The sequence below is a fragment of the Halonatronum saccharophilum DSM 13868 genome (genome assembly GCF_000517025.1).
GTDB classification, from domain to species: domain Bacteria; phylum Bacillota; class Halanaerobiia; order Halobacteroidales; family Halobacteroidaceae; genus Halonatronum; species Halonatronum saccharophilum.
In genome coordinates, this window is record NZ_KI912095.1 from 556,168 (window position 1) to 613,838 (window position 57,671).

At 33.7% G+C, this 57,671-nt stretch carries 56 protein-coding genes and 2 tRNA genes (1 of these 58 running past the window's edge); 3 read left to right on the plus strand and 55 right to left on the minus strand.

Features of this window, described 5'->3' with window-relative positions:
• The 11 genes from gpmI to HALSAC_RS0110000 all read right to left on the minus strand — a co-directional run.
• Positions 1-1,308 carry the 5' portion of a 2,3-bisphosphoglycerate-independent phosphoglycerate mutase gene (gene gpmI, locus HALSAC_RS0109950; RefSeq protein WP_027340143.1) on the minus strand. 234 nt of this gene lie to the left of the window's left edge, so the window shows 1,308 of its 1,542 coding nt (coding positions 1-1,308); its start codon is at positions 1,306-1,308; its stop codon lies beyond the left edge, outside the window.
• A gap of 27 nt (positions 1,309-1,335) precedes the next feature.
• Positions 1,336-2,091: a triose-phosphate isomerase gene (tpiA, locus tag HALSAC_RS0109955; RefSeq protein WP_027340144.1), complete on the minus strand. Its 756-nt coding sequence runs from the start codon at positions 2,089-2,091 to the stop codon at positions 1,336-1,338.
• Between the two features lie 508 nt (positions 2,092-2,599).
• Positions 2,600-3,775 carry a phosphoglycerate kinase gene (locus HALSAC_RS0109960; protein ID WP_027340145.1) on the minus strand — a complete coding sequence of 392 codons (1,176 nt, stop codon included), beginning with the start codon at positions 3,773-3,775 and terminating at the stop codon, positions 2,600-2,602.
• A 135-nt stretch (positions 3,776-3,910) separates the two neighbouring features.
• Positions 3,911-4,906 (minus strand): type I glyceraldehyde-3-phosphate dehydrogenase, encoded by a 996-nt coding sequence (gene gap / locus HALSAC_RS0109965; RefSeq protein ID WP_027340146.1) that lies wholly within the window; start codon positions 4,904-4,906, stop codon positions 3,911-3,913.
• A gap of 94 nt (positions 4,907-5,000) precedes the next feature.
• The gene (locus tag HALSAC_RS0109970) at positions 5,001-6,038 is read right to left on the minus strand and encodes a sugar-binding transcriptional regulator (RefSeq protein WP_027340147.1); all 1,038 of its coding nucleotides are present in this window, start codon (positions 6,036-6,038) and stop codon (positions 5,001-5,003) included.
• A 498-nt stretch (positions 6,039-6,536) separates the two neighbouring features.
• A complete protein-coding gene (whiA, locus tag HALSAC_RS0109975; protein WP_027340148.1) occupies positions 6,537-7,472 on the minus strand; it encodes a DNA-binding protein WhiA in 936 nt (311 codons plus the stop codon).
• A 148-nt stretch (positions 7,473-7,620) separates the two neighbouring features.
• Positions 7,621-8,862: a gluconeogenesis factor YvcK family protein gene (locus tag HALSAC_RS0109980; protein WP_027340149.1), complete on the minus strand. Its 1,242-nt coding sequence runs from the start codon at positions 8,860-8,862 to the stop codon at positions 7,621-7,623.
• Between the two features lie 12 nt (positions 8,863-8,874).
• On the minus strand, positions 8,875-9,738 hold the full coding sequence (gene rapZ / locus HALSAC_RS0109985; protein WP_027340150.1) for an RNase adapter RapZ: 864 nt from the start codon (positions 9,736-9,738) through the stop codon (positions 8,875-8,877).
• A gap of 325 nt (positions 9,739-10,063) precedes the next feature.
• Positions 10,064-10,816, minus strand: coding sequence for a PHP domain-containing protein (locus HALSAC_RS0109990; RefSeq protein ID WP_245579455.1), 753 nt, complete (start codon positions 10,814-10,816; stop codon positions 10,064-10,066).
• A gap of 49 nt (positions 10,817-10,865) precedes the next feature.
• Positions 10,866-11,618 (minus strand): phosphatase, encoded by a 753-nt coding sequence (locus HALSAC_RS0109995; protein ID WP_027340152.1) that lies wholly within the window; start codon positions 11,616-11,618, stop codon positions 10,866-10,868.
• Between the two features lie 124 nt (positions 11,619-11,742).
• A complete protein-coding gene (locus HALSAC_RS0110000) occupies positions 11,743-12,603 on the minus strand; it encodes a hypothetical protein (protein WP_245579456.1) in 861 nt (286 codons plus the stop codon).
• Positions 12,604-13,013: 410 nt separating this feature from the next.
• Between HALSAC_RS0110000 and HALSAC_RS0110005 the strand changes: the two genes are divergently transcribed.
• Both HALSAC_RS0110005 and HALSAC_RS0110010 read left to right on the plus strand, forming a co-directional pair.
• Positions 13,014-14,627 carry a glycoside hydrolase family 57 protein gene (locus HALSAC_RS0110005; protein ID WP_027340154.1) on the plus strand — a complete coding sequence of 538 codons (1,614 nt, stop codon included), beginning with the start codon at positions 13,014-13,016 and terminating at the stop codon, positions 14,625-14,627.
• Positions 14,627-15,577, plus strand: a complete 951-nt coding sequence (locus HALSAC_RS0110010) for a DUF4912 domain-containing protein (protein WP_027340155.1) — start codon at positions 14,627-14,629, stop codon at positions 15,575-15,577. The genes HALSAC_RS0110005 and HALSAC_RS0110010 overlap by 1 nt, the downstream gene beginning before the upstream one ends.
• A 55-nt stretch (positions 15,578-15,632) precedes the next feature.
• Here HALSAC_RS0110010 and HALSAC_RS0110015 read toward each other — a convergent pair whose 3' ends face one another.
• From HALSAC_RS0110015 to tyrS, 37 genes are all read right to left on the minus strand, one after another.
• Positions 15,633-15,941, minus strand: a complete 309-nt coding sequence (locus HALSAC_RS0110015; protein WP_027340156.1) for a carbohydrate-binding protein — start codon at positions 15,939-15,941, stop codon at positions 15,633-15,635.
• A gap of 87 nt (positions 15,942-16,028) precedes the next feature.
• Positions 16,029-17,414: an NADPH-dependent glutamate synthase gene (gene gltA, locus HALSAC_RS0110020; RefSeq protein ID WP_425402508.1), complete on the minus strand. Its 1,386-nt coding sequence runs from the start codon at positions 17,412-17,414 to the stop codon at positions 16,029-16,031.
• Positions 17,404-18,249 carry a sulfide/dihydroorotate dehydrogenase-like FAD/NAD-binding protein gene (locus HALSAC_RS0110025; RefSeq protein ID WP_027340158.1) on the minus strand — a complete coding sequence of 282 codons (846 nt, stop codon included), beginning with the start codon at positions 18,247-18,249 and terminating at the stop codon, positions 17,404-17,406. Before HALSAC_RS0110025 ends, gltA begins: the two co-directional genes overlap by 11 nt.
• A gap of 536 nt (positions 18,250-18,785) precedes the next feature.
• Positions 18,786-19,721: a Kae1-like domain-containing protein gene (locus tag HALSAC_RS0110030; RefSeq protein WP_027340159.1), complete on the minus strand. Its 936-nt coding sequence runs from the start codon at positions 19,719-19,721 to the stop codon at positions 18,786-18,788.
• Between the two features lie 27 nt (positions 19,722-19,748).
• Positions 19,749-20,159, minus strand: coding sequence for a transcription antitermination factor NusB (nusB, locus tag HALSAC_RS0110035; protein ID WP_027340160.1), 411 nt, complete (start codon positions 20,157-20,159; stop codon positions 19,749-19,751).
• A gap of 137 nt (positions 20,160-20,296) precedes the next feature.
• Complete coding sequence (locus HALSAC_RS0110040; protein WP_027340161.1) at positions 20,297-20,530, minus strand: DUF2273 domain-containing protein; 234 nt, start codon at positions 20,528-20,530, stop codon at positions 20,297-20,299.
• Positions 20,531-20,550: 20 nt separating this feature from the next.
• Positions 20,551-21,084, minus strand: coding sequence for an alkaline shock response membrane anchor protein AmaP (gene amaP / locus HALSAC_RS0110045; RefSeq protein WP_027340162.1), 534 nt, complete (start codon positions 21,082-21,084; stop codon positions 20,551-20,553).
• An 82-nt stretch (positions 21,085-21,166) separates the two neighbouring features.
• Complete coding sequence (locus tag HALSAC_RS0110050) at positions 21,167-21,571, minus strand: Asp23/Gls24 family envelope stress response protein (RefSeq protein ID WP_035571599.1); 405 nt, start codon at positions 21,569-21,571, stop codon at positions 21,167-21,169.
• 213 nt (positions 21,572-21,784) lie between these two features.
• Positions 21,785-23,137: an acetyl-CoA carboxylase biotin carboxylase subunit gene (gene accC, locus HALSAC_RS0110055; protein ID WP_027340164.1), complete on the minus strand. Its 1,353-nt coding sequence runs from the start codon at positions 23,135-23,137 to the stop codon at positions 21,785-21,787.
• 24 nt (positions 23,138-23,161) lie between these two features.
• On the minus strand, positions 23,162-25,024 hold the full coding sequence (accB, locus tag HALSAC_RS0110060; protein WP_027340165.1) for an acetyl-CoA carboxylase biotin carboxyl carrier protein: 1,863 nt from the start codon (positions 25,022-25,024) through the stop codon (positions 23,162-23,164).
• 292 nt (positions 25,025-25,316) lie between these two features.
• On the minus strand, positions 25,317-25,934 hold the full coding sequence (locus tag HALSAC_RS0110065; RefSeq protein ID WP_027340166.1) for a SpoIIIAH-like family protein: 618 nt from the start codon (positions 25,932-25,934) through the stop codon (positions 25,317-25,319).
• A gap of 8 nt (positions 25,935-25,942) precedes the next feature.
• Complete coding sequence (locus tag HALSAC_RS0110070; RefSeq protein WP_035571601.1) at positions 25,943-26,536, minus strand: hypothetical protein; 594 nt, start codon at positions 26,534-26,536, stop codon at positions 25,943-25,945.
• 15 nt (positions 26,537-26,551) lie between these two features.
• Entirely contained in the window at positions 26,552-27,097 is a 546-nt protein-coding gene (spoIIIAF, locus tag HALSAC_RS0110075) for a stage III sporulation protein AF (RefSeq protein WP_027340168.1), read from the minus strand.
• Between the two features lie 4 nt (positions 27,098-27,101).
• A complete protein-coding gene (spoIIIAE, locus tag HALSAC_RS0110080) occupies positions 27,102-28,277 on the minus strand; it encodes a stage III sporulation protein AE (protein WP_027340169.1) in 1,176 nt (391 codons plus the stop codon).
• 12 nt (positions 28,278-28,289) lie between these two features.
• Positions 28,290-28,676: a stage III sporulation protein AD gene (gene spoIIIAD, locus HALSAC_RS0110085; protein WP_027340170.1), complete on the minus strand. Its 387-nt coding sequence runs from the start codon at positions 28,674-28,676 to the stop codon at positions 28,290-28,292.
• 44 nt (positions 28,677-28,720) lie between these two features.
• On the minus strand, positions 28,721-28,915 hold the full coding sequence (gene spoIIIAC / locus HALSAC_RS0110090) for a stage III sporulation protein AC (protein WP_027340171.1): 195 nt from the start codon (positions 28,913-28,915) through the stop codon (positions 28,721-28,723).
• A 188-nt stretch (positions 28,916-29,103) separates the two neighbouring features.
• Positions 29,104-29,613 carry a stage III sporulation protein SpoIIIAB gene (gene spoIIIAB, locus HALSAC_RS0110095; protein WP_027340172.1) on the minus strand — a complete coding sequence of 170 codons (510 nt, stop codon included), beginning with the start codon at positions 29,611-29,613 and terminating at the stop codon, positions 29,104-29,106.
• A gap of 128 nt (positions 29,614-29,741) precedes the next feature.
• Positions 29,742-30,725, minus strand: a complete 984-nt coding sequence (gene spoIIIAA, locus HALSAC_RS0110100; RefSeq protein WP_245579457.1) for a stage III sporulation protein AA — start codon at positions 30,723-30,725, stop codon at positions 29,742-29,744.
• Positions 30,726-30,952: 227 nt separating this feature from the next.
• A complete protein-coding gene (locus HALSAC_RS0110105; protein WP_027340174.1) occupies positions 30,953-31,144 on the minus strand; it encodes a hypothetical protein in 192 nt (63 codons plus the stop codon).
• A gap of 112 nt (positions 31,145-31,256) precedes the next feature.
• Positions 31,257-31,964: an RNA polymerase sporulation sigma factor SigK gene (gene sigK / locus HALSAC_RS0110110; protein ID WP_027340175.1), complete on the minus strand. Its 708-nt coding sequence runs from the start codon at positions 31,962-31,964 to the stop codon at positions 31,257-31,259.
• Between the two features lie 162 nt (positions 31,965-32,126).
• Positions 32,127-32,354, minus strand: a complete 228-nt coding sequence (locus HALSAC_RS0110115) for a DUF4911 domain-containing protein (RefSeq protein WP_027340176.1) — start codon at positions 32,352-32,354, stop codon at positions 32,127-32,129.
• Positions 32,354-32,980: a uridine kinase gene (gene udk, locus HALSAC_RS0110120; RefSeq protein WP_027340177.1), complete on the minus strand. Its 627-nt coding sequence runs from the start codon at positions 32,978-32,980 to the stop codon at positions 32,354-32,356. The genes HALSAC_RS0110115 and udk overlap by 1 nt, the downstream gene beginning before the upstream one ends.
• Positions 32,981-32,982: 2 nt before the next feature.
• Positions 32,983-34,206 (minus strand): peptidase U32 family protein, encoded by a 1,224-nt coding sequence (locus HALSAC_RS0110125; RefSeq protein WP_027340178.1) that lies wholly within the window; start codon positions 34,204-34,206, stop codon positions 32,983-32,985.
• Complete coding sequence (locus HALSAC_RS0110130; protein ID WP_245579458.1) at positions 34,207-34,866, minus strand: O-methyltransferase; 660 nt, start codon at positions 34,864-34,866, stop codon at positions 34,207-34,209.
• Positions 34,867-34,978: 112 nt separating this feature from the next.
• Positions 34,979-35,986 carry an endolytic transglycosylase MltG gene (gene mltG, locus HALSAC_RS0110135; protein ID WP_245579459.1) on the minus strand — a complete coding sequence of 336 codons (1,008 nt, stop codon included), beginning with the start codon at positions 35,984-35,986 and terminating at the stop codon, positions 34,979-34,981.
• A 141-nt stretch (positions 35,987-36,127) separates the two neighbouring features.
• Positions 36,128-36,427, minus strand: a complete 300-nt coding sequence (locus HALSAC_RS0110140; RefSeq protein WP_027340181.1) for a DUF4258 domain-containing protein — start codon at positions 36,425-36,427, stop codon at positions 36,128-36,130.
• A gap of 107 nt (positions 36,428-36,534) precedes the next feature.
• The gene (locus tag HALSAC_RS0110145) at positions 36,535-36,813 is read right to left on the minus strand and encodes a DUF1292 domain-containing protein (protein ID WP_027340182.1); all 279 of its coding nucleotides are present in this window, start codon (positions 36,811-36,813) and stop codon (positions 36,535-36,537) included.
• Positions 36,814-36,902: 89 nt separating this feature from the next.
• Entirely contained in the window at positions 36,903-37,313 is a 411-nt protein-coding gene (gene ruvX / locus HALSAC_RS0110150; RefSeq protein WP_027340183.1) for a Holliday junction resolvase RuvX, read from the minus strand.
• Positions 37,314-37,331: 18 nt separating this feature from the next.
• Positions 37,332-38,852: a baseplate J/gp47 family protein gene (locus HALSAC_RS0110155; RefSeq protein ID WP_027340184.1), complete on the minus strand. Its 1,521-nt coding sequence runs from the start codon at positions 38,850-38,852 to the stop codon at positions 37,332-37,334.
• Positions 38,853-38,869: 17 nt separating this feature from the next.
• On the minus strand, positions 38,870-40,081 hold the full coding sequence (locus HALSAC_RS0110160) for a cell division FtsA domain-containing protein (RefSeq protein WP_245579460.1): 1,212 nt from the start codon (positions 40,079-40,081) through the stop codon (positions 38,870-38,872).
• Between the two features lie 109 nt (positions 40,082-40,190).
• A complete protein-coding gene (locus HALSAC_RS0110165; protein WP_027340186.1) occupies positions 40,191-42,344 on the minus strand; it encodes a hypothetical protein in 2,154 nt (717 codons plus the stop codon).
• Positions 42,345-42,361: 17 nt separating this feature from the next.
• Positions 42,362-42,610 (minus strand): IreB family regulatory phosphoprotein, encoded by a 249-nt coding sequence (locus tag HALSAC_RS0110170; RefSeq protein WP_027340187.1) that lies wholly within the window; start codon positions 42,608-42,610, stop codon positions 42,362-42,364.
• 68 nt (positions 42,611-42,678) lie between these two features.
• Positions 42,679-45,300, minus strand: a complete 2,622-nt coding sequence (gene alaS / locus HALSAC_RS0110175; RefSeq protein ID WP_027340188.1) for an alanine--tRNA ligase — start codon at positions 45,298-45,300, stop codon at positions 42,679-42,681.
• Positions 45,301-45,373: 73 nt separating this feature from the next.
• The gene (locus HALSAC_RS0110180) at positions 45,374-46,417 is read right to left on the minus strand and encodes an AI-2E family transporter (RefSeq protein WP_027340189.1); all 1,044 of its coding nucleotides are present in this window, start codon (positions 46,415-46,417) and stop codon (positions 45,374-45,376) included.
• 281 nt (positions 46,418-46,698) lie between these two features.
• Positions 46,699-47,355, minus strand: coding sequence for a beta/alpha barrel domain-containing protein (locus HALSAC_RS0110185; protein ID WP_027340190.1), 657 nt, complete (start codon positions 47,353-47,355; stop codon positions 46,699-46,701).
• Between the two features lie 4 nt (positions 47,356-47,359).
• On the minus strand, positions 47,360-48,025 hold the full coding sequence (gene yunB, locus HALSAC_RS0110190) for a sporulation protein YunB (protein WP_245579461.1): 666 nt from the start codon (positions 48,023-48,025) through the stop codon (positions 47,360-47,362).
• A 47-nt stretch (positions 48,026-48,072) separates the two neighbouring features.
• Positions 48,073-49,281 (minus strand): tyrosine--tRNA ligase, encoded by a 1,209-nt coding sequence (gene tyrS, locus HALSAC_RS0110195; protein ID WP_027340192.1) that lies wholly within the window; start codon positions 49,279-49,281, stop codon positions 48,073-48,075.
• Positions 49,282-49,741: 460 nt separating this feature from the next.
• Between tyrS and HALSAC_RS0110200 the strand changes: the two genes are divergently transcribed.
• Positions 49,742-52,138: a transglycosylase domain-containing protein gene (locus tag HALSAC_RS0110200; RefSeq protein WP_027340193.1), complete on the plus strand. Its 2,397-nt coding sequence runs from the start codon at positions 49,742-49,744 to the stop codon at positions 52,136-52,138.
• Between the two features lie 55 nt (positions 52,139-52,193).
• Here HALSAC_RS0110200 and HALSAC_RS0110205 read toward each other — a convergent pair whose 3' ends face one another.
• The 7 genes from HALSAC_RS0110205 to HALSAC_RS0110235 form a co-directional block, all read right to left on the minus strand.
• Positions 52,194-54,554 (minus strand): endonuclease MutS2, encoded by a 2,361-nt coding sequence (locus HALSAC_RS0110205; protein ID WP_027340194.1) that lies wholly within the window; start codon positions 54,552-54,554, stop codon positions 52,194-52,196.
• A 23-nt stretch (positions 54,555-54,577) separates the two neighbouring features.
• Complete coding sequence (locus HALSAC_RS0110210) at positions 54,578-55,066, minus strand: thioredoxin family protein (protein WP_027340195.1); 489 nt, start codon at positions 55,064-55,066, stop codon at positions 54,578-54,580.
• An 88-nt stretch (positions 55,067-55,154) separates the two neighbouring features.
• Complete coding sequence (locus HALSAC_RS0110215; protein WP_027340196.1) at positions 55,155-56,105, minus strand: Nif3-like dinuclear metal center hexameric protein; 951 nt, start codon at positions 56,103-56,105, stop codon at positions 55,155-55,157.
• Between the two features lie 147 nt (positions 56,106-56,252).
• A complete protein-coding gene (locus HALSAC_RS0110220) occupies positions 56,253-56,726 on the minus strand; it encodes a CvpA family protein (RefSeq protein ID WP_211231335.1) in 474 nt (157 codons plus the stop codon).
• 15 nt (positions 56,727-56,741) lie between these two features.
• Positions 56,742-57,119, minus strand: a complete 378-nt coding sequence (locus HALSAC_RS0110225; protein WP_027340198.1) for a cell division protein ZapA — start codon at positions 57,117-57,119, stop codon at positions 56,742-56,744.
• Between the two features lie 148 nt (positions 57,120-57,267).
• Positions 57,268-57,343 (minus strand) — tRNA-Gly (locus HALSAC_RS0110230).
• 5 nt (positions 57,344-57,348) lie between these two features.
• A tRNA-Tyr gene (locus HALSAC_RS0110235) sits at positions 57,349-57,433 on the minus strand.
• Positions 57,434-57,671 lie beyond the last annotated feature (238 nt).

A 57,671-nucleotide genomic window follows, 5' to 3' on the forward strand; every position in this document is an offset into this window, starting at 1 on the left:
TCCACCTTTAGCTAAGATAGCATCGGCAACCTTACCCAAACATTCATCTACAGCCTCTACAGCTGTGATCTCTGCATCAAAATCACCTGTATGTCCAACCATATCTGGATTAGCATAGTTTAAGATTATAACATCATAATCCTTCTCTTCCATCTTAGCTAATAGATTATCAGTTACTTCATAAGCACTCATCTCTGGCTTCATGTCATAGGTAGCAACATCAGGTGATGGAATCAACTCTCTATCTTCTCCTTTATTTGGTGTTTCCTTGCCACCATTGAAAAAGAAAGTAACATGAGCATACTTTTCAGTTTCAGCAGTTCTTAGCTGCTTTAAACCATTGGTTGCTAAGACTTGACCAAGGGTATTGACAAGTTCAGTTGTCGGATAAGCTATAGGAGCATCGATGGTTTCATCATATTCAGTCATACATACAAGATGAACATCTGGATGTACTTTTCGATCAAAACCAGCAAATTCCTTATCATTTAATGCTCTAGTCAACTGTCTAGCTCTATCAGGTCTAAAGTTAAAGAAGATGATAGAATCATTATCTCCAACTCTGTTAATAGCTTCACCATTTTCATCAGTTATAACTGTAGGTAAGACAAACTCATCTGTTTTATCATCTGCATAGGAAGTTTCTATAGCTTTAAGGGCAGTACTAGCTTTCTTCCCTTCACCTAAACACATAGCATTATAGGACTTTGCAGTTCTCTCCCAACGAGTATCTCGATCCATATAGTAATAACGACCACCTATAGTTGAAATTTCACCTACACCTATCTCTTCTATCTTGGCTTCTAACTCTTTTACATACTTTTTAGCACTTGATGGCGGTACATCTCTACCATCTAAAATAGGATGGACATAGACTTTGTCTAGCCCCTCTTTTTTGGCCATCTCTAACAAAGCATATAGATGTTTATTATGACTATGAACTCCACCATCAGATAGTAATCCTAATAGGTGCAAAGCAGAATTATTATTCTTAACCTTCTTTATAGCTTCTGATAGGACTTCATTTTCAAAGAAATCACCTTCTTTGATTGCTAGAGAGATTCTGGTTAAATCTTGATATACAACTCTACCAGCACCTAAGTTCAAATGTCCAACCTCTGAATTACCCATTTGACCTTCTGGTAGACCAACAGCTTCTCCAGCAGCATTTATAACAGCATGCGGATAATCTTCCCACAATTTATCAAAATTAGGCGTATTAGCTGCTTTTATAGCATTTGCCTCTTCTTTATCATTAAGTCCAAATCCATCTAATATAATTAAAGCTAAGGGTTTTGGTTTATTCATTTATATTTCCCCTTTCTTTATCATTTATTACTTATTAAAGTTAACAATTTTAGAGAAGGATTCTGCCTCCAAGCTAGCTCCCCCAACTAAAGCACCATCAATATTAGGTTGTGCCATAATCTCTTTTACATTATGCGGTTTAACACTTCCACCATATTGAATTCTAATACTTTGAGCAGTTTCTGCATCATACATACTAGCTATAGTCTGTCTAATAAATTTGATTATCTCTTCAGCTTGTTCTGGAGTAGCAGTCTTTCCAGTTCCAATAGCCCAGATTGGTTCATAGGCAAGTACCATATCTTTAACAGCTTCTGCTTGAACTCCAGAAAGCCCAGCAGCTAATTGAAATTTAATCTTTTCAAATAAAACTCCAGATTCTCTCTCTTCTAATGTCTCACCAATACAAAGAATTGGTGTTAAATCATTATCTATAGCTGCTTTTAACTTTAAGTTTAATAATTCATCATTCTCACCAAAGATCTCTCTTCTTTCAGAGTGGCCTACTATTACATATTTACATCCTACTGACTTGACCATAGCTGGAGAAAGCTCACCAGTATAAGCTCCACTATCTCTCCAGTACATATTTTCAGCACCTAAATCCACATTACTTCCTTCTACCACTTCATTCATAGCATATAAGTTAACAGCTGGAGCACAGATAGCAACATCTACATCATCTGCATCAGCTACTAGACCCTTTAGCTCATTTACCATAGCAACTGCTTCATCAACAGTCTTATTCATCTTCCAGTTTCCTGCCATTAAAGGTATGCGCACAAAAATCCCTCCGTTTTGTTAGTTTGCAGTATACAGTTTACAGTGTACAGTTAAAGAAGAAAATCTTCAAAAATAAAATATTTTAGCTATAAGCTATACACCTTATACTATAGACTGTTATTATCAGTATGTATCACGCATAGTATACAAAAAGCCATTGTAGACTATGCGTTATAAATTAAAATTTATCTGTCGCTCAACGATTCCCTCCTGGTTTGAAGTGCAAAACCAGTCGTGTTCTTCGGAATAGAAGAAACATTACGTTACTACATGAGTATAATTTCTACTTAGATTATCTGTCACTCAACGCTTCTCTCACTGCCTAAAAGGCAAGGCAGTTCGTGTACTTCGGAATATATATTGACATTAGCAAACAGAATTAGTCACATTAATATTTCCTATTATCTATCACTTAACGCCTCTCTCACTGCCTAAAAGGCAAGGCAGCTCGTGTACTTCGGACTAGAAGCAACATTACTATACTCTATGAGTATAATTTCTATTTAATTTATCTGTCACTTAACGATTCTACCGCTGGTAATGGCTTTCCTTCGAAGAATTGTAGGGAAGCTCCTCCACCAGTAGATATATGAGTCATTTTACCATCTAATCCAGCTTTATTAACAGCAGCAGCAGAATCTCCACCACCGATAATTGTCATAGCATCAAGATCAGCTAATACTTGAGCAACTTGATTAGTACCTTTAGCAAAGGCATCCATCTCAAATACACCCATTGGCCCGTTCCAAACTACAGTCTTTGCTTCTTTAAGAACTGCTTCAAACTTAGCAATAGCATCTGGACCGATATCAAGAGCTTGCCACCCATCTTCGATTCCATCTACTGCAACTACTTTATTGTTTGCGTCAGCAGCAAAATCATCAGCAACTACAACATCAGTTGGAAGTAAAATTTTATCTCCTGCTTTTTCCATTAATTCCTTAGCTAGATCAATCTTATCAGTCTCAACTAAAGAATCACCAGTTGGATGACCTTGAGCAGCGATGAATGTATTTGCCATTCCACCACCGATAATCAAAGAGTCAGCTTTCTCTAATAAAGATTCAATAACTGCAATCTTGTCAGAGACCTTAGCTCCACCGATTATAGCTACAAATGGTCTATCTGGGCTTTTAACAGCTTTACCCATTACATCTAGCTCATTTTGAATTAAGAAGCCCATAGCTGATTCTTCAACATGATGAGTTATACCTTCAGTTGAAGCATGAGCTCTATGAGTAGCACCAAAAGCGTCATTTACATAAACATCAGCTAACTTAGCTAATTCTTTAGCAAATTCTGCATCGTTGCTCTTCTCACCTGCATTGAACCTAGTGTTCTCTAATAATAAAACATCTCCTGCTTCCATATTAGCAACTGCTTTCTCAGGCTCTTCTCCAACAGTAGTGTCCGTCTTAATAATAGTTTTTTCTAATTTATCAGATAAAACTTGAGCAACAGAATCTAGTCTAAACTCTTCTTTTACCTCACCTTTAGGTCTACCTAAGTGAGACATAAGAATAACCTTAGCATCCTCATTAATCAAATAATTAATTGTAGGTAAAGCAGCTCCAATTCTAGTATCATCAGTTACCTTACCATCCTTCATTGGAACATTAAAATCAACTCTTACTAAAACCTTTTTACCTTTAACATCTATATCCTTTAAAGTCTTCTTATTCATAACTACACCCCCAAAGTTAAATTCAAATCTAAAAACAATCAGATTTAATCCCAAAGATTAATATAATATTTAAACTTTATAATATAATTATTTCAGGGTCAGAACTTAATCTGACCCTAAAATTTTAAACTATAATTAAAGTCTCTTAGCTAAATCAACAACTCTATTAGTATAACTTAGTTCATTATCATACCAAGAAATAATCTTAACCATATTACCATTTACAACCATAGTTGATTTAGCATCAACTAGAGAAGATTCAAATTGTCCCATGATATCTCTAGATACTAACTCTTCTTCAGTATAACCTAATACGCCTTCCATTTCTCCTTCTGCTTTTGCTTTAAGAGCAGCGTTTACTTCTTCAACAGTAACATCTTTACTTAAAGTAAATACTCCATCAACACAAGAACCATTAGGAACTGGAACTCTCATTGCCATACCATCAATCTTACCATCTAACTCTGGTAATACTTTAGTAGTAGCAATAGCTGCACCAGTAGTAGTAGGAATGATATTTTCAGCAGCAGTTCTACCTCTTCTTCTCTTAGCAAATGGCATATCTAAAATAGCTTGGCTAGAAGTATAACCATGAATTGTAGTAATTAAACCTTTTTCAATACCAAACTCATCATTTAATGCTTTTGCCAAAGGAGCTAAACAGTTAGTTGTACATGATGCATTAGAAACGATCTTATCATCATCAGATAAATCATCATCATTAACACCTAGTACAATAGTGTTATCAATTTTATCTTTAGCTGGTACAGTTAATAATACTTTCTTAGCTCCAGCCTCTAAATGCTTTTCTAATTGAGATTTCTTTCTAAATACACCAGTAGATTCGATAACTACATCAACATTCTTTTCAGCCCATGGTAATTCTGCTGGATCCTTAATAGCAGAAACTTCAATCTCCTTACCATTAACTACTAAGTTACCATTACTAATATCTACTGTACCATCAAAACGACCATGTACAGAGTCATACTTTAGTAGGTAAGCTAAATTATCTACATCAGTTAAATCATTAATAGCAACAATTTCAAAATCTTCACCTCTTGACTCAACTAATCTTAAAAAACCTCTACCAATTCTTCCAAATCCATTAATAGCAATTTTCTTACTCATTATTAAATCCCTCCATTTTTTAATTTATTTGTTTAATTAAAAACAAAATTTTAAGCTTTTATAATTAACTATTAGTTATCTTACTAACCAATAGTTAGTTAACCTTATTTTCTTGATCAATAAGTTCCAAAATACCCATAGCAGCATCTTCATCTACAATCAATATATCCTGATAATCTTTAGATACAGAGGCCAAAATTGCTTTTGCTTTGTTTTTGCCTTCAGCTATAGCAACTACCTTCTTTATTTTAGCCAAATCAGATAATTTTAATCCAACACTTTCAGTTGAATATACAATCTTACCTACTTGATTAAAATAATAACCAAAAGCCTCTCCTACAGCTCCAGCTTTCTTTAACTTTTCAATCTCAGATAAAGGCATTCCCCTTCTTTTAGCCATCACTTGAGCGGTACCTATACCATGTATCAAAACATCAGCTCTTTTAGCCAAATCCAAAACCTTTTTTATAGAAGGTTCTTTTATTAAGGTTGAAATTGTCTCTTTCTTTAGATTATCTGGAGTATGTAATAGGTAGTATTCACCACCCAGTTTCTTAGCTATCTTAGCTGCAATAGTATTGGATTGAATTTCAACTTCTTCTCCTAAACCCCCACGAGCAGGAACTACAGTAATGTTTAAATTCTTGCTTACAGGAGTCATTGCTTCAGCTAAGGTAGATAAAGTAGTTCCACCAGTAACAGCAATTACCTCACCATAGGAGATCATATCCTTCAAGATATAAGCAGCAAATCTCCCCAACTCCTCTTTGACTTGAGTAGAATTAATACTCTTAGGAAGTATATGAACTTCCATTGCCAAAAAACTACCTAACCTCTTTTCTAACTTACTTGTACCTTTTAGCTCTTTTATAAACAACTCCAATTCCCTTAACATCTTCCCACCATTTAGTGTGATTACTGCTCCTGCGCTTGTTGTATCGATGAACTTCTTATCTTTTAAAAAATCTAGATGTTTACGAATAGTTCTTTCGCTCAAATCAAGCTCTTGGGCCAACGATCTCCTCCCAATTGGTTGGAGCCTCTCTACTAACTTGAGAATTTCATATCTTCTTTCAATAACCTTAAAAATTTCTGGAGCTATTCTCTTTTGCAACTTTAGATAATCTGCCATCAAGTATCCCTCAACTTTCGAATGGGACATTTTTGTCCTGGTATCTTTTTTTTGTCCCACTCTTTTCAAAAAATAAGGTGCTTTATCCAGTATTATAAGCAACTTAACTTCAAATATTCTTTTCAATCAAGATATGTATTGGTAAAAAATACTTCTTTATATGTATAGTAGAAAGATTAAAATAGTTACCGGGATAAATATACCCTACCAACTTACTTCTGTCCCAATTTTGACAAAAAAATTCCATAGCAGATCGATTAACCCTTCACTATACTAATTATACATAAAAACATATATTCCTGCAAGAAAAATATTTTTTATTTTCGATTCCTCGCTACTCAATAACCAATAGCATATATAAAGGGCAGAAACAGGGTTCTACCCTATGGTTTTAAAAAGCAAAAACTCCTCGTGCGATTCCAATTTTAAATATTCCTCTGTCTCTTATTACCCCCTGACCTTTGACCTTGATTTTAATTGTAAATTGTAAATTACTCTTTAACTCCCCCTGATCTCTTTAGCAATCTTTTTAATCCTCCTTAGGCGGTTACTAACACCAGATTTACTTAAAGGAGGGTCTAACAACTCACCTAACTCCTTTATACTAGCATAAGGATTCTCCTTTCTTAAAATAGAAATTTCTCTTAAGCTAGGAGCTAACTTTTCTATTCCCTTATAGGTATCTATCAACTCAATGTCCTCTAGTTGTTTCTGAGCTGCAGTTACTGTCTTATTCAAATTTGCTGTCTCACAATTAACCAAACGATTAACTCTATTTCTAACCTCTTTATAGACTCTAGTATTTTCAAATTTCAACAAAGAAGAATGAGCCCCAATTATATTTAAAACTCTTGTAATATCATCAGCCCGCTTTAAATAAAGTAGATACCCTCCCTCTTTTTTTATATATTTGATATCTACATCAAAGTAAGAAAATAGCTCTTTTAAATCCTGAGCATAATCATAATTATTAACTAATAGTTCAAAGTGATAGCTATGATCTGGGTGATTTACTGAAGCTCCACCTAAAAATAAACCTCTTAGATATGCTTTTCTACAACACCTCTTCTTCTTAAATTCTTCCTTAACTCTGTAATTTAATGAGTATCCTTCATATATTAAACCACAATTTAAGAGAAGCTCTTTAACACCCTTTTGTGGAGGAACTTTTATTATATAATAATTCCCCTTATCTAAGTACATCTTCTTTCTTACCACAATCTCAGTAAAGAAATTAAACTGATCCTTTAATAATTTATAAATTCGCCGAGCTACCGCTGCATTCTGACACTTTAACTTTAAAGCTAAATTTCTATTAATTATCTTCAAACTACCATTCAACTTTATTAAAGATGCCAACTCAGCCAATCTACAACAATCCCTACTATAACTTTTTCTAGCTACTTCATTCTTAACATCATCAGCAAAAGACATCTCTACCACACCTTTTTGTTTAGTCTACAGTTTATAGTTTACAGTGGATACGGTTTTTGTGATTTTTATACCCAACCCATGGCTGGGTGGTACAATTAAAATTCTAAGAACTTTAGATACAAAGGTTTTTAGAGACTTCAACTGCACACTAGTCCTCTTCTTTAATATTCAAAATTAACTCAATAATAACCTGGGCCAACTTCTCTGGGTCGTGCCTGACCAAATCTGATTGATCTACTACTCCACCTTCAATAATCTTTACTCCAAGTTCCTTGAGCCTATCACAATCCACCTTTACAGGCTTTGCACCTTCTTGGGCATATTTTTCTAAAAGTTCATTATCTATTAATTCATTATTGCTAATAATATAATCGACTATACCTGGGCCAACATGATCATAGATTGCCTCTATATGGTCACTAGCCTTGTAATCATCAGTCTCTCCTAATTGGGTCATAACATTACATATATATATCTTTGCAGCAGGCGATACTTTTATACTCTTAGTTAAATCCCTTACCAATAAATTAGGTAGTACGCTTGTATAAAGACTACCTGGTCCTAAGATAATAGCATCAGCATCTTTAATAGCCTCCAAAGCCTCAGGTAATGGTTTACTATCTTTGGGATGAATAAATACCTCTTCAATCTTTCCTCTCACCTTAGGAATCTGAGATTCACCTTTGATCAACTCTCCATTATCAAGCCTAGCTGATAACCTTAAATCTTCTAAAGTTGAAGGAAGAACCTGACCTTTAATCGCTAAAACTTTACTTGATTCCTTTACAGCTTCTTCAAAATCTCCTAAGACCTCTGACATAGTAGCTATAAATAAGTTTCCAAAACTATGCCCTTTTAGATCATCCCCTTCAGTAAAACGATATTGAAATAACTTCTCCATTAAAGGCTCTGTATCAGCTAAAGCAACTAAACAGTTTCTAATATCTCCTGGTGGTAAGATACCCAATTCATTTCTTAAAGCTCCAGAGCTACCTCCATCATCAGCTACCGTTACAATAGCTGTTATATTATCTGTAAACTTCTTAATCCCCCGTAACATAGTTGACAAACCAGTTCCACCACCGACTACCACAATCTTTGGCCCCCTCTTCCGATATCGCTTTTGATATAAGAGGTCCACCAGTTCCTCATCCTTATTCGGTAATAAAACCTCATAAATAGAGGCAAGCATTCTTTTAATTCCTAGGGAAACTAAAATTATCCCTAATATAATAAGAGATATCCCTGTCAAATCGCTATCTATTATTGTTAAGGTCTCTAGCCCTATAGCAAAAGAAATTCCGATACTTAACAGAAGAGCCCCTAAAAATATTACTACTACCCACCTTTTAAATTTCAACCCAGGATAAAGCCACTTCATCTTCTCCATTTTCCGCCCCCTTTACTTATCAGAATCACGATGCTCTAATAAAAGATTATACTTCTCTTCTAACTCTTCATATAATTTCTCAGCAAAGGTAACAGAGCGATGCTTCCCACCTGTACAACCAATAGCTATAGTCAAATGACTCTTACCTTCTTTTATATACTCTGGTAATAAGAAATTAATTAAATCAAAAAGTTTAACCTTAAACTGTTTTGTAATAGGCCACTTAAGAACATAATCTTGAACTTCTTTTGTCTCTCCTGTTAGTGGTCTAAGTTCATCTATATAATGAGGGTTAGGCAAGAATCTAACATCAAACATTAAATCTGCATCTACTGGAACCCCATACTTAAATCCAAAGGATAATATAGATATGCTTAAGTCCATCTCTTTTTTATCACTAATTAGTTTATCTCTAACCTTCTCCTTTAACTCTTTTGGCTTAAGTTTAGTAGTATTAATTATTATATTGGCTCTATTTCTCAGCCTTTCTAACTTACCTCTTTCTACATTAATAGCCTCTGAAATCCTTCCCTCTGGGGCCAAAGGGTGTCTCCTTCTAGTCTGTTTAAATCTATTAATTAAAGCTTCCGTCTCTGCTTCTAAGAAAATAATCTTATAACTAATCCCCATCTCTTCTAAAGTAATAAGTTCTTCAAATAAACTACCAAAAAAGTCTCTTCCCCTAATATCAATAACTAAAGCAATCTGCATCTCTTTATTTTTGGAGTGCTGATATAATTGAGCAAACTTAGATATTAGAACGGGAGGTAGGTTATCGACACAAAAGAAACCTAGATCCTCTAATATCTTAATAGTTTCAGACTTACCCGCTCCTGACATTCCTGTTACAATTACAACCTCCATATTCTTTTCCATCCCTTTCACCTCTCTATATTAGCTGTCAGCATTTAAATATTAGCTTCCAGCCTAAAATTAAAAACAAAATTTCAACTTATTATATTTTCCATATTCAAAAAATTTTAACCATTAATTATAATTCTAAATAATATACTACAATCATATCATTTTAAGGCTAAGATAACAACCAGTTGCTTACTTCTGTATGTAATAAATAGGAATCTGGAATCAATAAAACTATTAGCTCTTAAAGATAATTTTGCTACTGATTTTATATTTCTGACTCTCCGTGAAAACCATAAAAACAATATCTCTTGATTCCTAGTAATAAACCTATGCTTTATTATTCCACATTAATAATATCATTCGCCCTCAATCCTACTCTCTTAGCTAGAGCTAAAGCCTTATCAACCTTGCCTACATCTCTAGGTGAATGTGCATCACTTCCTAAAGCAAAATTGACTCCTTCCTTTGCCGCTACCTTGACCATCTCTTCGCTTAGATAGCTATGACTCTCATTAATCTCTAAAGCTGTCCCCTCAGCTTTTGCTACTTTAGCCAACCTCCTTGTATTAATATTTACTCTGTACCCTGGATGGGTTAAAATATCTACATTATATTTCCTTAAAACTTTGATTATAATCTCAGTATTTCTCCTTCTAATAACTTCTCTTTTAAAACCTAACTTTTCAGTAACTAGGTTATCACAGATGACATTAGAAAAGAACTCTAAATCGGGTGGTCTAATAAAAAGGTGAAGACCGACCAAGATCAGATCAAGTTCTTTTATTATATAATCTGGAATATCAATATTCCCCTCTAAATCTATAATATTGGCCTCTACTCCAGCCAGGACTTCAATCTCAGGATATACTCTATTGTACCCTTCTACCTTCTTCTTAACCTCTAACAAAACCTCAGGCTCCTTAACACCTAATCTCTTAAAACCATGGCTCCTTGGCCCGTGATCAGAAATACAGACCTCCTTTAGCCCCCTAGAAATTGCAGCCTCTATATTCTCTTTAATACTCCCCTTACCATGACTATACAGGGTATGAGTATGATAATCAGCAAATACTTTAATAATAAGATTCACCCCTTTAGAATACAAAAATCAAAAAGATCAGATTGCTGACTTTTAATTCTTAATTTTCAACTCTTAATTCTTTAATCACCTTCTCTTTAACCTTCTTCTTCCTTGCTACAAACTCTTTAATTCGCTCAACACTTGTATTTATAATATCCCTCTCCGCTAACCCTGCTTCCTCCACTACCTCTAAGCCTTTATCAAATTTACCGATATCATCCCAATAGTGAGCATCACTTCCTATAACAACCTTTACCCCTTCAACCTTAGCTTTTTTAACAATCTCAATACACCTTTCCTTGCTACCAGGCCTGCTCCTATAAGAGTTACTATTTATCTCTAAAAGTACATCTCCTTTTTTAGCAGCCATTATGACCCTATCTATATCTATGATAAATTCAGGATTTCCAGGATGGACTACTATATCTGAAAAAGGGTTTAATATTGCACTTATCATAGCATCAGTATTATCTTTTATACTACCAGGATCATAACCACTCCCACAGTGAAACCCTACTCCTACAATATCAAGGCGAGATAGTATTTTAGGAGGTAGATCTAAAGATCCATAGATATCAGTTATATTTGCTTCTACTCCTTTTAACACTCTAATACCTTTTATCTTCTTAGGCAAAGACCTAAGGTTAGAAAAGTAATAAGGGTGAGGACCACCAGGTAAATTTGGCCCGTGATCAGTAATACCTAAAATATTTAACCCCTTTTTATTAGCCCCTTCAACCATCTCTTCTAAAGTAGAATAAGCATGTCCGCTAATTATAGTATGAGTGTGTAGGTCAGCTACTAATTTCATCATCTTCTCCTCCTTCTTCAGTTTCAGAGCTATGAGTCTAGTGCTGTGAGCTTAAAATCAAACTTAAATTAACTCTGATTTTAAACCTCTTTTATTTCATTCTTTAGTCCCTTAAAAGTAAAACTTACAATAAAAAGTCCCATCTCGCTCCTATAACCCCTAAAAGTGTTACTATAAAGTATCCCTCAATCCCAGTCAATTTAAATATCCTTAAAATGGAAACTGACGCCAAAAGGGCCTCACTCCACAATATATTTTCTATCCATCCCTCAATATTAATTATATTAAGTTCTATTATATAAGGCGTAGACAAAACTACTAATACAACCAACCCGATACGCAAATAATCCTTAAAAGCCAGGTTGTCTACTTTTTCCCAAGTCCAATAAAGAAGATACCAAATTAAAGGAAATAGTATTATTCCCCAATGTTGGCCCTGAAATAAGATGAAAGAAGTTATTACTGTAGAAATACCATAAGAATAGTACCAAACATTATCTCTCTTTAATGTAGGATTCAGAGCCTGAATTAAAAGTATAGATAACCCCACTAACGGAATTAAAGACCCTCCACCTATAGATAGCTCCTCTAAAAATTGAGCTGGTATCCATCCTAATAGTTCCTGAATCAATCCATCTCCCAATAATAATATAAAATTAAAAACAAATACTAAATAAATGAAATACTCTTTATCTTCAACAAATCCTACTACTTCCTGAAAAGCATAAACTAAAAGTAAGACCAGGGCCAAATTCAAAAAGATACTAATGTTATTAGTTAATATAACTAAAGATAAAGATAAAAGGCTAAGTAAAAGTCCATATTTTAAACCTTGCTCCTCGTAATCAACCATATTGCTTCCCCAAATCAATTCTACTATTACCCCTAAAGTAACCCCTGTAGTAAACCCTTCTCTTCCAAATAAAACACCAAATAATGGCGTTAATATAATAGGGTGAAAAAAAACTTTAAATTTAAACCCCACCCTCCTATGTAGATAAAATAATAATGTAATTAATGCTGCTAAAAATATTTTAAGTAACATAACCTTCTCCCTTCATTAATAATATTAATGGCAATATCAATTAAAAACCTTAAAATAATTAAATAACTGATATATATTACTCAAAACTACAAAACTAACACCCTTATCTTAACCAACTACTACTTTAATATTATTCTCCATATGGTTATTTTTTCCTTTTAGATTTATTGAAATTCACTTTTCACTTAATAAAATTTGCTACCAATTTATTAAATCTACTCCTAATTGCTTTTTATCTGAAAAAATATTGTTTTCCTAAAAAATATTTTTTATTCTTATTATAATGAATATCTTAAAGCCCTTTTTAACATATTAATAGCAGGTAACCATCTTTACGCGGAGGTGTTTAAATGAATAAAAAAGGCTTCTTAGCTTTAGTACTACACTCTCATTTACCATATGTTCGTCACCCTGAAGATCCTTATGCCTTAGAAGAGGAGTGGCTTTATGAAGCGATTACTGAAACTTACATCCCGCTGATTAAAGTCTTTTCTAATTTAGTACGGGATGGAGTAGATTTTAAAGTTACTTTATCACTATCTCCTACTTTAATCTCTATGTTAACAGATAGTCTACTACAAGATCGATACCTAAACCATCTAAATAAACTCATCGAATTAAGTGAAAAAGAATTAAGAAGAACAAAAGGTGATCCAAAGTTTTACAGAGTAGCTAAGATGTATAATGAAAAATTTTTAGAAAGCAAGAGGTTATTTATTAATTACAATAAAAACCTACTCATCCCCTTCAATGTACTCCAAGATATAGGGGTTCTGGAGATAATCACTTGCTCTGCTACCCATGGATACCTACCTTTAATGGACAGATATCCAGAAGCAGTTAAAGCTCAACTTCAAGTTGGTATCAAAATCTATGAAGAAAATTTCAGAAGAAGACCTAGGGGAATTTGGCTTCCTGAATGTGGTTACTACCCTGGTATCGACCGTTACCTTTGGGATGAAGGGCTTAAATACTTTTTTGTAGATACTCACGGTATATTAAATTCTAACCCTCGACCAACTTACAAGAATTTCGCTCCAATCTATACTGACTCTGGTGTTGCAGCCTTTGCTAGAGATGTAGAATCTTCTAAGCAGGTTTGGAGTGCTCAAGAGGGTTATCCGGGAGATTATAATTATCGTGAGTTTTATAGAGACATTGGCTATGATTTAGATTATGAATATATTAAAGATTATATTCACCCAGAAGGTTTTAGAAAACAAACAGGTATAAAATATTATAAGATCACAGAAAAAGATGAGCATAAAGAAGTCTATGATCCGCAAAAAGCAAAAAACAGAGCCAACATCCATGCTCAAAACTTTATGTTTAATCGCCATAAGCAAATTGGTTATCTAAGTTCGAAAATGGATAGAAGTCCAATAATTGTTTCACCTTATGACACAGAACTATTTGGTCATTGGTGGTACGAAGGGCCGATATGGTTAGATCTACTCCTTAGAAAGATAGGCAAGGATGATAAATTAAAGACTATAAGCCCTTCTGATTATTTGGATATCTATCCAATAAACCAAGTTGCTACTCCATCCTTATCAAGCTGGGGGGCACAAGGCTATAATCAAGTCTGGTTAGATAGTAGTAACTCTTGGATTTACCCAAAGCTCCACAAAATTACTGAACAGATGATTGATCTGGCTAATACATGGCAAGTTAAAAACTCTATAGAGTTAAGAGTTTTAAATCAACTTGCTAGAGAAGTTCTTTTGGCCCAAAGTAGTGATTGGGCTTTTATTATTAAAACAGACACAATGAAAGAGTATGCAGTTAGAAGAACCAAAGAACATCTAAATAACTTCAACTGTCTCTTTAGCTCATTAAAACTAGAGGAGATAGACATAGACTTCTTAAAAGGTTTAGAAAAAAAGAATAATATTTTTAAAAATATTGATTATAAGGTTTATCAAAGTAATCAAAATGCAAACTATAAAGAGGTGATGCTTTAATGCAATTAATACTTCTTCTTCTAGCTGTAGCAATAATATTAGTTGCTCTCCTTCGTCCTAAAAAGGATAAAGATAAGAGCAGATATAAAAGAAATGCAGATATCGGCTTTGGCAATATGAAATATTCCCATGAAAGCAGCGAAGAGTTAACAAATATCAAAGAAAAAGATAATGAACAAATTACTAATACCAATGAAGATATATCTGATCAAGAGTTGGCCCTTGATAAAGAACTCAACAAAGATGCTATACTGACAAATGAAGATGATTTTCAAGAGGAGTTAGAGATATTAAAAGAAAACCTCTCTCCCAACCTAGAAGATGAATCAACTTCCAAAGAGAATAATCATAGATATTTAGTAAGTAGCTACTGGCGCAGAAGATTAAAAGAGAGGGATGAAGAGTTTGCTCGTATCCCTAGTACAAATTTTAAAATAGACTTATCTCCAAACCATGAATCACCTTCAGAGAGGTTGTGGAACTCTAATAAAGAAAATGAACTCGTTTTAATGACCCAATCTCCAGATTATATATATGCTTATTGGAAGGCTAATGGTTTAAGCTTTGAAGGAGAGAAAGCTGTAATAAGAGTTTATAAAGAAAGTAATTCAATCGATCTTCAAGATAACTATTTCGAAATAGAGATAAAGAAAGGTGAAGGAGAAAAGTATATAAACCTACCTCAACCAAATTCTAATTACTATGGAGAGCTTGGATTACTAACTATAAATGAAATCTTTATCCCTTTAATTAGATCTAATAGAGTTACGGTCCCAAGGGCCAAGCCTTCAGAAAATAATAACGAACTATGGATGAAAGTAGAAGATCAAAAAAGAGAATATACTTTCTATACCGCTAATTGTTCATTAGGTGATAATAAAGTTATCTATAATTTCAAGGAAAAAGATCTAGACAAAAAGTTAAGCTCCGACTCATTTATTAACAATTAAATAATAGCAATAAACCTTTGGCTCCTAGGAGCCAAAGGTTTATTTTTCTTAGATACTACCCATTATGAACTTCGTAGCTCCAGTTGTTGCCACTATTATTATCCCAATTATCCGCTGAATCTTTGAAGCAAAAATTAAACCTATCGGTAGTATTGACCCTTAATTGAGCAGTAAACTTCCCTTGTTGATCTCTTTCCATAGCTATATCAGTTACATCCATCCAATTGTCTCCAAAACCTACACCAGCATGGAGATAAATATTATCAGCCCCACTTTTATTAAGGAGTCCATCATAAACAACTCTAACTCTCTCTCCTGCAGTTATTGGGGTTGGTTGTACTGTAACATCTGAATAATCTTGCATCAATTATTACCTCCTTTTAGATATAAGAATCAATACCTATCTATATCTTTTGCAATATCAACTCTTTTAATAAGAGGTAATTTTTACTTATTTTCTAAGGTTTTTTATATAATCATCTATAGCTCTTGCAGCTCTCTTGCCTGCTCCCATAGCTTCAATTACTGTTGCTGCTCCAGTAACTGTATCTCCACCAGCAAAGACTCCTTCTTTACTAGTCTCTCCACTCTCATCACAAGCATCTATCGTTCCCCACTTTGTTGTCTCGATATCTTGAGCATCCTTAAGAAGTATAGGATTGGGTCTCTGTCCAATTGCCATAATAACAGTATCTACTTCCATTATCCACTCTGACCCTTCAATAGGTACTGGTCTTCTCCTACCAGAATCATCAGCTTCTCCTAACTCCATCCTGATACATTTAATCCCTTTTACAAAACCTTCTTTATCACCTAAAATTTCCGTTGGGTTATTTAAAAGTTCAAAGCGTATTCCCTCTTCTTTAGCATGATCAATCTCTTCGACACGAGCTGGCATTTCATCTTCACCACGACGATAAACTATGATCGATTCTTTTGCACCTAGCCTTAATGCTGTTCTAGCTGCATCCATAGCTACATTTCCAGCTCCTACAACTGCTACCTTCTCTCCTGTATGAACAGGAGTCTTATATTCAGGGAATCTATAGGCCTTCATTAAATTAACTCTAGTTAAGAATTCATTGGCAGAATAGACACCATTTAAGTTCTCACCTTCAATACCTAAAAACCTTGGTAATCCTGCTCCAGTTCCTATAAATACAGCCTTATACTCTTCTTCAAAGAGCTCTTCTAAGCCTTTAATCTTACCTACAACATGATTATACTTTATCTCTACTCCAAGTTTTTCAATCTTCTCAATCTCATCTTTAACAATATCTTTAGGTAATCTAAACTCAGGGATACCATAGGTTAAAACCCCTCCAGCCTCATGAAAGGCTTCAAAGATAGTTACCTCATATCCCATCTTTGCTAGATCAGCTGCTGCCGTAAGACCAGCAGGACCAGCACCAATAATAGCAACCTTTCCCTTATCTTGATTTCCAATAACTTCTATTTCTTCTTTGCCCCTAGCATAATCGGCTACAAACCTTTCTAAACGACCAATGGCTACTGCTTCATTCTTAATTCCTACAATACACTTTCTCTCACACTGCTCCTCTTGAGGACATACTCTCCCACAGACTGCAGGCAAGTTATTCTTTTCCTTAATCTTCTGAGCCGCTTTTTCAAATTCACCCTCTGCAACTAAAGCAATAAAATCCGGTATGTCAACTTCAACAGGACACCCTTGCATACAGAGTGGATTCTTACACTGTAAACATCTGTTAGCTTCTTTAATCGCCTCTTCTTCAGTATATCCTAGTGTAACTTCTTTAAAGTTATTGACTCTTTTCTTAGGGTCTTGCTCTGGCATTTTTACTTTTTTACCCTTCATTGACACGGCATCCTTCACCTCCAAAGACATGGTCTTTAACTTCTTGCTCATGTTTAGAGTAGAAATTTTGCCTTCTTAATTGTTCATCATAATCTACTAAATGTCCATCGAAGGCTGGTCCATCTACACAAGAGAACTTAGTATCTCCACCAACAGTTACTCGGCAACCTCCACACATTCCTGTTCCATCTATCATCAAAGAATTTAAACTAACTATAGTCTTAACCCCATACTCTTTAGTCAATTGAGATACAAACTTCATCATAATCATTGGCCCGATAGCCACTACCATATCTACATCTTCTTCTTCTAGAACTTGTTTCAAAATATCAGTCACAAACCCCTTATGACCTTTAGAACCATCATCAGTAGTTACATACAAGCTACTACTTAATCTCTCAAAGTCACCTTCTAAAATCAATAACTCCTCATTTCTAGCTCCTAATATAGTAATGATCTCGGCACCACCTTTGTGCAAAGACTTTACTTTAGGATAAAGAGGGGCAGCTCCTAATCCACCAGCTACACACACTACCTTATTATATCCCCCAGTCTTAATTGGCTCTCCTAACGGGCCAACAAGATCTAAAAATTCATCGCCTACTTCTAAGTTACAGATCTGTTCACTACTAAATCCAACCTCTTGAATAATAATAGTAATACTTCCTTCCTCTCGATCATAATCAGCAATCGTTAAAGGAATTCTCTCTCCCTTCTCATCTACTCTCACAATTAAAAAATGACCTGGTTCTGCTTTTGAAGCAACCTTAGGCGCATCCACTTTTAATCGTGTAATCTTAAGTGCTAATACTTCTTTCTCTAATACTCGATACACTTTGTTTCCCTCCTAATTCTTATATATCTGAACTTTAACATCATATACTAATCACTAAAATAATTAATATATGGTTGGAAAATAATACAAGTAAGTAGATGAAAATACTACGTTTTCACCGTTAATTATCTACTGCATACTCTACACAGATAAAATATTTACTCTAATTATACCACCACCAAAAACAAAAATCAATTTTATCTGGTAAAAATCATTTCTAACTAGTGAAACAAATAACGTTTGTAGATTAATTTTTAATTCAAAAAGACTCTCATAGCTATGAGAGTCTTTTTAAGAATCATTATAATTTATTTTTCACTCTAACCCTAATGCTGCTACACCTCTCATAGCTTAAAGAACAAAGCCACTCGTGGTAACTCCAATCTCCATCTCTTTTAAAGAAACTTTATGAATTGTGATACTTTTTTACTCTAAACCTAGAGCTGCTACACCTCTCATGGCTTAAAGAGCAAAGCCACTCGTGGTAAATCAAATCTCATCCCTTTTAAAGAAACTGTATGAATTGTGATACTTTTTTACTCTAAACCTAAGACCGCTACACCCACTGCGTTATCAGTACTATATTTAGGGTCGGCAAAGTAAAGTTTTGCTCCAACTGCTTTATGTTCTAAACGCGTTCTTAATCTATCTCTTATGTATTCATTGGCTGCCACTCCACCAACAATCAAAATATCCTTTATCCCTTCTTCTTCTATCCCCTTCTTCAATACCTTCTCTAAAGAGTTAGCAATTGATCTCTGTAAAGCCAAGGCTATATCCTTTTTGGACTTACCTTCTTCAATTGCTCGCATTGCTGCAGATGTTGGCCCAGAAAAACTCATATTATAACCCTTTACTGAAGATGGTATTGAGAGGGTATCTAAGTTACCCTCTTTAGCCAGCTCCTCTAAGTGGGGACCTGCTGGAAAAGGTAGTCCCATTTTAACCCCAACTCGATCAACGAATTGGCCCGCATGTAAATCATTAGATTCTCCTAATTCATCCACCTCAAAAGATTTATCCTTAGCAACAAATTTAACCTTCAAAATATCTGATGTCCCCCCTGATAAATGTACAGCCAAAAACTTATTAAGCCGCTTCTCTGCTGACCATAAACCTGCCATAAGGTGCCCTTCTTGATGGGAAACCTTCTTTAAAGGAATATTCATCATGCTTGTCAAAGACTGGGCTTGTCCTAAACCTACTAAAAATACAGGCATATAAGATCCCGCCTTAGATCGAGGAGAAGAAGTTACAACAACCTTGGTTAAATCGCCTTCAAAACTATCCCCTATTTCAGAAATCAATCGAGGTAGGTTCTTTAAATGTTGAAATAAGGCTTCAGACTGTCTAAGTCCTCTCTCTCCACACTGTACTTCTAGCACACTCCTTCTCTCATCTACCAATTCTCCTGAAGCATTCAGCAAGGCTACTGAAGTTGTATAATTGCTAGTATCTATACCTAAAATCAACCTAATTACCCCTTTCCTTAGAATAAATTATAATCCTTCAGCTATTCTCCCCAAAACACCATGGATAAATTTAGCTGATTTTTCATCACTAAAAGATTTAGCAAGCTCTATAGCCTCATCAATAGCTACAGCAACAGGTATATCCTCTTCAAATAAAATCTCATAAAGGGCCAACCTAATAATATTTCTATCTACTTTACCTATCCTATCAATCTTCCAGTCCTTAGCTTTTTCATCTACTAATTCGTCAATCTTTTTAATATTTTCATCTGTTCCCTTTAAAATATCCTCCAAGTAACTTCCCTCTAACATAATCTCTGGCCTATCATTATGTAATTTCTTCAGATTAATCTCTAAACTTTCTTTATTAACATCCATTTGATACAACAACTGAACTGCTACTTCTCTAGATTGACGCCTATTTAACTCTCTTTTCATAATTTAACCTCCCCAGAATTTAGATATATATATATTATAGTATCCTATAAAAGCAATTATAATTATCCTTTCACTAGATAAGCATTTAAAAAACCACCTATAAGAATCAAGGTGGTAAAGGACTAATCTCAACTTAATTATTTGTTATATTGAAATATATCATTGATTATGTCTCTAATGTCTTCTTTGTTATCGTATCTCATACCAAAATAATAGCCAATCCCCATAGAAATAACAATAAATAAAGCTAAAACAATACCAAAGCGAATAACCAATAAAGCAACAAAGAGACCAATCAACAAACCTAGAACTCTACCCTTATAATTCTTTAAAAGAGCTATAACCTTAGACAAATCGTCAATTTCAATCATAACTTATACACCTCTTTTAATTAATCTACTCTCAGCCTCTTCTTCTTTTGAATCTCCTTAATTAATATTTCAACTTTAGATATTTCAACACCAGTTGTAGACGCTACCCTCTCCTTAACCATCTCTTGTAAAGATGTAGCTAACTCAGGAATGTTGGCCCTAGTATCTGAGGTTAGATTCATTCTAATATTAACACAATCATCCTTAACTTTAACTTTAGAATCAATATTATCAAACTGACCCTCTTCTTCTATAACCTCTTTTACCAAACTGTTAATAGCATCCAAAGTAATCCTTACATTACCAAACTCATTCATAACGACTATAGCCCCACTGACCTTCTTTCTTCTAAAAAAGAGCTGCAAAACTCTAATAGAGATTAAAAATAGTACTGCACCAACAACACCTAACTCAATACTTCCCTCAAGAATAGCAAAGAAAGCCTCTACTGCTTCAAAACTAATTACCCCAAAGGAGAGCCCTATCATAAATACAGAAGTAATACCTACCAAAAGAGTCAATAACATTACAAATAGCCTGTCTATAATCTCCATTAATATCCCCTTTCTTTAAGAAGAATATAAGCTAACCCTATAAAGAGCTAGCTTATAGATATAATTCTCCTTTATTAAAACCCTACCTTACACGAGGAACTTCTAATTCCTGCTCTTCCACTTCTTCTTCAACCTCTTCTTCTTTTTCCCTAAACCTAACACCTTGAACATGAACATTAACTTCTACAACATCTAAACCAGTCATACTCTCAATAGCTTTCTTTACATTCTCTTGGATTTCCCAAGATACATCACGAATCTTAGCACCATACTTCATTATCACATATAAATCTACTGCAACCTCTTTCTCTCCTACCTCTACCTTAACACCTCGAGATAGGTTACTCTTTCCCAGTATCTCAGCGATACCATTGACCAATCCCCCACTCATTCCAGCTACACCTTCAATTTCGGTTGCAGCCAAACCAGCAATAATACTAGCTACTTCTGGGGCAATTCTAATAGCTCCAACATTATTTTCGCTCATTATAATCCCCTCCTCAATTCATAAATTAAGATAGTTACAGTTTACTTAGACTAATATAAAGAAATTTACTCTTAGCTTTACCTTATTTATTTAAAAGATAACTACCACTAAGCTTATAACTATATTTTAGTAGAAATAACTGCTACTAAGTCTTTGAATTTACTAAAGCAACTTTCAATTTAAAACTCTTAACTAATGATTTCTACTTAAAGTCTATTTATCCTCTTTAATAATATGTTTAGGTATGAATCCCGTATCGAACTCTCCCTTAATAAACTCTTGATTATTTAATACCTCTTTATGGAATGGAATAGTAGTCTTAACACCTTCAACTTCAAATTCCCCTAAAGCTCTTAACATTCTCTTGCGAGCTTCTTCTCTATCTTTACCCCAAGTAATTAATTTAGCAACCATAGAATCATAAAATGGAGGTATTGAATAGTCAGGGTAAGCACAACTATCAACCCTAACTCCCAATCCACCAGGAATTAAATATTGGTTGATCTTACCTGGGGAAGGTCTGAAGTTCTTACTAGGATCCTCAGCATTAATTCTACACTCAATAGAAGCACCTTTAATCTTAACATCATCTTGAGTATAGCCAAGTTCTTCTCCATTAGCTACTCTAATCTGCTCCTTTACTATATCTATTCCTGTTACCATCTCAGTTACAGGATGCTCAACCTGAATTCTAGTATTCATTTCAATAAAGTAATAGTTATTATCTTTATCTAAAAGCATCTCTACAGTCCCAGCATTAAAGTAACCAACAGCTTTAGCTGCGTTGACTGCTGCTTGGCCCATCTCTTCTCTTAAATCTGGATCAATAGCTGGAGAAGGCGCTTCTTCGATAACTTTTTGATGCCTTCTTTGGATTGAACAATCACGTTCACCTAAGTGAACTACATTTCCATGCTCATCGGCCAAAATTTGAAACTCTATATGCCGTGGATTTTGTACATATTTCTCTAAGTAAACCTCGGCATTTCCAAAGGCTGCCTCTGCTTCTGAACTGGCTGTCTTAATAGCATTAACCAATTCATCTTTATTATTTGCTACTCTCATTCCACGACCTCCACCACCAAAGGAGGCTTTAACAATTACTGGATATCCTATCTCTTCTGCTATTTCTGTTGCATCTTCTATACCTTCTAAAGCCCCTTCAGTACCAGGTACAACAGGAACTCCCGCTTCAATCATAGTCTCTCGGGCAATAGACTTATCGCCCATCTTATTAATATGTTCAGGTGCTGGGCCAACAAACTTAAACCCACATTCTTCACAGACTTCAGCAAAATAAGCATTCTCTGATAAAAATCCATATCCAGGGTGGATTGCATCAGCATTTGAAATCTCAGCAACACTAATCAAACTCGGTATATCTAAATAACTCTCATTTGAGGGAGCAGGACCTATACAGTAAGCTTCGTCGGCAAACTTAACATGTAAAGAATCCTTATCAGCTTTAGAATAAACAGCTACTGACTTGATTCCCAAGTCCTTACAAGCCCTAATAATTCTTAAAGCAATCTCACCTCTATTAGCTATAAGTATCTTATTAATCATTTTATCACTACTCCTTCTTTCCCTCTATACTCTCTCAACCACAAATAAAGGTTGACCATATTCAATTGCTTCTCCATCCTCAACTAGAATATCAAGAATCTTACACTTAAATTCAGCTTCAATCTCATTCATCAACTTCATCGCTTCAATAATACATAAAGACTCTCCTGCCTCTATTATATCTCCAACCTTAACGAAAGGATCTGAATCAGGGGAAGGTGCACAATAGAAAGTTCCTACCATTGGAGCTTCAACCTTCTCTCCACTTACAACCTCTTTTTTAGCCTCTGAAGGAGCTGGTGTAGCATTAGTTGTCTTCTCTTGGCTAACTTCAGCAACCTCTGGTGTAGGAATATTTGTTGCAGTAGTAACCTCTTGAGCTACAACACTTCCACCCTTTTTAATGCTTATCTTTGTACCATCACTCTCTAAATTAATTTCTGCAATATCAGTCTCATTTAACATCTCTAATAATTCTTTAATATCCTTTAATTCCATATCTTCATCTGCCTCCTCATTAATGTTAGTATTAGTTTCTCCAAATATGTCCTTATCTTTCTTTCTTTCTTTTAAGAACTTCAATCCAATCTGCGGGAACAAGGCATAAGATAGATAATCTTCTTCTTTTTCAGCATACCTTGAAACCTCATCTTTTATGTTATCAAGCATTGGCTCTAGTAAATCAGCTGGCCTACATGTAATAGGCTCTTCATCACCAATAGCCTTCTTACGAACTTCTGGATTAATCTGGGCAGGTGGTCGACCATAATAACCTTTAATATAAGATTTTACTTCATCTGGTATCACCTTATATCTTTCCCCTAATAAAATATTAAATACGGCTTGAGTACCAACAATTTGACTTGTTGGTGTAACAAGTGGTGGGAAACCTAAATCCTCTCTTACCCTAGGTATCTCTTTTAAAACATCATGGATCCTATCTAAAGCATCTTGCTTCTCTAATTGAGAAACTAGGTTAGATATCATTCCTCCAGGAACTTGATGAGAGAAAGTCTGCATATCAGTAATTCTAGTTACCCCTCTAGGGAATCCTCTTTTTCTTCTAACTCTTTCAAAATAACTATCTATCTCAAACAAGAGATCCAAGTTCAAGTCTGCATCATATTCAGTATCTCTTAAGATAGCTGTCATTGTCTCCACTGGTGGTTGAGAAGAACCAAAGGCCAAAGAAGCTGTTGCTGTATCTATAATATCCAAACCTGCTTCAATCCCTTTTAAGTAAGTAGGTAATGCCATACCACCAATATAATGGCTGTGCAATTCAATTGGAATTGTAATCTTCTCCTTAAGAGCAGATACAAGATCATAAGCCCTATAAGGCGTCAATAACCCAGCCATATCTTTGATACAAAGAGAATCTGCTCCTAACTCTTGTAGTGTAATTGCAGTCTCTAAATAATGCTCTATTGTATGTACTGGACTGATAGTATAAGCTACTGTAGCTTGCACCTCTTTACCAGTTTCTTTAACTGCTTCTATTGCTGTATTCATATTTCTTACATCATTAAGAGCATCAAATATTCTAAATATATCTATACCATTCTCTGCTGCTTTATAAACAAATCTCCTTGCTACATCATCAGGATAGTGCTTATAACCTACTAAATTTTGACCTCTTAATAACATCTGCAAAGGAGTGTTTTGGATATAACTGTTTAATAATCTCAATCTCTCCCAAGGGTCTTCTTGCAGATATCTCATACAAACATCAAAGGTCGCTCCACCCCAAACCTCCATAGCATTATAACCAACTCTGTCCATCTTATCAACTATGGGGAGCATATCTTCAGTTCTCATTCTTGTTGCCCACAAAGATTGATGAGCATCCCTTAAAGTTGTATCAGTAATTCTAACCTTTTTTTTCATAGCTTCTCCCTCCTATAATACTCATTTTTTTATTCTACAAAGTAATTTAAAATCCTTTTAAATTACTAGAATTATCTTTAAATTAAACTAGGTATGCACCTCATTAAAACTCCCTCTTGTACAAGAGGGAGTTAAGCTGTAATAAGCTTTAAGAGATTTTGACTCGAAGATAAATACACCCTAAAATCAAGCACACCTTATTATAGAAAGAGCTAGGTTAACGAACAAAATTACCCCCTAGCTCCAATAATCTTATTTAATTATTATATCGTCTTTTATATATTTTGTCAATTCATTCAGGTTTCTTCTCGATAATAGTTATATTCTCCAGTCTAACATCCGTACTATTGCTTATAATATCTCCTAATTTTATTACATCTTCTCTCTCTAAGCCCTCAGTTTCAATTATTAATTCTACAGACCTATCATGAATTAAAGCTAAGCCATCATTATACCCTCTAGCTCTAATTAAACTTTCAATTTCCATCTCCTTTTCTATATTATTTGTAATAGTCAGCAAACGCTCTTGTGCTCTAACCTTTATACTCTTATCTGAATTAGGGTTATTTATCATCTCTCTTAAAAGGTTTATTTGTTCACTACGAGCTTGATCTCTATTCATCCTATATTCAATGAAAAAGTTCTGCTTTGGTTGCTTATTCTCAGTCTTAGAAGCTTCAATTGCTTCTTGACTAAAGTCAATATAATCTGCATCAACTGAGGAATTTCCTTCCATCTCTCTAATATCAACATAACCATCAACTGATGATACTTGGGCTATATGATCATCAGTAACTGGGCTGCGATGAATAACTACTGCAGTTACCATCCCAACCCAGATCATTAGAACAAAAAACCACCCTAACCTTCTCTTTATCTCATTATCAGTTACTACACTAACTATCTTCATTACTTTCACTACCTTTCTTTTGATAATATAGTTATCTTATGACTTGGGACTCCTAACCCTACCCTAACTGCATTAAATAGATCCGATTTAATCCTTGAATCATTTGCACCTTCAGCTACAACCATAACACCTCTTATCTCTGGCTTGACTTCTCTTTTAACCAAAGCCCTCTCTTCACCACCTTGACTAAGGACAATCACTTCTCTCCTATTATCATACTGATTTGTACTCCTTATTCCTCCAGAGCTATCTTCTTCAGAAACATCTTGATTTGAGTCATGATAATTTCTTGCATAAGTATAATTGCCACTATTATCTAAAGTCACCTTAACATCAACCCTACCTGAACCTTGTACTTTAGAGAGAATAGCTTTAAGCCTCTCTTCTATCTCCTCTTCAGGAGTAATATCTCTAGAAGCAATCGTACTCTTTTCTCTTATACTTTCATTACTATCTGGTTTATCTGGTATAAATAAATCACCTATTAACATTAATCCCACACCTAAAATTAAAGCTATCATCAAATACTTTCTATAACTAGCCTCTTTATTATCTGACCCACCTTTGTTAAATATGTTACTTAAGTTAAATTCATTACCCAACTTCCCCACCTCACTTTAATCTAAGTATACCTTTACTTTATTTGGACTCAACCCATAAAGGCTAGCAATAAGTTCTTTTAAATCTTTATCCTTACTCTCTTCTTTATTAGCTTCTTCTTCTAAGTTTACTTCAACAGGAATAACCCTCTTATCCTCACCTCTAATAACTACCTGCTCTATATTATTTGCTGAACCTAACTCTATATCTACTCCTATATTCTCTACATCAGTATTTAATCTAATTATGGCTCTTATCTGCTTACTTAAAGCCAACTTGTAATCACTTCTAACTTGGCTATCTTCTTCTCTCATCCTTTCACCTTTGCTTAATATTCTTTGAAAAGAAGGGGCGTCATCAATAGAAGATTCAAAAATGTTATAATCTCCACTTCCAAACTCTAAGATACTTAAAAGAGGATTTAAAATAACCAAGATAATAAAAAAGCCCATCACTACCTTTACATACTTTCTCATTTGACTATTTGGAAGTAGTATTTCTATAAAGTTAGCAAATAATATAACCAGAACAATATTTCTCACCCAATCTCTTAGTACATTCACCTTATCACCTCATCATAACTGTAAAATTAGCAGCACCAACCATAATTATTATAACTACAAAGAACATCAAACCTACTGCAGCAACAGCTGCAAATATTAACAAAAGATTATTAGCTAGCCTATTTAAACAGTTTACAATCTTATCATCACCTATTGGTTGAATTATTGCAGCGGCCAGTCTATAAATAAATACTAGCGCAAAGATCTTAACCACAGAAAAAGAACAGAAGATAAGTATAACTAAAACACTAAAGACTCCAAAAGCATTTTTAATTAATAAAGAACCTCCAACGATCATATCTAATGCCCCAGATAGATAACTACCTACTATGGGGATAAAACTTCCTGTTAAATATTTTGCTGTTCTAATAGTAACCCCATCACTAACCGTAGCTACCGCTCCTTGGGTAACTATTGTTGCCATAAAAATTGTTAAAACCACCCCCAAAAGGCCTAAGCTCCATTGTTTAAACAAACCTGCTAGCCCTGTAACTTTAAAATCATCAGATATATTGTTGACTATATCTAAGATTGTAGCTAGAAATATAAGGGGAAATACTATGTTTCTAACCATTACACTTAAAAAATTAACTATTAAAAAACTTATTGGATGAAATAAAGCAGCTGATGTTATGCTTCCCATACTTACTAGTAAAGATAATAACAAAGGCAGTATTGCTTGCATTATACTAACCATATCACTGATTGCCCCTTCACCAATTGCCACTGCTACTCTAAAAGAGTTAAGGGCCAATATGGCTAAAACTAAGTAAACTATCCCATTAGCCAACTTACTTACATCTTGGCCTGCAAAATTTCCTTGAAAGGTCTTAAGTATTGCTACAATCATAGCTAAAATTATCAGTTGACCCAATAACTTAATATTAGAAAGTATCTCATCAAATAGATAATGCAACATACCTTGAGCAATTTCTAACATCTGTTCATAAAACCCATCTCTACTAAAGAGAGATATAATATCCCTTGAAGACAATTGTGGTATATAGCCCTCAACTTCTCTATTTAACCTATTAACTTCCCTTTCTAATTCTGAAAGGTCAAATTTGTTCAATTGATTTTCTATCACTCTACTAGGATCTATAACTCCCTCAGATTGATCTGCTAATACCACTGGACTAGCTAAAATCACTATAAATATAATAATAAGTGCTCTCTTCATTTGATCCCACCTTTATGGTAAGAGTTGCATTATTGAATCTAATATTGCCAACATAATTGGAATACCTAAGATCATAATTAAGACCTTTGATGCAAACTCAATCTTACTGGCAATTATACCTTCACCAGCATCCCGACAGATTTGAGCTCCAAATTCACCTATGTAAGCAATACCTATAACCTTCAAAATAGTATTGATATAGATTAGATCTATGTTGGCTCTTGAAGCTAACTCTCTCATTACATCAATTACAACTACAATACGCCCTATCATCAAAATAAAGATTATCAATGATATTACCAAGCTAAGTTGCAGAGCAAGCTCTGGTTTATAGTTTTTGATAATCATAGTAAATATAGTTCCAATTAGCCCTAAACCAACAATCTGTATTATCTCCAGAGCTTCCACCTCCGAATTTAAAAGTAATAAAAAATTATCTTCACCTAAAAACCAAATATAGTCCTGATACTGGTAAATAGTTGATTTATTAATTGAATAATTACCATCAGAACTATAATTACACCTACCAAAGTTAACATCTGTGCCTGCTCCTCTTTATTTGCCTGCTTTAAAACCATATTAAATACCGAAATGAATATCCCAAGCCCCGCAATCTTAAATACCAGATCTATATCCATTCTCTAACCCCCTTATAACAGTTTAAAATTGAAAGTTAATAATTGGTAGTTAAACCCTCAAAAACAAAGTACTTTTAAATTCTTTTTATCTACTACCTACTAAAACCGTATTATATTTATTCTTTCTTGCAGACCATTAATTAAAGTTCTTTTATATTTGAACTTAGACTATCAATTATCAATTATTACTAAAAAATAAGTATTGTAAGGGCCAACCCTCCTAAGACCCCTAAGTATCTCCAAAGCTTTACCTTTGCTCTCCTCTCTTCTACTGCTTCTTGGTACAAGGATTCAAGTTTGTGCCCTACTAAATTTAGATATTTCACCTGATCATATCCACTTGAAGCACCTAGATTATGACTTAAATCCTTTAACACCTCGATATCTCTATCTAATAATGCTGTCTCTTGATTACTATTCTTTATAGCTATCTGCCATGCAAGCTGTGCCCGCTCACCCTTCTCCATCTCTTCTTTAGCTCTAGCAAATATATTGGCAATTGGCCCTTCTAGACTTGATGACAACTTAGAGAAAGCCTCGGGCAAAGGGGTAAATCCATAACTTATCTCTGTCTCTAACATCTGCAATGCAGTCTGTAGCTGCCCTAATTGCTTGGGTCTTAAAATAAATTGCTTTGCTACCAAAAAACCTATCATACTACTACTAAATATTATTAGAGTAGCCCCCAGAAGCCTCATTAATACCACTCCTTTCAATATAGCTATCAGTTTTCAGCTATCAGCAAAATGTAACACCACTACGGGCCAACACTCATTTAAACATCTGTGTTTAGAATCAAAAGTCAGCTTGCTGACTTTTCTATCCTCTATCCCTTAATTACCTCTTCTACCGTCCCTGGCCCCTTTCTACTACTTAAAACAACTATCCTCTTAAATACTCTTGCATTTAAAATTTCTTTCAAACTTGGTCTTCTTCTGATATCCTCTAAATTACTTCCGTGTACTGTTGTAATAACTCTAACCCCTGCATTTATAGCCTCCATTAGAGCATTGACATCCTCTTTACTACCTATTTCATCAGTTATAATTATATCAGGAGACATAGATCTGATTAGAAGCATCATCCCTTCGGCCTTTGGACACCTATCTAATAAGTCTGTCCTCAAACCTAACCTATTCCTATTAACTCCTCGATATGCCCCTCCAATCTCTGATCTTTCATCAACAACTCCAACTTTTAAACCTTTAAAAGCAAATTGAGAAGATCCATCACTTATCTGCCTTGCTAGATCTCTAATTAATGTGGTCTTACCACACCTAGGTGGGGATATTATCAAAGTATTATAGATATCTTGCTTACCTGCTATTATTTTAGTAAAAACTTTATCTCCTGCTCCAATAACCTCTTGGCAGATCCGGATATTAATAGATGAAATATGTTTTATCCTCTTAATCTTCCCTTCCTCGCTAATTACTTGACCTACTAACCCTACCCTATGTCCTCCGGCTAAGGTTAAAAAACCCGCTCTTACCTCTTCATCTAGGGTATATAAAGAACTTTCTGTCATTAAATCTAAGCTTTCTACTATATCCCTCTCTGAAGTAAAGTAAGCTCTTTGTGGAGAATTTATTATCTGACCTTTTTTGTCTAAGAACAGTTCTCCTTTGATACTTTCTAAGACCAAAGGCTTGTTGGCCCTTAATCTTATTTCTATTAAACTGTTTAAAATATTATTATCCACCTTCGAGATCTTCTCTCTAATCCCAGGGACCAACATCGGATATATCTCCCTTGTAAAGGCGTTATTTGATAAATTTCCTTTCAGCGAATCTTCTTTAAATCTATGCAATTTCATCACCCCTATTAATTAATAATATTATTACTATGGTAAATATATGAAACAAAAAATAAAAAAATTGCCTCTCGGCAATTTTTTATCTATCAAGTATATTTTACACCCTATTTCCTACCCTACACCTAAACCTTTTATAACTATAAAACCTATTCAAAATTATTAAAATTAATTGTTAACTTCTTAATGTTCAAATAATATTATTTTCTACTTATGGTCTATACTTAATTTAAAAAATACAGCTTTACCAATATTAAATCTGGCTTTGGAATAAAACCAATATCGTATAATTGATATTCCTTTAATTTAGGATTTATCTCCTTAGCTTTCTTAATAAAAGCTCTTATCTCTTCTATCAAACTCAATGAATCTGAGATATTTAAATATCTATTAATGGTCAATAGATGATTATTCATCCTTACCCTCCTTATTTATCGGTAAAAAATCCTTTATTCTATATTAAGCCCTTACTATATTATAATATGCAAAGAAATAATAATTTGTGAAAAAAATAAGGCTACTAGATATCTAGTAGCCTTCTAAATTAAACTTTTTATATAATTTTATTACAGCTTTCTTTTCAATCCTTGAAACATAAGAACGAGAAATCCCTAATATCTTAGCTATTTCACGTTGTGTCTTCTCCTTGCCATCCTTTAACCCATACCTAAATTCTAATACTTTCCTCTCCCGTTCATCTAAATCTTCTAACACCTCATATAGCTTCTCCTCTTTTAGAATAAACTCTACTTCTTTACTAACAATATCTATATCTGTCCCTAGTATATCCATAAGTTGAATCTCATTTCCCTCTTTATCAGAGCCTATTGGCTCGTGCATTAACTTTTCATTATTTAACTTTTTAGTCTTCCTTAAATGCATTAAAATCTCATTCTCAATACATTTAGCAGCATAAGTTGCTAATCTAGTTCTCTTATTTGGATTAAAACTCTCTATCCCTTTGATTAATCCAATAGCTCCAATAGATATCAAATCTTCACTATCTTCTCTAGTATTTTCAAACTTCTTTACAATATGAGCTACTAATCTCATATTGTGAGTTATTAATTTATTTTTTGCTTCTATGTCACCCTCTTCTTTAAATAGCTTAAGACATCTCTCTTCTTCCTCTTCTGATAAAGGCTGTTCAAAGGTAGTTCCATTTGATATATAAGAAATTAAAAGAAGGACTCCATCAAGCAAAGTTGAAGATAACCAGATAAAAAAAGAAGGCATCAAAGACTATCACCCCCATATTAAACCTCTATCCATTTAGTAATTAAATAGATTAATTTCTAAACTTTTAGGTTTAATTTATTATAAAAAGGATTATCCTAAACTAATCATCCACTTTATATCTTATGAGGAAATCAAGTCTATCGTGCCTGTCCTAAACATTTATTCTATTCCAACTATCTCCAATCCGACTATCGTCTTCATATTTTCTAATATCTCTAATACATCTCCTTTGGTCCCATCTGTAACCTCTAACCTTAGCCTTCCGATCTCACCCTCAACACCAATAACAGTTACTAGGGCCAACCCCTCGTAAGCCTTTAAAACATTATCGACAAAAAAGAGATCTCCTTTAGCCACTTCTAACATTATCTCTAAAGTATCACACATTAAACTAACTCCTCGATAATAGATTTAATCTTAGTCACCAAGATATCTATAGCAACCTTGTTATATCCACCCTCTGGAATGATAATATCTGCATACTTCTTAGTAGGCTCAATAAATTGTTGGTGCATAGGTCTAACTACTCCTAAATACTGATCTACAACAGAATTTATACTCCTGCCTCTCTCCTCTGTATCCCTTAACATTCTACGGATAAAACGAACATCATTATCGGTATCTACATAGACCTTAATATCTAACATATCCCTAATCTCTTGATTCTCCAAAACCAAAATACCTTCTAAAATAATGACCTCACAAGGTTCTACAGTTACAGTCTCTTCTTTTCTATTATGTACAGTAAAATCATAGACTGGCTTTTGAATAGAATTACCCTCTAATAGATCATTTAAATGCTCTAATAAAAGGTCCTTATCAAAGGCAAAAGGATGGTCATAATTGGTCTTCTCCCTTTGACTAAAGTCCATATGACTTTGATCTTTATAATAAGAGTCTTGCTGAATCATAACTATATTATCTGTACCTAGCATCTCAATTATCGTATTAGAAACGGTAGTCTTTCCAGACCCCGTTCCTCCTGTTATCCCAATTAAAACTGGCTTAGTCAAAGCTAATTCCCCCTCTTTCTTCTTACTAAATCATATTCACTTACTTCCTTCTCTACTTTAACTGTTATTAATTGATGAGGGTGTGGAGCATCTGGTATCTCTTCACCATCTTCATTCTTAATATACTCTAACTTTTCTTCAAAGGTATCAGTCTTTGGCCCGAAGATCTCTACTAGATCATCCTTAAATATCTTACTTCTTACCTCTATAACTGCTTCTTTACTTTCAGGTAAATAATCACGAATAATTCCTAAATAATCATAAGTTCTAGAATAACCAGATGAATCATAATTCTGCTCATCTTCTTCAGGTTTATCAAAGTAAAAACCTGTTGTATAGTGGCGGTGGCTAATCTTCTTTAACTCTTCTAGCCACTCCTCTTTAAACTCATATCCTTTTGGATCCCTTGCATACTCATCTAATGCTCTTCTATATATATTAATCACTGTTGCTACATAGTGCAAACTCTTCATTCGCCCTTCTATCTTCAAACTATCTAATCCTAAATCTATTAACTCTGGTATATACTCAATCATACATAAATCTTTAGAATTAAAGACATAGGTTCCTCTTTCATCTTCATAAACTGGATAGTACTCTCCAGATCTTTGCTCTTCCATTAAAGTATAATTCCATCGACAAGAGTGAGCACAGGCTCCACGATTTGCATCCCTTCCATTCATATAATTACTCAATAAACAACGTCCTGAATAAGATATACACATAGCACCATGGACAAAAGCCTCCAAAGAGATATCTACCTTATCTCTAATCTCTCTCATCTCAGCAAAGGATAACTCTCTTGCTAAAATTACCCGCTGTGCACCTTGACTCTTCCAAAATTTAGCTGTCCTCCAATTCACATTATTGGCTTGAGTACTTATGTGAACCTCTAAATTGGGAGCAACCTCCTTAACTATAGAGAATATGCCTAAGTCTGCTACAATTATAGCATCAACACCAAGTTCTTCGAGGTTTTTGATATATTCATCTAAACCTTCTAAATCTTCATTATGAGGGATGATATTTATAGTAACATAGACCTTCACCCCTCGCTTATGAGCAAACTCTAAACCTTCCTTCATCTCTTCTTTAGTAAAGTTTCCTGCTTTTTCACGTAACCCATAAGACTCTCCTGCTAAATAAACTGCATCTGCACCATATAAAATAGCAATCTTTAACTTATCTAAATCTCCTGCTGGAGCTAATAACTCTGGTAACTTCATCTATTTATCCCCTCTCTTTATACTGATAGCTAGTCCATCTCCTATTGGTATAATTGATGAATCTAAATCTGGGTGATCCATAACCAAATCGATATATTCTCTTAGCCGCTTAGTTAATGTGTTAAAACGAGGATGATAGAATCTATCATCTGCAATCATCCCTTTAAATAGTACATCATCTGCTACTATTATCCCACCATCATTAACAAGCCTTAAACTCTCTTCTAAAAAATTAACATACTGACCTTTAGCTGCATCAATAAAGATGAAATCAAATCTTCCTTCTAAAGTTGGGAGGATCTCTAAGGCATCTCCTAATAGAAGCTCAATATTATCATAACCTAAAGCAGCAAAATTCTCTTTAGCCTCCTTGGCATCGCTCTCTTTTAATTCAATGGTTACAATATCTCCAGGAAAGTCCTTAGCTAACCATAAAGTAGAATATCCAGTTGCCGCACCTACCTCTAAAATCCTCTGAGGCTGATGAATCTTAACTAATAAATTTAAAAAATTCCCAACCTCAGGCTCTATTATGGGAACACCCCTAGACTTTGCTTTCTCCTCAATCTCCTTAAACCTTCCTACTCTATTATCTTGCTTATCTCTAATATAATTTATAATCCATTCATGAACGATATTCCTACCCATATTACTACCCATTAAAACACATCCTTCTCTTAATTAGTTACTAAATAATAAAGAATAATGAATAAATAAAAACATTAATCAAATCATATTCTTATTAAAATATCAGTGCTATTATCTATTCCCCTTAACGTAACCCTCTCTGTACCTCTAAATGTTCTTGATAAGTCCTAGTAAAGATATGACCTCCATCTCCTCTAGCCACATAGAATAGATAGTCGGTTTCAACAGGATTTAAAGTCGATTTTATTGAATCTATCCCAGGGTTGTTTATTGGTCCTGGAGGCAAACCATCTCTTCTATATGTGTTATATAGAGATTCAGCCTCTAAATGTCTATATAATAATCTAGACTCTCTTTGAGGAAGAGCATACTGAACTGTAGCATCTAACTGTAATCTCATCCCCCTATCTAAGCGGTTATAGATAACACTAGCAATCTTTGGCCCTTCTTCTTTCACCCTGGCCTCACCTTCAATCATAGAGGCAATGGTTATTATCTGATGAAGACTAAATTCACTCTCTTCAATCCCCTCCTCTAAGTCCCTGATTTTTTTTTGAAACTCTCTTAGCATTATTCTAATTATATCTTCTTCAGAAGACCCATAGGGAATCTTATAAGTGTCTGGAAATAAAAAACCTTCAGCATTATAATAAAGATCTTCTCTATTCTCCAAGAAGTTCATATCTATATTTTTAGCCACTTCTAAGAACCTTTCTCTATCTAAGCCTCTCATATGAAAAATACTACTCACTTCTTCAACAGTAGCACCCTCAGGTATTGTCACCCTATAATATGCATTTTCCCCTTTTATAAGCCTATCTATAATCTCAATAGTTGACATTGTAGGATTTAGTTGATAATAACCTGCTTGTAGATTAGTACTTTTACCCTTCAACTTTAAGTATAACTTAAAAGCCAAAGGACTATTGATTAGTTCTTCCTCATAAAGTTTATCAACTATCCTATTTAAAGAATAACCAGATTTAATCTCAACTATCCTATTTTCTACTCCATTATCTTCTAACCTTGGCCCTAATAACTTTTGTCCGTAACTAAAAAGAAAGAAATTTAATATAAAAAATAAAAGGGCCAACACTATAACAACCTGCTTAAACTTTATAATAGTTTTCACTAAATCCAATCTCCTCTCTAAATATTCTCTCTTTATTATAAACAAAATGTTATAATTTATCAACAATGTTGACTCAACTACTTTAATAATAAAGTAATAAGAGTGCGACAACTGTCGCACTCTTATTACTTTGAGCCAATATCAAGCTATCTCTTCCAGCCGAGTTCCATCCTTGATATGTATGTTAGCCCTATCTATTACTGTAATTACTACAGCCTTATGCTCTCTAACCTCAATAATAACAGCCAAATTATTCTCTTGATCAATTATTGCTACCTCTTCTCCAGTATCATTATAGTCTAAAAGCCTCTCATTTAGACTTAATATGATAGCAGTAACTAATTCTTGATCAATACCCCTCTCTTCCATCCTTTTAAGAGCATGGGTTGTCCCTTCTACTCTAAAAAGTTTATCATCTAAAATTGTCTCTGTTAATAACATTTAACCCCCCCTCAGATACTGTTCTTACTATTAATTATTTACTAATAAAGAATATTTTATACCTCGAATATTAAAACAGAGGAAGGGTTATTTTTAATTATTTACCATTACTCTTCAAGATTCTCCAATTCCACTTGTACTTTTATCAATTCACCCTCATCTAATACAGGTTGATATGCTTTATTTCCATCTTCATCTTTGACTACTTTTAAAGCATAACCTTCCTCTGAATCTTCTTCATCCTTAGCCAATATTAGATATGTATCATCTTCCACATCGATAACAACTACTATCTCATATCTAACCTCTTCTCCATCATACTCTTCTAATAAAACAATTCCTTCCTCTTCATCTACCAACTTTATTATACCTTCTTTATCCTCCATAATTATCACCCCATATTTTTATCTCACTTTAAATTATACACAACCCTTAGACCAAATATCAAATTTGAGTAATGAATTAAGCTAATTTATTATTGACTATCTAAATAATTTTGTAAAATAATAACAGCAGCCATCTTATCTATTACCTTCTTTCTCTTCTTTCTACTTACATCAGCAGAGATCAAAGTCCTTTCTACTGCTACAGTTGATAACCTTTCATCCCAGGTCACAACTGGAATATCAACCTTCTCTTTTAACTTCTCAACAAAGTCCAACACCTTGTTGGCCCTAGGTCCTAGACTACCATCCATATTTTTAGGTAAACCAACTACAACCTTCTCTGCTTCATATTTTGCCACTAATTCAATTATATATTCTATATCTTCTTCTACACTCTTAACCTCTATTACTTCTTTACCTTGAGCAGTCCAGCCCATCCTATCACTTACTGCAACCCCAGTTCTTTTATCTCCTAAATCCAATCCCATAATCCTTAGCATAACCCTTACCTCCTTAAACTAATCCTTATCTACTGTTAAGTTAATACCAAATCTAAATTGGGGTAAATTAACTTGATTATCTGGTCTTATTCTATAGCTCTCTATCTGGCTCATACCATCTAATAACTCCTTAGCATCTTCTACACTCTTTCCAACTATCTTATCTATAATTATATCTGAATCAATATTACCTTGCACTAAACCAGTACTTTCAACTACAAACTCAACCCTTCCATCTTCAACTTTATCCACCCTTAAATCTCTAATGCTTATTTGAGGATTATTTAATATAAATTCACCTTTTAGCCCCTCATTATATAATTTAAATACTAAATCCTTTAATCCTTCTTTTTCTATAGCAAATCCATTAATTTTCACTTTTGATTCTACTACTAATTCATCTCTTATATCCCCAACTCTTCCTCTTGCATTAAAACTTTGACTGCTTACATTAAAATTATCTTTAAAGAATATTAATGAAGGGCCAAAGCTAGCAACTAATTTTTCTTCAGCCTCGGTTAATGATTCTCTTCTTGCTTTCTCTAACGCCCTTTCTAAATCCTCATCACTTACTACCCTTACCTTTCTATCTTCACCACCCCTTGTAGGCTCAGAATTAATTATTCTAACTGAGTAAGAGGAGTTAACAAACTCAGTTATCCTACCTGGACTCACATTAGCAACTGCCCCTTTCTCGACTGCTTCAATCTCAACTTCATTTCTTCCTGCCTCTATACCTATAACCACATCCATAAACCTCTCAACTCTTGCAGCAGGAACCACCACACCCCTTAAAGTTCTAAATCTAGTACCATTTCTAGTAGCAACTAATGTTCCTTTTGGTATACGAACTTCCTCCCTTTCATCATTAATAATAGTTATTATACCCCGAGCACTCTTATACCCAATCGTCCTAGCACCTGTAGTCTCAATAGATATATCCTTTCTAAAATTAACCTCTTGTTCTATAAGATCTATATTATTTAAACTTTTATCTTTAATCTCAGAATTATTGACAGCAATTATTTCACTTATTAAACTCATCTCCTTAGATACAGGAGCTACCTCCACCTCAATATTGGCCAAAGCAAAGTAGACCCAAGATAAAGTAGCCAATATAAAGAAAGCAAAAAAGAGTATAAGCTTATTTTTAAGCCTCCCTCCTCTTTTCTTTCTTTTTTTAGATCTTTTTTGAAACTTAGAACCCTTTAATTTATCTAAAGGAGTTTCTTTATTTTTACCCTCTTTATCCTGTTCTCTTAAACTTTCTGCTTTTATATCCTCTAATTTAGCATAAACTTTAAACCCAGCCTTTAATAATATATTTTCTATTTTTTTAATATTGGTTATAAAAATTAATTCTTTATTACACCTTTGACTATACTTTTTAATCAACTCAATATTAATCTGCCCTGAAAAGATAGGAGATTGTTTATGTATGATAATTATCAACCCATCTCCTTGCTCACCTTTAATTTTATTTAATAAAGCATTCAAAGGTTCATCAGGATCCATATATATTTTCTTATAACTCTCCATTCTTCTTCCCCCTTGTCCTATGAAAAATTACTTACTAGCTTGTCCCAGATACTATCATTTCTTACTTCCTCAATCCTAGTAGCTTGTAAAGCCAAACTCTTAGGTGTTACACTCTCAGCTCCAACTAAAAAGCTTAATTTATCTTTTATACCAACAATATCTTCAGCTGTTAATAGCCTAATCTCAGGCTTTTTAAAGAAAGGTAAACTCTCGTAAAGTTCTCTTCTAACCATACCATCAAAAAGATCAGTTAGAGCACTACCACCTCCACATAGATAAATTCTCTGTGGTAAAGCCTCTGATTTAGCTAATTTATTTAAAGCTACTTCTATGCCCTCATAAAGGAGTTCAAGGTCTGCTTTTAATGCATTTTTTATCTCCCCCCCAGTATCATCTATAATACCTTCAGAATAAGCTAACTTGAGAGCTTCTGCCCTATCTAATGATAAATTAAAACTCCTTGCAATGCTCTTAGTAAAATCCCTTCCTGCCATAGCAAACATCTTTGTACCTTCTATGCCTCCATTTCTAATCAAAGCTATATCAGTAGTCCCACCACCAATATCTATAACAATAGCCCCAAACTCATATGCTTCATTGCTCATAATACTCTTAGCAATAGAGAAGGGCTCTGCAATTATACCAACTAACTTATAACCCAACCTTAAAGCAATAGTCTCTAAAGCACCAACATGAACTAAGGGAGCAAAGGTATTAAATACACTAACCTCCAGATTCTTTCCTTGAAAATCCTCCGGGTTGCTTACTTTATATCCATCTACTTTCATCTCTACTATTGAAGAGTTTACTAATTCAACCCTTACATCATCTAATCCCATATCAACTAGAAGCTCATCTTGAGCCTTAGATAAAGCTTCATTTTGAGCTCTTTTAACTAGGTTATCAATCTCCTTCCTTTTTAACTTCTTCTTAGGAAAAGATCTCTGTTCACTTAAATGAGTTATAACCCCTTTAACAAATTCACCTGCTATACCCATAACTATCTCTTTAGGATTAACCTCTGCCATCTCCTTTGCCTTCTCTATAGCCTCATAGCATACCTTTATTACCTCTTCAATATTAGAAATAGCTCCACCTTCCATATTATTATAATTTTGTTTAACCTTACCATATCCAATTATACTAGAATTATTCTCATTAAACCTTACTATAATTGCTTTTACATATTCAGTTCCAATATCTAAAGCAATTCTATATTGATATTCCAATTTTTTATCCTTTTTTAATATATTTTTTATTGGCTTAAGGATAAGAACCACCTCCCCTTGTTATTACATATTTATACATAAATGTATCAAATCCTCTTTTGTGTTATCTTTATTTTTCGATTACTAAATAAACAAGAACAAAGACAGGAAAGAACAAGAGGGTTGCTGCAGCTACAACACCAGAATCATTTACTATCATTGTGATAAGACTAGCAATAATAGCCCCTTTTAAACCAATCCCTAGGTTTGGATAGTCAAATAATATCTCTTCAATTCTTCCTTTAGGATTCTTTAACAATATAAATATTATAATAATAAAAGCGATTAAAACCTTTGTCCATATAGTCCACCTTAATAATTTAAGGTTCATACTAAACTTACGATAAATAATTACTAATATTTCTCCCAAACCACCACTTCTAATCTGTGATAGGGTTCTACCGATATGGCTTTGCTCACCAAAAAAGTTTATTATATCTAACGATATTATACTTAATACAATTATAGAAATTATAAATAAGAACTTTAAAACCAAGGTCAAATCCCATTGATATCCTTTTAACCAGAAATATATTAAAAGAAAAGCAGAGGTAGAAGTAAGCAAGCCACCAAAGTTGGCTCCAAATAAAGGATGACCAATTACGATACTAATTGATACTAGGATAATAGCAATTAACTTAATACTCAAATTGAAAAAATCCTTAACCATAGTTAAAGATACTATCGAAGAACCAATTAGAATTCCCATAAATTCATTTCCAATTCCATAATATCTAGCTCCAATAACTGGAGAATATCCCAAGATAGATGTTTTAATAAGATTAGAACCAAAGATTATATCAACTATCAATATAATAGTTATAGATAATGAAGAGATTAATAAAGGGGCCAACTTAGACTTAAAGTATCCTCTAGTTAAATAAGCTAAAAACCCAGTCAATAAAATCGATAATATCCCCATAATAAAAATATTATTCATAATATAAAAACTTGATAGCAAAAATAATAGAGGTATCCATAAAATCCCTATAATAAAACAACTGATATTTAATTTAATAAAATTTGGAAGCATACCATTAGCAATTAGCATAAGACCAACTAACGCTAACAGTATAATCTGTAATATAATAAAACCTTTTATCAATGTGGGCCTTAACCTAAAGGTTCTATTGACTAAATGACTTATTTCTTCTAAGTAATCTAAGCCCTTATCACTCTTTATATATCCTATTTTACTACCTGTAAAACTACTATTATCTTCTCCTAATAAATAACTATAAACTGTAGGGGAAATATCTAAGTTGCTTACAATTCCAGCTCTCTTAGTAGTAGGGGATCTTAAAAGCCCCCTCTCTATCTCTGGGCCAACTAAAGTAACAAATCCTAACCTATTTCCTTTTGCAATTGCTTGCTTTGATAAAGTTGGGGTTAAGACCATAATATAGTCCTTATTAAAATCTAACTCTTTAACTATATGACCTAAGAGACTGTCAACCCTTTTAATAGCTTTTACCTTCTCCTTATCAAATCTATCTTCCATAACTAAAGATTTTACTGATTCAACTCTAGAGGTATCTCCTGACTCAATTATTAAAAGATCACTCTTTGGTAGATAGTCATTATACCTTTTTAAAAGATAACTCTTGTTAGTTATATGAAGAGAGGGATGTTGATCAGATGATAATTTCATCATCTGACCAACATCCCCTTGATAAACTACTCCATCTTCATCTATTCCAATTAAAGTTGCACCTCTTCGCTTCTCATCTAAAAAATCTGCATTTCCTAAAACAGTTACTTTAAATCCAGATTCTTTTAACCTCTCACCTAGATTTCCTACCTTAGGTCTATAATCATTTCTCTTATTTAAAGCTACCAGGTTAGCGATATCTAAGTTTAAAACCTCTCCTTTTAAACTCCCCTTTAAAACTCTACTTAAATAGACCTGACTAGCTTTAAAACCTAAATAGTCTTCATCTTTATTAAAGCTCAAATGAGCCATCTTTCCAGCTAAAGCTCTATCACCACTACCAATTGTTAGGTAAGCATCCTCACTATCTAAACCTCCAGCTGTCCTTGTATTCATTAATGCTATTGATCCTTCATCTATCAAAATATCCAAATTAGGGGTCTCTACCTCCCTTAATTCAAAGATATCTACTCCATCCATTAAAAAGATTACAAATCTTCCTTCACTACTTTGAGCAAAAGCTGGATTTGAAATTATAATCACCAAAAATAATAGGAAAACAACTCTTTTCATTATATCACTCCAGGTTATTAATCAAGATAACTATTAACAAGCTCCTCAATTATTTCATCCCTTTCAAACCTTCTCATCTTACTTCGCGCATCTTGATGACTGGTAATATAAGCTGGATCTCCTGATAATATATACCCCACAATCTGATCAATAGGATTATAACCCTTTTCTTCTAAGGCACTATAAACCTCTTTAAGAATTTTAGCCACTTCACTATCATCATCCTTACCCATCCTAAACATCATTGTTTTATCAAAATTGCTCATTTTTTCACCTCTATATTAGTTAGTAGTTTTCCTATTATAACTATTCTTTATACATCTCTTTTCTCCTCTTAATTAAAAGAAATAAGCTCTTCAGCTTTTCTTAAAGCATCTTCTACCTTATCTACTTTAGTACCTCCAGCTTGAGCCATATTAGGGCGTCCACCACCCCCGCCTCCAGCTACTTTAGCTACTTGACCTATTATCTTACCAGCATGATAGCCTTCCTTAACAAGGTCATCACTTACAATTGCTACAAAGATAACCTTCTCCTTTAAGATTGAAGCTAAAACAATAATTCCAGAGTCTAATCTCTCCTTTAAGTTATCTCCCATTTTACGTAATCCATCTGCATCTAAACTATCAACGCTATGAATAATAGCTTGTACTCCATTTAAATCCTTAGCCTCTGATAATAAGTCTCCACTTTGTGAAGAAGCTAACTTATCCTTTAATCTGTTGATCTCTTTTTCTAAATCTTTTATTTTTCCTTGTAAACCTTCAACCTTTCCTTTTAACTCCTTAGGGTTGGCCCTTAAAGAATTACCTAACTCATCTATGATACCCTCTTGCTCTTTAATATAATCTAAAGCACCTCTACCAGTTACACCCTCTATTCTTCTAGTTCCCGCAGCAATTCCCGATTCATTTACTATCTTAAATAAACCAATCTCCCCAGTTCTTTGAACATGAGTACCACCACATAACTCTATACTATAATCACCAGCTGCAACAACTCTAACACCTTCACCATACTTTTCACCAAATAAAGCTGTAGCCCCTAGAGCCTTTGCTTCATCTAAAGTCATCTCTTTAATAGATAAAACTAAATTCTCTAACACCTTAGAATTAACCTTATCCTCAATCTTTTCTAATTCTTTTTTGCTTAAGGCTTCAAAATGAGAAAAGTCAAAACGTAACCTCTCAGAAGTTACTAAAGATCCAGCTTGGTTTATATGATCTCCTAGTAGATCTTTTAAAACCTTATGCAAAAGATGAGTGGCAGTATGATTTCTTGTTATATCTCTTCTTAAGACTTCATCGATTATAGCTTCAACCTCTAATCCTTCCACTAACTCTCCTTCTAACACTTCTACTTGATGAACTATAACCTCAGCAACCTCTTTAGTATCTAAAATCCTTACCTTTAAATTACCTTTACTTAAAACACCTTTATCACCAATCTGACCTCCACCCTCTGCATAAAAAGGTGTTTTATCTAATACTACTTTACCCTTTTCTCCACTTTTAATAACCTCTACCTTTTCACCCTCTTTTACTAAGGATACAACTTTAGCCTCAGCTTTCCTTTCTTGATATCCAATAAATTCTACGTTACCAACCTCTTTACGAATTTCTTTAAATAGCTCTACTTCGCTATGATCTTTATCATAATCTTCTCTAGCAGCTCTTGCTCTCTTTCTCTGCTCATCCATAGATTGAACAAAGCCTTTACTATCAATTTCAAAACCTCTCTCTAAAGCTATCTCTTCTGTTAACTCTTTAGGAAAGCCATAAGTATCGTATAATGCAAATACTTTATCTCCAGGGATTTCTGCTAAACCTTTTTCTTTTAACTCTGCAATTATATCCTCTAAAATATTCATCCCTTGTTCTAAAGTCTCTTGAAATCTCAACTCTTCTTGTCTAACGATTTTTTTAATCTGCCCTTCTTTATCCTTTAAACTTCCATAATAACCACCCATTACATCTACCACAACTGGGACCAGTTTATGCAAAAAAGGAGTCTCTAGACCTAAAACTTTAGCATATCGAACTGCTCTTCTTAATATTCTTCTAACAACATACCCTCTTCCTTCGTTAGATGGTAAGGCACCATCTGAAATAGCAAAGGATACTCCTCTAATATGATCAGCAATAACCTTGATAGCCATATCCGCCTCATCTGAATCACCATAATTGGCATCACAATTATTTGTAATAAAGTTGATCATCGGCATAAATAGATCAGTCTCAAAATTTGTTGGAGCATCTTGCAATAAAGAAACTAATCTCTCCAACCCACTTCCTGTATCTATATTTTTATTAGGCAAATCTAAGTATTCTCCATCTTCAGTCTTATTATACTGAGTAAATACCAAATTCCATATCTCTAAATAGCGATCACAATCACAACCTAATTTACAATCATCACCACAACCATAATCTACTCCTCTATCATAATGAATCTCTGAACAAGGTCCACAAGGGCCAGTCCCAATCTCCCAAAAATTTTCATCCTTACCCATTCTAACTATTTTCTCTTTATCTACTCCTACTTGATTATACCAAATATCAAAAGCTTCATCGTCCTCTTCATAAATAGATATCCACAATTTATCTCTATCTAATTCAAGCTCTTTAACTAAGAACTCATAAGCCCACTTAATAGTATCCTCCTTAAAGTAATCTCCAAAAGAAAAGTTACCTAACATTTCAAAGAAGGTATGATGTCTTGCAGTCTTTCCTACATTTTCAATATCATTTGTACGTATACACTTCTGTGAATTACTTACCCTTCTTTTTGGGGGAGTAGCGCTCCCATCAAAATATGCTTTAAAAGGTGCCATCCCTGCATTAATCCATAATAATGTTGGATCATCCTTAGGAATTAAAGATGCACTAGGTAATACTTTATGACCTTTACTTTCGAAAAATTCTAAAAACTTCTGCCTTATCTCACTGCTTTTCATTTCAAAACCCCCTAATTTATTAAAAAAGATACTTTAACTACTTTAAACTTTAAATTATATAATACTAAAAATGCTATCTATTGTCAACTGGGATGACTACTTCAAATAATAGATATATTAAAAACTCTTTAACTACAGCGGCAATTGGAATAGCAATCAACATTCCAACAATACCTAAAAGCTCTCCTCCAGCTAATAGAGCAAAAATTATAATAGTTGGATGTAAACCAACTCTATCCCCCATTATCTTTGGGGCAATAATACTACTTTCTAACTGTTGGATTAGAAAGAATACTAAAGCTACAATCAAACCTAACCTAAGGGAACTAAAAGAAGCTATTATAATTCCTGGCAATGATCCAATTATCGGGCCAAAGTAAGGAATCAGATTAAAGACTCCAAATAGTAGGCCAATAATCAAATAAAACTTTACTCCCAAAAAATATAAAGCAGCTGTTCCCATTAACCCTACTATTAAACTGACAGTTAGTTGCCCTTTAAAAAACCCAAAGATACTCTTATTTATTCTCGACAACAACCTTTCTACACCCTCACGGTCTTTTTGAGGTATTAGTGACCATAAGTTATCCTCAAAGTAATCTAAGTCTTTTAATATATAAAAAGATATTATAGGGGCTATTATCAAAGAAAACAGTCTAGAAAAGAGGCCAATAACTACTCCACTTGTCCTCTCTACAAGAATTAAAGCAACCTCCTCTGCACGATCAATAGTCCTATTAATTAAATTTGTTACTACTGGAGGAAGATTGACTTGCCTATACCTCCTATTAAGATCAATAATAATCTCTTCTAGATCTCTAGCATACCTAGGCAATCTATTAATAAGTAACTCCAACTCTTCAATTATTGCTGGTACAACTATAATAGACATAGTCACAATTAATAATATCAATAAAGAAAAGACAAAGATCAAAGCGATTAAACGGTTTATTCCATCCTCTACAAAGTCTTCAATTAAAGGATTTATTAAATATGCAAATAAGATAGCCAATATAAAGGGAAGTAAAATAATCCTAACCTGATATAACAAATAGAATATTAAAGCAATAATTAAAAAGAACATTACTCTCTTATCCTCTTGATTCAGCTTTATCACCCCAGACTTAGTTCTTTAGCTATCTTATTATGCCCAAGACAAGGAATGTTTATTAACCCACAAGGATAGAGAATCTAAAAGTGAAAATGTATAGTAATGTAGTTGCACTTTCGTGCAACTAGTAATGAATAATGAGCGATGAATAAGACTAAAATATTAAGAAATCTTCTGAACTCTAGGGAATAAAGGGATTTCTATTTTTAAGGTTTTACCCATTACTGATTACTCATCACTAATAAACTCATAGCTAAACATAAAAAAACAGGCTCTCGCCTGTTTTTTTATGTTCTATATGTCTCCATTAAATCTTTCATTAATTGAGTTGTAGTTGGAGGGGTATAAACGATAGCATTAGCGCCAGCATCTATAGTCTCTTCGATTATTTCATCTGTTGGCCCTCCTGTAGCTATAATAGGGACATCTGGATATCTATCTCTAATATACTTAATAACCTTTATTGTATCCTTTCCTGCACATACATTTAAAATATCGGCTCCATATTTTAATCTATCTTCTATCCAATCAGTTGATACAACAGATACTATAATCGGAATCTCAATAGCTTTTCTTACCGCCATTAAAGTCTCATTATCAATAGGAGCATTCAAGATAACACTTAAAACCCCTTGAAACTCTGCATCCAAAGCAACCTCAACTACCCTATCTCCTGTAGTAGTCCCTCCCCCAACACCAACCATTAAAGGCATATTAGCAACAGTAGCTAATGCATGTGACAGAATAGGCTGGGGAGTAAAAGGATAAACAGCCATTATAGCATCAGCATTATTATTTTTTATTACTACAACATCAGTGGTAAAAACAATGGATTTAATATAGCGACTTAATATATATATGCCACTAGCTTTTTGAATAACCTTAGGCACTTCAATACATTTGCTATATAAAGGTGTTTGAACCTTAATTACACTATTATTCATAGTATCACTCCCTCTTCTGCATTATCCCCTCCCCAAAGACGCCTTTTTCTAGTCCCACATAGACCTGTGGCACCTGACCAACGATAACAGCCTCAGTTAAAGGAATTTCTGTTCTCACTTCAATATCTGTACTCATCATAGGGACAACAACCTTAACCTTGGTTGCTACTTCTAAATAAATTTTATGCCTAGTCTGATTAATCCCTACAGAATGAAAATCATCTATTACATTACTTCTAATAGAACCATAAGGGAGAATGTTAGCTGTAATAGATGGACCAAACCTTGACAAAACTTCAATGCCAAAGACTTGAGAAACAGGAATCTCTATCTCTCTAACATTATTTATATCTTCTAATAGACTTTGAACTTCTAATGTTATGTTGGATGAAAGGTCATTGACGATCTGTAAATTAGGTTGCATCAATATTATATGTCCCTCATTATTTGTCTTAATATTTACAAGATCATGATACAAGAGGTTTTTAGTCTCCTTATTAATAGCTTCATTGATTATACCTGTTAACATTCCGGTAACATCATTTTCAGTAACATTATGCAAAATTGGCTGTAGAGTACTCTCTACGATTAGAATAAGTATAACCATTATTATTATTATTACTAAAGAAATAAATTTTATAAACTTTTTAAAAGAAGAAAACAAATTCACCACCCCCTACTATTATATTAGTTAGAAGGTGGTTCTGTGCATAATATTTAATTTAAAATTATCTTAGCAAACCTTCTTTTTCCAATACGAATAACCATACCATCAGTCACTTCTATATCTAAGTTCACCTTATCTTGCTTTTGATCATCAATTTTAACGGCTCCCTGTTTAATCATTCTACGACCTTGACTATTACTATCTACAAGACCTGTAGCGGCTACCAAATTAACTATCCACATCTTGCCGTCCTCTAGATTATCTTTACTTATCTCAACTTCAGGTATATCATCAGGTAAATCTCCCTTTTTAAATACCTTTTCGAATTGACTTTGAGCTTTAACAGCTTCTTCTTCATTATAATACTTTGTGACTATCTCTCTAGCCAACCTCTTCTTTAACTTCATTGGGTGAAGTTGGCCCTGCTCTAAGCCTTCTTTAATATTCTCTAACTCTTCCATAGTTATATCAGTTAAAAGTTCAAAATATCGAGTAATAAGCTCATCTGGCATTGACATAGTTTTTCCAAAGATCTCACTAGCTTCTTCATCAATACCAATATAATTACCTTTACTCTTACTCATCTTATCCACACCATCTAACCCTTCTAATAAAGGCATCATTATAACAACCTGTGGATTTTGCCCATACTCTTTTTGTAAATTTCTGCCTGCCAAAAGATTGAATCTCTGATCTGTACCTCCAAGTTCAACATCCGCTTCAATAGCTACTGAATCATAACCTTGTAAGATCGGATAGAAAAACTCATGAATACTAATAGGTTGATTATTTTGGTAACGTTTTGAAAAGTCTTCCCTTTCCAGCATACGAGCTACAGTATAATTAGATGATAATTGAATTGCATCACTAAAGCTCATATTACAAAACCAATCATTATTAAATACAACCGTAGTCTTATCTTGATCTAATATCTTAAATATCTGCTCTTTATAAGTTCTTGCATTCTCCTTTACTTCTTCTTCAGTAAGCTGTACTCTAGCTTTTAACTTCCCTGTTGGATCGCCAATTCTACCTGTAAAGTCTCCAATTAATAAATATATTTCATGTCCTAGATCTTGAAACTGCTTTAATTTCTGTAATACAACAGTATGACCTAAGTGAATATCTGGTGCTGTTGGATCTAAACCTAACTTTATTTTTAATGGTCTCCCCTCTTTAAGCTTTTTAACCAATTCTTCCTCCCCAATAAGATCAGATACTCCTCTTTTTATTATTTCTAACTGCTCATTAATTTCCATCGCCTAACCCCTCCACAATTATAATAGTTTTTAAATTTCATTATATATCAAGTTTAACTATATGTATTGATACTGTATGGTAATATAGTTGCACTTTGTGCAACTGGTAATCAGTGATCAGTAAAGAGTAATCAGTAAGATCAAAACCTAAGAATAAAGAATTTCTGGGCTTTTAAAGTTTTACTCATTACCCATTACTGATTACTCATCACTAGTAATAAAGATTCTTAACTTATTAAACTTCTTAATAGAACACCTCTAAATCAACTGCTTGTATTATACCATATCTATTTAACAATATCAATTATGGAAAATTTAACTATTAACGTATTATATTCAATGAAAAAGGGAATTTACTATGTATAACGTTTATTTTATGTTATAATAATTAATAGAATTCATATTTTTAGATCATTTCGATTCTTAATTTTATTAAATTCTACGAAAGGAGATCATTAAATTGGCAAATAAAAAACAACAAAAAACACAATTAATAATAGTATCAATTATTTTAGTCTTTGCTATATCAATGGGTGTAATAATCGGTGGAGTTGCTTGGATAATCAAACAAAGCCCTGATATTTCTGATTATGGTCAATGGAAGACAAATGAAAGTACCATAATCTATGCATCCAATGGGGAAATCTTAACCAGACTATATCAGCAAGATAGAATATATGTTCCTATAGATAATATCCCCGATCATTTAAAAAATGCAGTCATAGCTATGGAAGATGAGAGGTTTTTCCAACATCATGGTGTTGATATACGAGGGATTATGAGGGCTATTACTGTTAATATTCAAAATATGGGTAAAGTTGAAGGTGCTAGTACAATCACCCAACAATTAGCCAAGAATGCTTTGTTGACTCACGAAAAACTCTTCTCAAGAAAGATACAAGAAATGTATATTGCTATGCAATTTGAGAGAATGTATACCAAAACAGAGATTTTAGAATTTTATTTGAATGAAGTATTTCTAGGTCATAGTGCCTATGGAGTAGAGAGTGCTGCTCGTCTATATTTTAATAAGAGTGTAGAAGATCTGACATTATCGGAATCAGCTCTTATTGTTGGTTTACTACCAGCACCAAATGCTTATTCGCCTTATAGAAATCTAGACCTTGCAACAAGAAGGCGTAATATTGTCTTAAACAAAATGGTAGAACTTGACTATATTACTGAAGGTGAAGCTAATGAAGCAAGATCTGAAGAAATTAACTTAGAGAGGGGTAGAGAAGATAATGATAATATAGCCCCTTATTTTGTTGAACACATTCGACGACAAATCATAGATATGTTTGGCTCTAAAATGGTTTATACTGGAGGCCTAAAGGTTCATACTACCTTAGATTTAGATATGCAAAAGAAAGCTAATCAAGCTATAGAAGAAGCTTTGGACTCTTATATTCCTACTGTAGATAGAACTGCTGGTGAAGGAAAGGAGCAGCCTCAATTAGCTGTAGTAACTACTGATCCACATACCGGTCATATTAAAGCTATGGTCGGTGGAAGAGGTGATGACAAGTTCAATAGAGTTACTCAAGCTAGACGTCAGCCTGGTTCTGCCTTTAAACCCTTTGTGTATGCAACTGCTGCAGAAAAGGGATGGGGAACTGGATCGATAATTGATGATATTCCCAAAGAATATAGAACTACACTAGTTAATGAAGAAGAAGTTGGTGGTGATGTTGATGATGAAGTTGATGAAGACAGTGCAACAGATGAAGGCGTTTGGATTCCAAGAAACTATAATGATCAATATTCTGGGCCAACTACCTTAAGAGAAGCCTTGGCAAGATCTTTAAATGTTCCTGCAGTTAAACTACTTGATGAAGTTGGTATTAATAATACAATGAATACTGCTAGAAGAATGGGAATAGATAATTTAACACAAGATGATAGGAACTTGGCCCTAGCCTTAGGTGGTCTAACTAGAGGTGTAACACCTCTAGAGATGACAACCGCTTATGGTTCTTTAGCAACTGGTGGAATAAAGTCTCAACCTATTGCTATCACAGAAGTTCTTGATAATAATAATAATGTTATCTGGTCTAACGAGAGTAGAAGAGATATAGTTCTTGATGAATCAGAAGCTTATCTTGTTACTGATATGTTACAAAGTGCTGTGTCTAATCGTACTGAAAGATGGGGATGGGGAGGAACTGGATGGCGAGCAAACCTTGGCATCCCTGCTGCTGGTAAGACTGGTACAACTACAAACTATACCGATGCTTGGTTTGTAGGATATACACCTGATCTTGTAACTACTATTTGGTTAGGTGAGGATTCCCCAACTAGAATGGAGTATGAAAATGAAGATGGAGGAAGTACTATTGTATCTAGTGGTACTGCAGCTAGATTATGGGGTGACTATATGAGAGAAGTTGTTAGAGGTAGACCTGTAAATGACTTTGAAAGACCTAATAATATAGTTAGACAAGAGGTATCTACAAGAAGTGGTAAACTGCCTAACCCCTATACACCACAAAATAGAATCAGTGAAGAACTTTATATCAGAGGAAGCGAACCTACAGAGCTAGATGACTACTTTAAAGAGACTGCTTCAATGGAGGTTGACAAGGAAACTGGAATGATAGCTACAGAGTATTGTCCAGAAGAAAAAATCACAACAATTGAGTATCAAGTAGAGACTGGCATAATAGTAGACGAAAATAAAGATCCAATCAGAAAACTTGACGATAGAAAGGTTCCATTAACAGATGATCTAGGCAACTTCATCTATGAAACTATTCCTGATGAAGAATGTAATGTTCATCCACCTGAAGAAGACGAAGAGGAAGAAGATGTAAGAGATAAGATCTTAGACTTCTTCAATATATTACGAGGTAGATAATTATAATAAGAAAAAGGCTGGTATCATTAATGATACCAGCCTTTTTCTTATACTTTTAAAGGTTAACAATAGTAACTCCCATCCCACCTTCTCTAGGCCTTCCTAATCTATATTCTCTTATACCTCTGTGCTTATCTAAGACTTGATGAACCATCTTTCTTACCTTACCAGTTCCCTTTCCATGAACAATCTCTAGTTGATTTAAGTTTGCTAAGCTAGCATCATCTAAATACTTCTCTAACTTATGCTTTGCCTCTAAGACTCTCATACCCCGTAGATCCAATTTACTTGAGATATTTCTTATCTTAGCTCCTTTTATTTTGCTTATATTGGTCTTTTGATATTCTTCTTCATAACCACCATCTATCTTCTCTAAGTCCCTTAAATCAATATTAACCTTCATTATTCCAGCTTGAATAAGACCTTCTCCTTTATCTTCAAATAAATCTAAAACTTCCCCTTTCTTATTCAAACTCTTAATTTTCACCTTATCTCCTATCTTTAATTTCGGAGCCTTCTTTTTACTCATAGACTCCTCAATCAAGTCCTCCTTATCACCTAATATATCTTTTCTTTCTTCTCTAAGAGACCTTCTTGCCTCTTCTATCTCTTTATCAGATAATTTCTTCTTCTCTTTTAAATCTTTGATTATATTCTCTGCTCTTTTTTGGGCCCTCTTTACTATCTTGTTTGCCTCTCTATAAGCTTCACTTAACTCTCTTTCTTTTTTTTGTTCAAAATCTTTTAATTTTTCGTTATATTCCTCTTTTAACCTCTTTAGCTCTCTACTACTCTCTTTTGCTTCTTCCTTCTTATTACTATATTCTTGCTTATCCTTCTCTATCTCTCTTATAACCTTATCAAGTTCTATATCATCATCAGTTAAAAGTCCTTTAGCTTTATCAATAATATCTTCCCTTAGACCTAATCTCCTAGAGATTTCAAAAGCATTACTTCTACCTGGTAGCCCCATCTGCAACCTATAGGTAGGCTGCAAGCTTTTTACATCAAACTCTACAGAAGCATTCTCAACGCCTTTCTTGCCATAAGCATAGGTCTTAAGCTCACTATAATGAGTTGTAGCTATAGTCTTACTTCCTTTGTTATGGAGGTGATCTAATAAAGCCATAGCTAAGGCCGCACCTTCAGCCGGATCAGTTCCTGCCCCTAACTCATCAAGCAATATTAACGATCCTTCATTAGCCTTCTTAACTATTTTAATTATCTGAGTCATATGTGAAGAGAAGGTACTTAAGCTCTGCTCAATACTCTGTTCATCACCTATATCACTATAAACATCCTTGTATATCCCAAGCTTAGAACCAGATAAAGCAGGTATATGCAATCCTGATTGTCCCATTAAAGTCAAAAGACCTACTGTCTTTAAGGTAACAGTCTTACCACCTGTATTTGGCCCTGTTATCACTAAGGTACTAAATTCTTCTCCTAAGCTAATATCTGTTGGCACTACATCACCATCTAATAAGGGATGACGAGCTTTTATAAGCTTAGTCTTTCCTTCTTGATCTAGTAAAGGTTCTGAGGCATTTATCTCTATACTATACTTTGCTTTAGCAAAGATAAAGTCTAAAATAGCTAGTATCTGTACAGTACCCTTTATCTGATCTACTTTCTTCATTACCTTAGAGGATAGTTCCTTTAATATTCTATATATCTCTGCCTCTTCTTCAGATACAAGCCTTCGTAAATTATTGTTCATCTTTACTATTGGCATAGGCTCTATGAACAAAGTCTGCCCACTAGATGATTGGTCATGGACAATGCCAGGAAAATTACTTCCATATTCAGCCTTGATAGGAACAACATATCTATCATCTCTAATGGTAACAACCGACTCTTGAATATACTTTTGGTAGCGTCTAGAGTTAATAATCGATTTTAGTTTATCCTTAATACCATCACTTAACCTTCTCATATTCCTTCTAATATCTCGCAACTTAGGACTAGCAGAATCTTTAACTCGGCCTTGCTGATCTATAGCCCCTTTAATACTTCTCTCTAAATCTTTGAATAAGGTTATAGATCTGGCTAACTCTATTATTCTATAAAAATTATTATCTTGATCATCTATATTTAAAAAGAAACTATTTAATCTATGGCCGGTTATTAAAGTCTTTAAGATATTTAATAGCTCTTCTTCCCTTAAGACCATACCCTTTTGAGCTCTACTTAGAGATGACCTTATATCATAAATTGCTCCAAAGGGAGGTCTTTCTTTTCTAGTTAATATCATTTTAGCCTGGCTAACCTCTTCTTGCCTATCCTTAATATAATTAATATCACCTTTGGGTTCTAAATCATCAATAAATTTTTCCGTTAATTCTGATGTAATATGCTCTTTAAGTTGGTCCTTTATTTTATCAAACTCTAAAACCTTTAATGCATGCTTATCCATTAACTATACAATCCCCCTATAATCTAAAGTATAACCTTATTAATTAAATCCTTCTCTATTAATTCATTATACTCGCCTCTTCTATATTTATCTATTACTTCTTCTCTTTCTTCTTCAGTAAGCCTATCTAAGGTCTCACTTATTTCTTTTGGAAATTCTATAAATCTTCCTTCTAATTTCTCTTTGTTATCAATTTTTATAACAGTAGGTATTCTAGCTATTCCAACATAATCTTTCATAGCCTTCTCATTTCCCTCTCTAGGATATATTGAAATCTCAATATTATCATTGATCTCTTCAATCTTTTTTAAGTAAGGCATTACTATTCTACAATCTGGACAGTATATCTCAGAAAAAACTATTAATTCAACAGCTCTTTCAACCTTCATTATTATATCTTTACTAGCATCAAATAGATCTATATTATATAATTTTAATTGTTCTTCTCTAAACTCCTCATTAGAAGAATTTAAGAACTGTCTAAAGTTCATCTTCCCCTTTAAGTCTATCATAACCACCCTCCTAAGGTTTTTAATATATTACAATCATTATATCATAAACAAAGACCTTTAATCTAGTGATTAAAGGTCTTTGAATAATTTATCGGCTAACTCTAATTAAACCAGAACAAGGTAGAACTTCTACTCCTTCTTCTGCTAACTTATCGGCAAAAAGATTCATTCCAATAGAGTCACTAGCAATATGACCGGCTATAACTACATTAATATGGTTCTCTTCTGCTTTCTTACGATGTTCTTCACCGATATGCATACATACAAGAGTACCCACTCCAGCTTGAGAAAGTTTTTCAAATGCCTTCTTAGATCCTCCAGTTCCTCCAGTCATCTCTACTACAACCTTGCCTGCTCTTCTATCTTTGGACCCAACTACAATTGTTGGCCCTGCCTTTAACTTAGTTGCTTCTTTATATTCAGGAATTTCTTTTAATAGATCTATCACATCACCTACTGTATCTATCTGGGCATTATCAACCTTATTTTGCAAGAAATCTACAACTAAATTATCTGCTGGAGTATGAACTGACATTAATGGTATATCTAAAATGCTTGCAGCATCACAAGCTTTGTTGTGATTGATTGGCATTATACCCCTTTTAACTCGGCTTATTCTCTTAGACATAATCCCTTCAGCCACATTAATTGGCACTCCTAAGTCATGCAAAATATCTTCTTGCATATGCATAACATCATGCAAAGCAGCTAATGCTTTACCTTCAGGATGATGAGCAATTATTGCATCTACCCCATCTCCTTTTTCACTCAATCTATCTGCAAGTAAAACCTCACTAGTATCTATATCAATTCCCATTAATACTCTCTTAATTTTCTTTTCCTTGTCTCCTGTTAAAATTCTTGTGTCAGAATAAGGGTTCTCTAAACTATCCATATCAAAAAATTCTTTCTCTTCATCGTTTAGTTTATCAAACTTATCTTTACTTTTTTCCAATACCCTTTCAACCTTTTCTTTACCTCTTGGATCTACAGATATTCCTAATTTTACTGCTAATTGATAAACATCATTTAAATTCATTACTCTTCCCCCAATTACAATTAATTTTATTTATCTAAAAGCTTAACATAGTAGCTTTTAGGCTTTATAAGTTGATTCTTAATAAATAATTTTCTCAATCAATAGTAGAACTTTCTTTTATAATAAAAAAATTGTATGTAAATAATTCTACCACCTAGAAAGCTCACTTAATCGCTCTTCAACAAAAGGATTTAATATAAGTAGTTTGGAAGCAAGATACGATTGTTCAATAATCTCTTCAATAAAATGAATAGGAAGCCTAGACAAGACCAGTACAACGATATAAACAATTAATAGACCTTTTATGAAACCAAAAATAAATCCACTAAATCTATCAATTGAAGATAATAACATAAAACTAGCCATCTTGCTTAAAATATATCCTAGATAATTTATAATAATTGCTACAGTAAAAATGATTAAAACAAAAGCAATAACATCTCCTAAATCTTTAGAGATTTCAAATTTTTCAATTAAAGTTTTAGATAATGTTAAATACTGTTCATTTGCTATATAGATACTTATTATTATAGCTATAATAGCTGTTAATTGTCTAATAAGCCCTCGTCTATATCCTTTAATCATAAATATAGCAATAACAACAACAATAATAATATCCAAAATACTAATTCCCACTTATCCTAGCTCTCCCTTCTCAATTAATTCTAAGAATTCATCATAATCATCCTTTATCTCTTGATATTTCTTTTTTAATCTATTATTTTCTGAGATTAATTTCTTAGAACTATTCTCTAGTTTCTTATTATCGTCCATTACTTTCTCATTTTCTTTTTGCACTTTATATAATTTATCAGCTAAGTTCATTGCTCCTAATAATATAACCCTATTCCTAGGTGTCGATGGAGCATTCTCTTTAATCTCTTGCATATGTTCATCTACAAAAGCTGCAATATTAATAATATATTCAGAAGACTCATCAGCTTTTATATTATACTCTTCGCCCAATATTTCAACTTTAACTTGAGATTTATCTTGTGAATTTTTCTTATCCACATCTATTACCTCCAACGAGTTTTTATAGTTTATGCCAAATACTCAATATATATATTCGCCATAATAATATAAAACTCCTTCCCATATATTAGAAAAACCTTGTTATCTTAAGATAACAAGGTTTTTATTTTTTTAATTTAAATAAAAATGGAGCGAAAGACGAGATTCGAACTCGCGACCTTCTCGTTGGCAACGAGATGCTCTACCAGCTGAGCTACTTTCGCATAAATGGTGGAGGGGAGAGGATTTGAACCTCTGAAGGCTTCGCCGGCAGATTTACAGTCTGCTCCCTTTGACCACTCGGGAACCCCTCCGTATTATATTTAGCTATATGCCTTGTGCTTAAGATCTTTAAATCTTTAGCTCACAACTCACAACTATATGGTACCCCTCAATGTTTTAACAAACAAAAACATCTTATGGTATCGTAACTCCATACTTTCTTTGTAATATAATAATTTAATATTACCCTTTAACTCCAATGAAATTATTTGGTACCCTTTCAAGGATTTAAAATTCAAAATCCCTTTATGGTGTAGAAACTATAAATTT

Excerpts from the sequence above, each read along its gene's own strand:
- nusB (WP_027340160.1), bottom strand. The coding sequence starts at position 20,159 with ATGAAAAGAGAGTTAAATAGGCGTCAATCTAGAGAAGTAGCAGTTCAG.
- HALSAC_RS0110040 (WP_027340161.1), bottom strand. The coding sequence starts at position 20,530 with ATGATTGAAATTGACGATTTGTCTAAGGTTATAGCTCTTTTAAAGAAT.
- HALSAC_RS0110155 (WP_027340184.1), bottom strand. The coding sequence starts at position 38,852 with ATGGAGAGTTATAAGAAAATATATATGGATCCTGATGAACCTTTGAAT.
- HALSAC_RS0109960 (WP_027340145.1), bottom strand. The coding sequence starts at position 3,775 with ATGAATAAGAAGACTTTAAAGGATATAGATGTTAAAGGTAAAAAGGTT.
- HALSAC_RS0110125 (WP_027340178.1), bottom strand. The coding sequence starts at position 34,206 with ATGAAGTTACCAGAGTTATTAGCTCCAGCAGGAGATTTAGATAAGTTA.
- HALSAC_RS0110185 (WP_027340190.1), bottom strand. The coding sequence starts at position 47,355 with ATGAATAATAGTGTAATTAAGGTTCAAACACCTTTATATAGCAAATGT.
- HALSAC_RS0110215 (WP_027340196.1), bottom strand. The coding sequence starts at position 56,105 with ATGAATTTAAATGATGTTTATCAATTAGCAGTAAAATTAGGAATATCT.
- HALSAC_RS0110130 (WP_245579458.1), bottom strand. The coding sequence starts at position 34,866 with ATGGGTAGTAATATGGGTAGGAATATCGTTCATGAATGGATTATAAAT.
- spoIIIAE (WP_027340169.1), bottom strand. The coding sequence starts at position 28,277 with ATGAAGAGAGCACTTATTATTATATTTATAGTGATTTTAGCTAGTCCA.
- HALSAC_RS0110115 (WP_027340176.1), bottom strand. The coding sequence starts at position 32,354 with ATGTGTGATACTTTAGAGATAATGTTAGAAGTGGCTAAAGGAGATCTC.
- HALSAC_RS0109980 (WP_027340149.1), bottom strand. The coding sequence starts at position 8,862 with ATGGAGAAGATGAAGTGGCTTTATCCTGGGTTGAAATTTAAAAGGTGG.
- HALSAC_RS0110205 (WP_027340194.1), bottom strand. The coding sequence starts at position 54,554 with ATGGATAAGCATGCATTAAAGGTTTTAGAGTTTGATAAAATAAAGGAC.
- whiA (WP_027340148.1), bottom strand. The coding sequence starts at position 7,472 with ATGTCTTTTGCTGATGATGTTAAGAATGAAGTAGCTAGAAAAAGTTAT.
- HALSAC_RS0110010 (WP_027340155.1), top strand. The coding sequence starts at position 14,627 with ATGCAATTAATACTTCTTCTTCTAGCTGTAGCAATAATATTAGTTGCT.
- accC (WP_027340164.1), bottom strand. The coding sequence starts at position 23,137 with ATGATTAATAAGATACTTATAGCTAATAGAGGTGAGATTGCTTTAAGA.
- rapZ (WP_027340150.1), bottom strand. The coding sequence starts at position 9,738 with ATGGAAAAGAATATGGAGGTTGTAATTGTAACAGGAATGTCAGGAGCG.
- HALSAC_RS0110170 (WP_027340187.1), bottom strand. The coding sequence starts at position 42,610 with ATGAGCAATTTTGATAAAACAATGATGTTTAGGATGGGTAAGGATGAT.
- HALSAC_RS0110065 (WP_027340166.1), bottom strand. The coding sequence starts at position 25,934 with ATGAAGATAGTTAGTGTAGTAACTGATAATGAGATAAAGAGAAGGTTA.
- gltA (WP_425402508.1), bottom strand. The coding sequence starts at position 17,414 with ATGAAGGGTAAAAAAGTAAAAATGCCAGAGCAAGACCCTAAGAAAAGA.
- HALSAC_RS0110165 (WP_027340186.1), bottom strand. The coding sequence starts at position 42,344 with ATGAAAAGAGTTGTTTTCCTATTATTTTTGGTGATTATAATTTCAAAT.
- HALSAC_RS0110210 (WP_027340195.1), bottom strand. The coding sequence starts at position 55,066 with ATGATAGACTTAAAGGGGAAGATGAACTTTAGACAGTTCTTAAATTCT.
- HALSAC_RS0110050 (WP_035571599.1), bottom strand. The coding sequence starts at position 21,571 with ATGAGCGAAAATAATGTTGGAGCTATTAGAATTGCCCCAGAAGTAGCT.
- HALSAC_RS0110105 (WP_027340174.1), bottom strand. The coding sequence starts at position 31,144 with ATGAATAATCATCTATTGACCATTAATAGATATTTAAATATCTCAGAT.
- HALSAC_RS0109970 (WP_027340147.1), bottom strand. The coding sequence starts at position 6,038 with ATGGCAGATTATCTAAAGTTGCAAAAGAGAATAGCTCCAGAAATTTTT.
- spoIIIAC (WP_027340171.1), bottom strand. The coding sequence starts at position 28,915 with ATGGATATAGATCTGGTATTTAAGATTGCGGGGCTTGGGATATTCATT.
- HALSAC_RS0110005 (WP_027340154.1), top strand. The coding sequence starts at position 13,014 with ATGAATAAAAAAGGCTTCTTAGCTTTAGTACTACACTCTCATTTACCA.
- ruvX (WP_027340183.1), bottom strand. The coding sequence starts at position 37,313 with ATGCTAAGGATTATGGGATTGGATTTAGGAGATAAAAGAACTGGGGTT.
- alaS (WP_027340188.1), bottom strand. The coding sequence starts at position 45,300 with ATGAAAAGCAGTGAGATAAGGCAGAAGTTTTTAGAATTTTTCGAAAGT.
- HALSAC_RS0109995 (WP_027340152.1), bottom strand. The coding sequence starts at position 11,618 with ATGAAATTAGTAGCTGACCTACACACTCATACTATAATTAGCGGACAT.
- HALSAC_RS0110140 (WP_027340181.1), bottom strand. The coding sequence starts at position 36,427 with ATGTTATTAACAGAGACAATTTTAGATGATAAACTTTTTAGAGTAGAA.
- gap (WP_027340146.1), bottom strand. The coding sequence starts at position 4,906 with ATGAGTAAGAAAATTGCTATTAATGGATTTGGAAGAATTGGTAGAGGT.
- HALSAC_RS0110145 (WP_027340182.1), bottom strand. The coding sequence starts at position 36,813 with ATGGAGGATAAAGAAGGTATAATAAAGTTGGTAGATGAAGAGGAAGGA.
- sigK (WP_027340175.1), bottom strand. The coding sequence starts at position 31,964 with ATGCCTTCTTTTTTTATCTGGTTATCTTCAACTTTGCTTGATGGAGTC.
- tyrS (WP_027340192.1), bottom strand. The coding sequence starts at position 49,281 with ATGGAAATTAATGAGCAGTTAGAAATAATAAAAAGAGGAGTATCTGAT.
- amaP (WP_027340162.1), bottom strand. The coding sequence starts at position 21,084 with ATGGAGATTATAGACAGGCTATTTGTAATGTTATTGACTCTTTTGGTA.
- HALSAC_RS0110015 (WP_027340156.1), bottom strand. The coding sequence starts at position 15,941 with ATGCAAGATTATTCAGATGTTACAGTACAACCAACCCCAATAACTGCA.
- spoIIIAB (WP_027340172.1), bottom strand. The coding sequence starts at position 29,613 with ATGAGGCTTCTGGGGGCTACTCTAATAATATTTAGTAGTAGTATGATA.
- accB (WP_027340165.1), bottom strand. The coding sequence starts at position 25,024 with ATGAAAAAAAAGGTTAGAATTACTGATACAACTTTAAGGGATGCTCAT.